Consider the following 57,671-nt stretch of genomic DNA (forward strand, 5'->3'; position numbering starts at 1 on the left):
CGTGTAGCGATGCTCAAGGAAAACGTCGTAATGAATTTATTACGTGTTCACTCTTAAGACTTGATATTTTTTACGTCTTGCGACGTTGATATCAATCCTGCGAGTGCCCACACAGATTGTCTGATAAATTGTTAAAGAGCGGTGCCACATATCTCGTGTGGCGCGGGGTGCAGATGTTACGCTTTCCCGCTGAAGAGTCAAGGAATTTCTCACTTTTCTCTTTCCAACCCGGCGACTCGTAAGCCGTTGTTCCGTGTCAGTGGAGGCGCATTATAGGGAGTTCTCGGCGGCTGACAACCCCTATTTGCAAAAAACTTTTCGACCGTTGCTTTTTTAGGCAAAAACGCGCTAAAGCGCCAGTTTTTCCAGCTTTTCAAAGCCGTAACGCTGTAAAACGGGCATTAACTGTACAGTTTTCTCGGTAATTGCCATACAGAAAGCGATATTGCTCTCTGTAGAAAAAACTTTTGGCGATTCGTTTTCCAGTAACCAGGCGATGCGACGCGCAATTGCCGCGCCGGAATCAATCAAGCGTGTACCTTCGGGCAGCGCCTGTTGCAGCTCTTCCGCTAATAATGGGAAATGGGTACAGCCAAGCACTACGGTATCCGGCGGTTCTTTCATACGTAGCCAGGGCTGCAGTATCCGCTTTATCTCTTCCATCGACACTTCTTTACCCTGCAACTTCGCTTCTGCCCATTCCACCAGCTCTGCTGAACCCAGCATTTCCGTTTTGCACTCGCCAGCGAAGCGCTTTACCAGTTCATGGGTGTAAGAACGTTTGACCGTGCCCCGCGTTGCCAACAAGCCGACAATACCGTTACGTGTTAAACGAGCCGCAGGCTTGATAGCGGGAACAACGCCCACAACAGGAAAGTCGAAGCGTTCCCGTAATGCGGGAAGCGTGACGGTGCTTGCAGAGTTGCAGGCGATAACTACCAGCGACAGCGGATGCACGCGCGTTACTGCGGTGACGATCTCCAGTACACGTTCGACGATAAACTCTTCGGTTTTTTCACCATAAGGAAAAGCGACGTTGTCGAAGGCATAGATATAGTGCAGATCCGGCAATAGCTGCCGGATCTCATCGTAGACGGAAAGCCCACCAACGCCGGAGTCAAATACCAGCACGGTAGGCCTTGGATCAGAAGGTGTAGCTGCCGCTGAGGTAATACTCCCTTCCTGGAGTTTGATAGCCATAAACTGTCTCGTAATCTTTATCGAACAGGTTGGCTATTCTACCACGAACAGTTAACTGGGATGTGACCGGATACGAAACCGCGAGATCCCACAGGCTGACGCCACCGAGTTTTACCGTACGCGTGGTATAGGAGGTGTTGTAATCTTTGTCGTAGCGTTCTCCCAGATACTGATAGCTCAGCGACCAGTCGAAATCATAGAAGCTGTAATCCAGCTGGTATTTCACCTGCTGTTTTGCACGGCGCACCAGAATTTCATTAGTGGTGCCATTACGCGGATCGACATAATCCCAGGAGAGCGAGTGGCTGACCGGGCCGGTATCAAATGAAGCCGTAGCTTCGACGCCTTTGATCGTTGCCTTACTGATATTGAAATAACGGAAGGTTGTCGGGTCACTGTCGATAAGGTCGTCGATGTCATTGCGGTAACCTGATACGCGCCAGCTAACCGGGCCGGTAAGGCCTTCGAAGCCGCCTTCCCACTGTTTGCTTTTTTCCGGATTGAGATCGCGATTGCCATAGGTTGCACTGTAAACCTGATTAAGGTTAGGCGCTTTAAAAGCGGTACCGTAAGAAGCGAAAACGCTGTAGCCGTCAACGAATTCCCAGGCGGCGCTGGTTTGCCAGGTATTGTGCCAGCCGAAGCTATTATTATCGTCTCCGCGCACCGCGCCTTCCAGCGTTACGCTGCCTACCTTTTGTTGAGCCGTAGCGTAGACGCCTGTATTACGTTGTTCCTGACCTTCGCTGACGTAGTTGGTATTAGGTTCAGAAGTTTGCTTCTGCCAGTCAACGCCCGCACTCACCGTTCCGTAGCCTAACGCAAGGGTATTACCCCATTGCAGGTTGTATTGTTCAACGTCGTCAACCGTTGCTGGCGCAGCGTAGCGGCCAAGGCGAGGATCGTAGTTATAGTCTTTGGTATGGCTATAGCTGGCGATTAGCTGTGTTGAATAGATATCCCGGTTAAAGCGCAGTCCGGTATCCCATGTCTGGCTATAAAGCTGGCGAGTATCTACCAGCGCGCCGGGCACGGTATAACTAAGGCTGCTGTCGTAAGCGGTACGATTATCGTAGCCGTAGCCGCGCACGAATCCGCTGAATTCTTCGTTAAATTGCTGCTCCACGGAACCGTACAGGCTTTTACTCATAAAGCCGTCGCGGTCTTTCTGTGCCGGATCGCCATACACGTCCGGATAGTTGGCGACCACATCGTACCCTTTGGTATAGGTATAGTTGCCCGCTAAGGTAACGCGCGTGTTCTTACCCAACATTTGCTGTGTAGAACCGTCATAGGTCTGATAGCCGTTCGAACCCATACCAGCAGTCAGCGTTGTGCCCGGCTTATCTCGCCCGGTAATAATGTTGACTACACCGCCGATCGCGTCGGAACCGTAGACAGCAGAACGCGCGCCACGTACATATTCAATACGCTGAACCAGAGAAAGAGGGATCTGGCTGAGATCGGAGGAACCGCTAATCCCCGCCTGATTCAGGCGAATACCGTCTATCAGCACCAGCACATGGCTGGAATTGGTGCCGCGGATAAACAGCGAGGTTTGCTGTCCCAGGCCGCCGTTTTGCGCGATATCCACGCCAGGCAAACGGCGCATAACGTCGGCGACGCTTTTGGACTGCCAGCGGTCTATTTCTTCACGCGTTACCACGGTAGTCGGTGCCAGCACAGAGGAAACAGGTTGTGCAAAACGGTTTGCAGTAGTGACCAGCGTGGTTTCAGCTTCCTGCGCAAAGCCATTTTGCGCCCAGAGGGAAAGTGCCGTAGCGCTGAAGGCCAACAGCTTCGGTTTAGTTATCATGGTGTCAAAGCATCCGGTAAATCAGGCAGATGCCGCAGGCATACGAGAAAGAGCGCGCTCGTAAGAGTTGCGACGTAGTCACCGGCAGGTCTTCGGGCTTGGAATCATGAAACGGTGAAGACTTCCCGTCCGAAGACAGTGTCTGCCACCCACGACGACATTCCATACCGCTGCGCGTCAGCTCCAGCTTTTCACTGGATTCCCTTTTAACTTATTGCAAGGCCGGCACCGCATTTTATGTTCAACGAATAGAGGAATCCAGACGTCTGCGAGGCTAAAAGACGCGGGCGCTGGACATTACGCGGCGGATGCCTACAATCGCAGGGCTTTAAAGGCCCTTAACCCAGGAAAGACCATGACTCCCGAACAGCTGCCGATCGAAAATTACGATGCCCAACTGGAAGAGAAAGTAGCCCGTCTGCAAACGCTGATGGTTCCTTTTACCGCGCAGGATGTCGAAGTATTCCGTTCGCCAGTCAGCCACTACCGCATGCGCGCTGAGTTCCGGATCTGGCACGATGGCGACGACCTTTACCACATTATTTTTGACCAGCAGACTCGCCAGCGTATCCGCGTTGATAGTTTTCCGGCAGCCAGCGAGCTGATTAATCAGCTGATGCCTCGCCTGATGGACGCCGTGCGTGATAAGCCAGTTCTGCGTCATAAACTGTTTCAGATCGATTACCTGTCGACCCTGAGCGGGCAAATCGTGGTTTCCATGCTTTACCATCGCGCGCTTACGGATGAGTGGCAGCAGGCGGCCACGGCGCTACGCGACGAGCTAAGAGCGGAAGGCTTCGATTTGCATCTGATTGGCCGCGCAACCAAAACTAAAATCTGTCTGGATCGCGACTACGTGGACGAGCGCCTGCCGGTCGCGGGCAAAGAGCTTGTTTATCGTCAGGTGGAAAACAGTTTTACCCAGCCGAACGCGGCAATGAATATTAAGATGCTGGAATGGGCGCTGGACGTTACCAAAAACGCCAGCGGCGATTTGCTGGAACTGTACTGCGGCAACGGCAACTTCTCTTTAGCGCTGGCGCGCAATTTCCGCCGCGTGCTGGCTACAGAGATCGCCAAGCCTTCAGTTGCTTCCGCCCAGTACAATATTGCGGTTAACCAGATTGATAATGTGCAGATTATCCGTATGGCGGCAGAAGAATTCACGCAGGCCATGAACGGTACTCGTCAGTTTAACCGTCTGGAAGGCATAGATCTGAGCAGCTATGAGTGTGAGACGATTTTTGTCGATCCGCCGCGCAGCGGGCTGGATGAAGAGACGGTGAAAATGGTGCAGGCTTATCCGCGTATTCTTTATATTTCCTGCAATCCGCAAACGCTATGCGATAACCTGGCCACGCTTTCCGCCACGCATGATGTCGAGCGCCTGGCGCTGTTCGATCAGTTCCCCTATACCCATCATATGGAATGCGGCGTGCTGCTGACGCGGCGTTAAGCTGAAAAGAGCGAGGTTTGCCATCGCTCTTTTGAGGTTGATGACAAACTCATTGTCGCGTTTAAAACGGTGACAGAGCAGCAGAGGCAGATCGGAACATGGACACGCCGTGAAATCGTCCCTGATGGCTCAGTTAGCGCGTCCATGCGCCAAACGGTCCACTTATCCGCTCTGCCTCTGCCGCTATCAAGCTGCTGTGTTGCTGTAAAAAGAGGCAGTCCTGATGAAGGGTTCAGGTTTGGCAGCAGTCTGAAAGCGATGCTGGCCATCGCTCTTTTGCTTTTCAGGTCAGCTGTTTTTGCGCGCGCGCAGCTTCAGGCCAATCCAGAACACCAGCGCCACCATCAGAATGGTTTGCACAAAGTTGGAACCGATATCGGGATACTCTGCGCGAACGATAGCGCTGTAAACAAGGATGCCCAGCAGAAAAAACGCGGCGGCAATAGAGGGCATACCGTCCGGCATCGCACGGTTAAGGTAACGCTGATGCAGGCACCAGGCAGACAGGCCCAGCGCAATCAGTGGAAAAACGGAAAACGGCACTATTGAACTGAACAGCACCGAAAAGGTGCCGTTAATAGATAGCCCGGTAAGAAAGGCCAGTAACAGCGTGCCCTTATCCCGGCCAGTCGCTAAACTCATCTCACTCTCCTAATCATGGGAGTCCAGCGTCACCGCCAGCCTCTCCTGTTCACGTCGATACCAGTAATAAGCGCCTTTGGAGATCATCCGTAGCTGCAGTACCAGCCGCTCTTCCAGCTGGCGACGCTGCGCCGCGTCGATATCCAGCGCCTCCGCGCCGGCATTGAATACGATAATGACCATCGCCTCCGCCTGCGCCTCGGTAAAGCTGCGCGGCATGCGATTTTCAATTTCAAGATAGTCCGCCAGTTCGGCGATAAAATGCTGGATTTCACGGGCGACCGCAGCACGGAACGCGGCTGAGGTGCCGGAACGCTCGCGCAAAAGCAGGCGGAAAGCGTTGGGGTTGTTACCGATGAATTCCATAAAGGTGGAGACCGAGGTACGAATTACGCTGCCGCCTTTAGCGATGCGCTGGCGTGCCTGGCGCATTAGCTGGCGCAGCATCAGGCCGCTTTCGTCCACCATGGTCAGGCCCAGCTCGTCGACATCCCGAAAATGGCGATAGAAAGAGGTCGGCGCGATACCCGCTTCCCGGGCGACTTCCCGCAGGCTGAGGCTGGCAAAGCTCCGTTCGGCGCTGAGTTGACTAAATGCCGCTTCGACCAGCGAACGCCTTGTCCGTTCTTTTTGCTGCGCTCTGACGCCCATGTTTGTGCCTGTTTTGCCTGCCAGAATCGCACTATACCAAATTTTTCAGCGTACAGATGCATCAACTTTGTGAATGCCTGTTAACCTTTATTTTGTCAATAAATGGCAAATAAAGCGGTTAGAATTGGGAACCCGCGCACAGGATGTTAGAATAAAGTTGAAAATTTGTATAAAAAAATAGGACGTATTGGTATGCAACAGTCTTATGATTACGACGCTATCGTGATTGGCTCCGGCCCCGGCGGCGAAGGCGCGGCGATGGGCCTGGTAAAACAGGGCGCACGTATCGCAGTGATCGAACGCTATCACAACATCGGCGGCGGCTGTACGCACTGGGGGACTATCCCATCCAAAGCGCTTCGCCATGCCGTTAGTCGTATTATCGAATTCAACCAGAACCCGCTTTACAGTGACCACACGCGACTCCTGCGTTCTTCTTTTGCCGACATTCTTAACCATACGGAAAACGTGATCAGCCAGCAGACGCGGATGCGCCAGGGCTTTTATGAGCGTAACCGCTGCGAACTGTTTCAGGGCGACGCCCGCTTTGTTGATGCCAACACTATTGAAATAGAAACGCATGACGGCACCGTAGAGCGCCTGACGGCAGAGAAGTTTGTTATCGCCTGCGGCTCGCGCCCCTACCATCCTGCCGATGTGGATTTTACCCATCCGCGTATTTACGACAGCGATTCTATTCTGAATCTGCATCATGAACCTGGCCACGTCATTATTTATGGTGCAGGCGTGATCGGCTGTGAATATGCCTCTATTTTCCGTGGACTGAACGTAAAGGTCGATTTAATCAATACCCGCGATCATCTGCTGGCGTTTCTCGATCAGGAGATTTCCGATTCGCTCTCCTATCACTTCTGGAACAGCGGCGTGGTAATTCGCCACAACGAAGAGTTTGAGAAGATTGAAGGCGTCAGCGACGGCGTGATCATGCACCTGAAGTCCGGCAAGAAGGTTAAAGCAGACTGCCTGCTCTACGCCAACGGCCGTACCGGGAATACTGACGCGCTGGGGCTGGAAAACGTGGGTCTGGAAGCGGATGGCCGTGGCCTGCTGAAGGTAAACAGCATGTACCAGACAGCACAGCCGCATATCTATGCGGTCGGCGATGTGATTGGCTACCCAAGCCTGGCCTCTGCCGCTTACGATCAGGGACGTATCGCCGCTCAGGCACTGATTAAAGGCGAGGCGAATGCGCATCTGATCGAGGATATCCCAACCGGTATCTATACCATTCCGGAAATCAGTTCGGTGGGGAAAACGGAACAGCAGTTGACGGCAATGAAGGTGCCGTATGAAGTAGGCCGCGCCCAGTTTAAACACCTGGCCCGCGCGCAGATTGTGGGGATGAACGTCGGCAGCCTGAAGATCCTCTTCCACCGTGAGACCAAAGAGATTTTGGGGATCCACTGCTTTGGCGAGCGCGCCGCCGAGATTATTCATATCGGCCAGGCCATCATGGAACAGAAAAATGGCGGCAACACGATAGAGTACTTCGTGAATACCACCTTTAACTATCCAACGATGGCCGAAGCCTATCGCGTGGCCGCGCTTAACGGTCTAAACCGCCTGTTTTAACGTGTCCTTCATATAGCCCTGCATATGGGTGCGGATCGCCTCTGCCAGCTGCTCATAGCGGCCGCGCAGCGGCGAGCCTGGCCGGTAAACCAGCGCGATGGTGCGCTGCGGTTCCGGCTTGTAGCACGGCAAATAGCAAACGCCGTCGCGCACGCGCTCTTTTGGCACCGCCAGCGCAGGCAGCAGCGTAATACCGCTACCGGCCGCTACCATATTGCGCAGCGTCTCCAGACTGGTGGCGCGGAAATGCGTATCTTCATCCGCGCCCGCCTGGAAACAGAAGCCCATCGCCTGGTCGCGTAAGCAGTGGCCATCTTCCAGCATTAGCAGCTTCTCGCCAGAAAGATCGGACATCGGCACGCGATCGCGCTCGTTCCACGGGTGATCCTGATAGATCGCCAGCTTCATTGGCTCGTCAAACAGCGGGACTTCGATAAAGGCTTCCGACTCTTTCACCAGCGCCAGAATAGCGCAGTCGAGCTTGCCGCTGTCCAGCTGCGCCAGCAGCTGCTGCGTCTGCGCCTCGTGCAGATACATCTCCAGCTTGGGAAAGGTTTTATGCAGCGTCGGGATAATTTGCGGCAGCAGATAGGGGCCAACGGTTGGGATCAGCCCGATATGCAGCGGCCCGGACATTGCCTCGCCCTGCTGGCTGGCCATCTCTTTCAGGACTTTGACCTCGCGCAGCACGGTGCGCGCCTGATCCACCAGCAGCAGGCCAGCCTGAGTAAAAAGCACTTTACGGCTGGTGCGCTCTAACAGCATAACGCCCAGCTCGTCTTCCAGCTTGCGGATTTGTCCGCTGAGCGTGGGTTGGCTGACGTGGCAGGCATCCGCCGCACGCCGGAAATGGCGATGTTCCGCCAGGGCTACCAGATACTCAAGATCGCGAATGTTCATTCTGTTCCTCCGAACCACGATAGTTCGTGGCGATAGATAGAATAGCAATCAACGATTATCCCTATCAAGCCTGAATGATAATAATGTCCCCCGTTCGAGAGATGAATCACTTTTACCCCTAAACATGAGGTAGTTTATGTTTGCAAGTCAGGAAGGTAAGTCAGTCCCGCAGGTCACTTTTCACACGCGTCAGGGCGACAGCTGGGTAGACGTCACGACTGATGAGCTGTTTAAAGACAAAACTGTCATCGTATTTTCATTGCCGGGTGCGTTTACGCCAACCTGTTCGTCAAGCCATCTGCCGCGCTATAACGAGCTGTCTGACGTTTTCAAAAAGCATGGCGTGGACAATATTCTGTGCGTATCGGTCAACGACACCTTTGTAATGAACGCGTGGAAAGCCGATCAGCACGCTAACAACATCACTTTTATTCCGGATGGCAACGGCGACTTTACTCGCGGCATGGAAATGCTGGTCGAGAAAGCGGATCTGGGCTTTGGCCCGCGCTCATGGCGCTACTCTATGCTGGTGCGTAACGGCGTGGTAGAGAAGATGTTTGTTGAGCCAAACAAGCCGGGCGACCCGTTTGAAGTGTCTGATGCCGACACCATGCTGCGTTACCTGGCACCGGAGTTCAAAGTACAGGAATCCGTTTCCCTGTTCACCAAGCCTGGCTGCCCATTCTGTGCCAAAGCCAAGCAGATGCTGCTGGATCGCGGCATTCAGTACGAAGAGATCGTGCTGGGCCAGGATGCGACAACGGTTAGCCTGCGCGCTGTAACCGGCCGTGCTACCGTTCCACAGGTCTTTATCGGCGGACGCCACATCGGCGGCAGCGACGACCTGGAGCAGTTCTTTTTAGCATAACGAATTAAGAAGGCGAGTCTCTGCCCGCCCTCTTATGTGCCTAAAATTAATAATAAAGTCGAAATTTAGTTGGCGGGCCTGATGCCCGCCTTTTTTCGTTTTTACGCCAGACGGTTTTTCGCGTCGGTAATCGCCAGCGAAACCTGATGGGGAGAGACGCCGCCTTTGGCGTTACGCTTGTCCAGGCAGGACTGCAAAGACAGAATTGGATAGACGTCTTCACCAATCGTATCGCTGTATTTTTGCAGCTCTTCCAGCTTCAGCGCTTCCAGCGCTACGCCTTTGCCGATGGCCGCTACCACTACTTCGCCTACAATATGATGCGCTTCGCGGAACGGTACGCCTTTGGCGACCAGATAATCTGCCAGTTCGGTGGCGTTTGCATAACCTTGTTCCGCCGCTTCCTGGCAGCGTGGGCGTTTCACTTTGATATCGTCCAGCACCAGGGCCGCCATGTGCAGGCAGTCTGACCAGGTATCCAGCGCGTCGAACAGCCCTTCTTTGTCTTCCTGCATATCTTTGTTGTAGGCCAGCGGCAGGCCTTTCAGCGTCATCATCATGCCGGTCAGCGCGCCCTGCACGCGGCCGCACTTGCCGCGGATCAGCTCCAGCGCGTCCGGGTTTTTCTTCTGCGGCATCAGCGATGAGCCGGAAGTCACCTTATCAGAGAGCTCAACAAAGCCGGATTCACCGGTATTGAAGAAAATCAGGTCTTCCGCAAAGCGGGAAAGGTGCACCATGCCGATAGAGGCATCGGAAAGCAGCTCCAGCACATGGTCGCGGTCGGAAACGGTATCCAGACTGTTGCGGGTTGCAGAGGCGAAGCCCAGCCAGCCAGCCAGCTGTTCGCGATCGATTTCATAGGCCGTTCCGGCCAGCGCACCGCAGCCCAGCGGGCTAACGTCCAGGCGTTTTAACGTATCCTGCAGGCGGCTTTCGTCACGTGCCAGCATCTCTACGTAGGCCAGGCACCAGTGCGCGAAAGTCACCGGCTGCGCGCGCTGTAAGTGGGTATAGCCAGGCATTACCGCGTCCTGGTTCGCTTCTGCTGTTGCCACCAGCGCTTGCTGTAACTGGCGCGTGGCAATCAGCAACTCGCTAACCTGTGCTTTGCACCAGAGTTTCAGATCGGTAGCGACTTGATCGTTACGGCTACGGCCGGTATGCAGTTTTTTACCCAGCGCGCCGACTTTCTCAATCAGGCGGCCTTCAACATAGCTGTGAATATCTTCCGCATCGCTTTCCAGGATCTTTTCCGGGTTGGCGCGCACTTCTTCCAGCAGCACGTTCAGCGCGCTTTCCAGCTGCTGCTGCTCTTCCGTCGTCAGAACATTGACCGTCACCAGCGCTTTGGACCAGGCTACGGACCCGACGATGTCCTGCTCTGCCAGACGATAGTCAAAGCGCAGCGAGTCATTAAACTGTTTGAAACGTTGATCTGCTGCCTGAGTAAACCGTCCACCCCAAAGTGCCATGTCAGTGCTCCATTAAATTCGTTGAGTTTTTAAGGCGGAGAAGCTCCGCCTGTTTCATTCGGGCAAAACGGCGCATTCCTTTAGCCTGTTACCCGATGAGTTTCTTCCCTGAAACGCCCGTTACTTCTGCTTTTTCTCGTTCAGCGCGCGGATGCGTGAAGAGAGCGAGAACAGACGGATAAAGCCGCCCGCGTGGCTGTGGTCGTAAACTTCGTCTTCGCCGAAGGTCGCGAACTCTTCGGAGTAGAGGCTGTTGGCCGATTTCTTCTGGATCGCGGTAACCTGGCCTTTGTAGAGCTGCAGCACCACTTCGCCGTTTACTTCTTCTGCCAGGGACTCAGCAGCGGCCTGAATGGATTTACGCAGCGGCGCGAACCAGCGGCCATCGTAAACCACATAGGACATCTCGTGGCCCAGCTGCTCGCGCCATTTGAAGCTGTCGCGATCCAGTACCAGCTGCTCAACCGCACGCAGCGCGTTGACCATAATGGTGCCGCCAGGGGTTTCGTAACAGCCGCGCGACTTGATGCCGACCAGACGGTTTTCCACGATATCGATACGGCCCACGCCGTGTTTAGCGCCGATAACGTTCAGTTTTTCCAGGCAGCCAAACGGGCTTAACGCTTTGCCATTTACGGCAACTACGCGGCCTTTCTCAACTTTAACCGTAACCTGCTCCGGCTGATCTGGCGCTTCCAGCGGATCCACAGTCCAGACCCAGCAATCTTTGTTCGGCGCATTCCACGGGCTTTCCAGCACGCCGCCTTCGGTAGAGATGTGCCACGCGTTTTCGTCGCGGCTGTAGATTTTTTCCAGCGACGCGGTGGTCGGGATATTGCGCTCTTTCAGGTAGTCCAGCAGCGCTTCACGGGAACGCAGATCCCACTCACGCCACGGTGCAACCACTTTCAGCTGCGGAGCCAGCGCGGTATAGGTAGTTTCAAAACGAACCTGGTCGTTGCCTTTGCCGGTCGCGCCGTGGCACAGCGCATCTGCGCCTACTTTCAGCGCCAGCTCAACCTGCGCTTTGGCGATGATTGGGCGAGCCATGGAAGTACCCAGCAGGTAAGTGCCTTCATACAGCGCGCCGGTTTGCAGCACTGGATAGACATAGTCGCTGATAAACTCTTCGCGCAGATCCACTACGTGGCACTCAGAAGCGCCAGACTGCAAAGCTTTCTGCTCAACGCCTTCCAGATCGCCACGCTCCTGGCCGATATCGGCCACGAAAGCGACCACTTCACAGCCGCCGTAGTTCTCTTTCAGCCACGGAATAATCGCGGAGGTATCCAGACCGCCGGAGTAAGCCAGAACGATTTTTTTGATGCTTTTATCTTGCATTGTCTTTTCCTTGAACCTGTTAAGCGAGGATCCGGGTGCCGATGGACACGCCGTTGAATAGGGTTGGCAGCTGCTCGGCATGACGCCAGCTGGCGATATCCACCGGACGGCCCAGCGTGCGGGCGGCATCCAGCGCGGCGTTGACTTTAACGATCATGCCGTCGGTAATAATGCCCTGGGCAATCAGCTGCCCGGCCAGCGCCGTAGTCATTTCTTCGATGCGCTGGCCTTTGCCGTCCAGAATGCCGCTGACGTCGGAAAGCAGCACCAGGTCAGCGCCCAGCGTCGCGGCCAGCGCGGTGGCGGCCTGATCGGCGTTGACGTTCATCAGCTTGCCGTCTTCGGTAATGCCGATAGAGCTGATTACCGGTAAATAGCCAGAGGCCAGCAGCGTATTAATCAGTTTTGGGTTGCCCGGCGTCGCCTGGCCCACATGGCCCAGCTCTTCATCGAAAGCCGCCACTTCGACGCTGCCGCCATCGCCCAGGCAGAGGCCGACCGCATCAATGCCGTGCTTTTTCGACCAGGCCAGCAGCGTTTTATTAGCGGTGCCCGCCAGCGCGCCGGTAATGATGTCGATTTGATCGGCAGGCGTCACGCGCAGGCCGTTTTTCTTCTTCACCGGCAGCGCCAGCTTTTTCATCAGCTCGTCCACCAGGCAGCCGCCGCCGTGCACGATCAGCAGCGGACGCTGATGGCTTTCGCGGTAGGCAACAAGGGCATCGAACAGCCGCGCCAGCGCTTCTTCACTGTCCAGCAACACGCCGCCGAGTTTGATAATTAGAGGATTGGTCATTGGCTTTCTCACTGATTAAATAAGCGACTGCGTTTCCGGAAAACCGAAACGAATATTCATACACTGCACCGCCTGCGACGATGCGCCTTTCAGCAGGTTATCTTCCGCCGAGACGATAATCGCGTGCTCGCCCTGCACGGCAAAGCCGATATCGCAGAATGGCAGGCCGACTACGCCTTTAATTGACGGCACGCCTTTATCATAGACGCGCACCAGCGGCTTATCGTGGTAGGCAGTGTGGAAAGCTTCGGCTACATCTTCCCGCGTTACGCCAGCCTTCAGCCGACAGGTAGTAGTAGCCAGAATGCCGCGCGGGAAGTTGCCCAGATGCGGCGTAAAAATCACCGGCACGCCCAGGTGCGCGGCGATCTCCGGCTGATGGCGATGGGTGAAGATACCGTAAGGCTGTAAGCTGACTTCGCAAAAGCTGGTGGTCACGGAAGCCTTGCGGCCTGCGCCGCTGACGCCGCTGGTGGCGTTGATTACCGGCCACTGCGCTTCGTTCAGCAGGTTCGCCTCGATCAGCGGCTTCAGCGCCAGCTGCGCGGCTGTTGGATAGCAGCCTGGAACCGCGATTAGCTGCGCTTCCTTCAGCTTGCCCTGCTGCCATTCCGCCAGGCCGTAAACCGCTTTCGCCAGCCACTCTTTGTGCTGGTGCGGAAAACCGTAATAGTCGGTGAAGAAGCTCTCTTCATTGACACGGAAGGCTGCCGACAGATCGAATACCACACAGCCTGCGGCCAGAAACTCCGGTGCCAGATCGTGGCTGACTTCATGCGCCGTTGCCAGGAACACCACATCCACTTTATCCGCGAACTGCGCTGCATTGCTCAGCGGCTGCAGCGGCATATCCAGAATACCCTTTAGCTGCGGATGCAGATCGGAAAGCAATTTTCCTGCATCAGGGCTTTGCGCTGATACCGCCAAAGCGGTTATGTTCACCTGAGGGTGACGATTCAGGTAGGTCGCAAGCTCTACGCCAGCATAGCCACTGGCACCAACAATCAGCGTATTTAACATCGGACACCTTATTACGGTCTCGGGTTTCGGATAGCGGCTTTACGCCCTCTTTCCACGCGGTTAGCGCCGGTTATGCAGGAAATTTCATTTCCATCCCCACGCCATTAATGTATTTTTATTCACTATTAGTGCATGAATATTGATACTATCCTAACGCAAGGACTGTCAACAGTGAAGACAAAATTACCGCCTTTTATCGAGCTTTACCGTGAGTTGATCGCTACGCCGTCCATCAGCGCCACCGACAGCGCGATGGATCAGAGTAATGAGACTTTAATCAATTTGATGGCGGGCTGGTTTCGCGATCTTGGCTTTGAGGTTGAAGTCCAGCCGGTGCCGGGCACGCGGCACAAATTCAATATGCTGGCGCGTACCGGCAGCGGCGCAGGCGGCCTGCTGTTGGCCGGGCACAGCGATACGGTGCCGTTCGACGATGGTCGCTGGACGCGCGATCCTTTTACCCTGACAGAACACGACAACAAGCTCTATGGCCTGGGCACAGCGGATATGAAAGGATTTTTCGCCTTTATTCTGGATGCGCTGCGCGATGTCGATGTCACCAAACTGAAAAAGCCGCTTTATGTGCTGGCGACTGCCGATGAAGAGACCACCATGGCAGGCGCGAAGTATTTTTCTGAAACCGCTACCGTACGGCCAGACTGCGCCATTATCGGCGAGCCGACTTCGCTACAGCCGGTGCGCGCGCACAAAGGCCATATGTCGAATGCGATCCGTATCGAAGGCCAGTCCGGCCATTCCAGCGATCCCTCGCGCGGCGTTAACGCCATTGAGCTGATGCATGAGTCGATTACGCAGCTGATGGGCCTGCGCAACACGCTGAAAGAGCGCTATCGCCACGACGGTTTCGCTATTCCCTATCCCACCATGAACTTCGGCCATATCAATGGCGGCGATGCTTCAAACCGCATCTGCGCCTGCTGCGAACTGCATATGGATCTGCGGCCGCTGCCGGGCCTGACGCTGAACGAGCTGGAAGGTCTGGTGCTGGAGGCGCTGGCGCCGGTCAGCGAGCGCTGGCCAGGACGCGTTAATGTCAGCCAGCTGCATCCGCCGATCCCCGGCTATGAGTGTCCGCCCGATCACCGTCTGGTGAAAGTGGTCGAAAAACTGCTTGGCACGGAAACCAGCATCGTAAACTACTGCACCGAAGCGCCATTTATCCAGGAACTCTGTCCGACGCTGGTATTAGGGCCAGGTTCGATTAACCAGGCGCACCAGCCGGATGAATATATCGATACCGCATTTATTAAACCTACTCGTGAACTGATTACGCAGGTTGTGCAGCATTTCTGCTACCACTAAGCGGAAACCGGGGTTTTTGGCGGGCAAAACCGCCTTTTGCCCCGGCTTTATCGCCCGTTTGCCGATAAGAATAACTTATCTCACTGCGGCTCTGTTAAATTTCATAAATTCCCGCTAGTTAGCGACAGGTTTGCGTGCGTTTAAGTCAATTGACGGATGCCAGCGAACGTGGCTAGATAAAAGGCAATGTTATACCGGCGACGGTAGAGAGTGATAAAAATAAGGGTCAGGGGTCATATGAACGAACAATATTCCGCAATGCGAAGTAATGTCAGTATGCTCGGCAAACTACTCGGGGATACGATTAAGGATGCGCTTGGCGAGAACATCCTGGAACGGGTGGAAACCATTCGTAAGCTCTCCAAGTCATCCCGCGCGGGAAATGACGCCCACCGTAAAGAGCTGCTCTCCACGCTGCAAAATTTATCTAATGACGAGCTGCTGCCGGTGGCCCGCGCCTTCAGCCAGTTTTTGAACCTGACCAACGTCGCCGAGCAGTACCACACTATTTCGCCTAAGGGCGAAGGCGCTAACCATCAGGAGCTGCTGAGCAAAACCTTTGAACGCTTAAAGCAGCAGCCTAATCTGACGGAAGCCAAAATCCGCGAGGCTATTGAGTCGCTCTCTCTGGAGCTGGTGCTGACCGCTCACCCTACGGAAATCACCCGCCGCACGCTGATCCACAAGCTGGTCGAGGTCAACAGCTGCCTGAAACAGCTGGATCATAACGATCTTTCCGATTACGACCGATCGCAGATTATGCGCCGTTTGCGCCAGCTGGTAGCGCAGGCCTGGCACACCGATGAAATTCGTAAATACCGCCCAACGCCGGTCGATGAAGCTAAATGGGGCTTCGCGGTGGTGGAAAATAGCCTGTGGGATGGCGTACCGGCCTTTCTGCGCGAGCTGTACGAACAGGTAGAGGCTTCTTTCGGCGTGAAGCTGCCGGTGGATTTCGTGCCGGTGCAGTTTACCTCGTGGATGGGCGGTGACCGTGACGGCAATCCGAACGTCACAGCCAAAATCACTCGCCATGTACTGCAATTAAGCCGCTGGAAAGCGACCGATCTGTTCCTGCGCGATATCGCCGTGCTGGTCTCCGAGCTGTCGATGTCGGAGTGCACACCAGAAGTTCGCGAGCTGTGTGGCAATCCGGAAGCGCTGGAGCCTTACCGCGAAATCATGAAAAACCTGCGCGCTCAGCTGCTGGCAACTCAGGCTTACCTGGAACGCAGACTGAAAGGCGAACGGCCTTCGCGTCCGGCCAACCTGCTGATTTCCAACGATCAGCTTTGGGATCCGCTTTATGCCTGCTATCAGTCACTACAGGCCTGCGGCATGGGCATCATCGCCAACGGCCAGCTATTAGATACGCTGCGCCGCGTTAAATGTTTTGGCGTGCCGCTGGTGCGGATCGATCTGCGCCAGGAAAGCACGCGCCACACTGATGCCATTGCGGAAATTACTCGTTATCTGGGTCTGGGTGACTATGCCAGTTGGTCAGAAGCCGACAAACAGGCATTTTTGATCAGCGAGCTGACCTCCAAGCGTCCGCTGCTGCCGCGGCAGTGGGAGCCGAGCGCCGAGACGCAGGAAGTGCTGGATACCTGCCGCGTGGCAGCGGAAGTGCCGCAGGGTTCTATTGCCGCCTATGTTATCTCTATGGCAAAAACCCCTTCCGACGTGCTGGCGGTGCATTTGCTGCTGAAAGAGGCGGGCATACCTTTTGCTATGCCTGTGGCGCCGCTGTTTGAAACCCTGGACGACCTGAATAACGCCAACGACGTGATGCGTCAGCTGCTGGATATCGGCTGGTATCGCGGCTTTATCCAGGGCAAGCAGATGGTGATGATTGGTTATTCTGACTCGGCAAAAGATGCGGGCGTGATGGCCGCAAGCTGGGCGCAATACCAGGCGCAGGATGCGCTGATCAAAACCTGTGAAAAAGCAGGCATCGCGCTGACGCTGTTCCACGGGCGTGGCGGCACCATCGGTCGCGGCGGCGCGCCAGCTCATGCTGCGCTGCTCTCCCAGCCGCCGGGCAGCCTGAAAGGCGGCCTGCGCGTGACCGAACAGGGCGAGATGATCCGCTTTAAGTATGGCCTGCCGGAAGTCACCATCAGCAGCCTGACGCTCTATACCGGTGCTATTCTGGAGGCCAACCTGCTGCCACCACCAGAGCCGGAATCCGCCTGGCGCGGCATTATGGATCAGCTTTCCGCAGATTCCTGCGAGATGTATCGCGGCTACGTGCGTGAAAATGCAGACTTCGTGCCCTATTTCCGTTCGGCCACGCCGGAGCAGGAGCTGGGCAAGCTGCCGCTGGGTTCGCGTCCGGCCAAGCGTCGCCCCAGCGGTGGCGTCGAGTCACTGCGTGCTATTCCGTGGATTTTCGCCTGGACGCAGAACCGCCTGATGCTGCCAGCCTGGCTGGGCGCGGGCGCGGCGCTGCAAAAAGCGATGCAGGCCGGTCATCAGGATCAGCTGGAGGCAATGTGCCGCAACTGGCCGTTCTTCTCAACGCGTTTAGGCATGCTGGAGATGGTATTCTCTAAAGCCGATCTCTGGCTGGCGGAATATTACGATCAGCGTCTGGTAGAGCACTCGCTGTGGCCGCTGGGCAAACAGCTGCGCGACCAGCTGGATTCGGATATCAAAGCAGTACTGACCATCGCCAACGATGCGCATCTGATGGCGGATCAGCCGTGGATTGCGGAATCGATCGCGCTGCGTAACGTTTACACCGATCCGCTGAACGTGCTACAGGCAGAGCTGCTGCATCGCTCACGCCTACAGGAAGCCAACGGCGAAGAGCCGGATCCGCGCGTTGAGCAGGCACTGATGGTGACTATCGCTGGCGTTGCGGCGGGCATGCGTAATACGGGTTAATAAGGCGGAACGCTCTTTAACAGGAAGGAATAAAGAGCGTTCATGATTGTTGACAGCACTACTCCCCGGCTTAACCGGTTTCAGACAGGGGCAGCAGCCCGGCCGGGGCAAAATAGTCATTCAGGATGCGGTGAACCTGCTGTGCGGCTGCCCGAGTCTCCATATCCAGAAAATGTCCTGCTTCCGGTACCGTTCGAAAATCGCAATCCCGAACATAATCTGCCATCAGGCGAATATCTTCTGGCCGGGTATATTCATCAAGTTCGCCGTTAACAAACAGCACCGGCTGCTCGATTTTTTTAAAGATAGCCACATAATCCTCCAGGCGTAGCTGGTTGATCTGGCCGATATGGAAGCTGGCCTGCTGGTATGTTTCCTTATCAAGGCTTTTAATATGCTCATGGTTAACCTGCTTAAGCAAACCAGGCAGATATTTACCCACCTCATCATTAAGCAAGGTTGCTACCGCTTCGTTTTTCCCTTCGTCCAGCAACATTCTGGCTCGTTTGATGTAGCTGGCCATCGCCGGGGTAATAGTCGGCGAGAAAGAAGCAATGACGGCTTTGCGGATAGAATGCTGGCCCGTTGCCAGCGTCATTAAGGCCGCCAGGCCTCCCCAGGAGACCGAAAGCAGATAGTCAGGCGAATAACGGGCAATAAGCGCGTTAAGAATAATGACTTCTTCTGACTTGGGTAATGGCCGGGTAATGACATTATGCGTTCGTGACTGACCGATAAAAGGTAAATCGAACAAAATCACATTTACTTTATGCTTAAAGCTTTTCACACAGTTACGAAACGCCAGCGTTGTTGAAAGCGCGCCGTTAACACAAATTAGCGATTCAACTACGCCAGGGTAACAATATTTTTCAACGTGGATAAGCCAGCCGTTGATATCAACGATTTCGGTTTCTGCCTTCATAATCACTCCCCAGGGTAACAACAGATTGCTATTGCGTTCGTAGGCTCATCGTTTCCCGGCGGGCTAAAGGGTCGCAAAATTTTTTGCCACCAAAATTTAATTTTGTCGCTTAATCTTCTTTTATTATGGTTAAAGCTGCTGGCGCTTAAATGGATTACGACATGCTGACCTCGCTTTCAAGGATCTTGCCAAATGGCGCCCTGTATTATTAACAATCCTAATGCATAAGTTAGATGCAAATCACAAATATGATCAAGATAATTTTTCGACAGAAAAAGAAAAGTGGCAGTAAATTATTTACAATCATGAACATAGTAACAAATAGCTTGATTTTTAGCACAAGCGTATTAATTTGAGACTCTAATGTATTATTCAGGCGTGTTATTGGCATTCCAAATAAACAAAGTAAATTAATCAGTAAGTTAAAAATAAAGCCCGTTTTTTTCGCTATCAGCGCATTAAAAATCGTACCTTCTGAAAAAAGGAAGCGGAAAAGATCATTACTTTTTTGCTAACGATAAATAACTACTGATTAAAAAGAAGCGAGTCTGAAAAAGGGAAGGAAATATACCGAATTATTGGGATTTTAACGGAGAAATATCAGTGCTTATTACTGAGTGAGAGATATTAACAATGCCATCTATAGGGATATAAACCGGGTTAATTTGCGCCGCAGTTGAAAATTCTGCGGCACAAAAACAGACGCTTATTCCACCGTCATTATATGACGGCAGCAAAAGAGGAAACAGAGGGGAAATCGGTGAATCAGGCGGCTGAAGAGGTTACCGCAGGCCGCACGCCCAGCGTATGGCAGATGGCGTAACTCATTTCCGCGCGGTTCAGCGTATAGAAATGGAAATCTTTCACGCCTTCACGGCTGAGGATTTTCACCATATCCATCGCCACGTTAGCACCGACCATTTTGCGGGTTTCCGGATCGTCGTCCAGGCCCTGAAAGAGGCTGGTCATCCAGCCCGGCACGCGCACGTTGGTCATGGCGGCGAAGCGCTGGAGCTGCTTAAAGTTGGAAACCGGCAGAATACCCGGCACGATTTCTACGTCTATCCCGGCGATAACGCAGCGATCGCGAAAGCGCAGATAGCTTTCCACATCAAAAAAGAACTGGGTAATGGCACGGCTGGCACCCGCTTCGATTTTGCGCTTCAGGTTAATTAAATCCGCCTGCGCGCTTTTGGCTTCGGGATGAACTTCCGGATAGGCGGCGACGGAGATATCAAAATCGCCCACTTCCTTCAGCAGCGCCACCAGATCCGCGCCGTACATTTCTGGCCTGCCGCCGCCCGGCGGCAAATCGCCGCGCAACGCCACGATATGGCGAATGCCGTTGTTCCAGTAATCCTGCGCAATGGCACGTAGCTCATCACGGGTAGCATCAATACAGGTTAAATGCGGCGCGGCTTCCAGCCCGGTGCGATCTTTAATGCCTTTAATAATGCTGTGGGTGCGGTCACGCTCGCCGGAATTCGCGCCGTAGGTCACCGAAACAAACTTCGGCTTCAGGCTGCTGAGACGATCGATAGAGTTCCACAAAGTCTGTTCCATCTCGCTGCTGCGCGGAGGAAAAAACTCAAACGAGACGTTAATCTGCCCGTTCAGTTCGGCCAGGCTCTGGTTCAGCGCCTCGCGCTGGTTGGCGTGGAAAAAACTCATGGCTTACCTCATCGATCGCGGAAAGAAACGGGCGCAATAAACATCCATACGTTTAGACGTCCAGACATTCAAAATGACCGATTGTGCATTTTCCGTCAACAGATAAATGATGTCGCGGCGTGACAATTTCTCAACGAAGTTGAAGGAAATTCATACAGAAAAAAGAAGCGAGGAAAATCAAATAGTCAGCCCAAAGGAGAGAAGCTAAAGCGCGGGCAGAGCCAGAACCCGCGCTTTTGGTCAGCTTTACTACAGCAGCTGCGCCAGCCGATTGATATCGGACTGAATGGCGCCCGCCGTCACGTCACGCCCTGCGCCTGGCCCACGAATAACCAATGGATTATCGCGATACCAGCGGCTTTCGATGGCGAAGACGTTATCGCAAGGCAGCAGCGAAGCCAGCGGATGATCGTTTCTGACCGCTTCCACGCCGACACGGGCTTTGCCGTTAGCGTCAAAACGCGCCACGTAACGCAGCACCAGGCCCATTTCCTGCGCGGCTTCGAAGCGTTGCAGCATCTGCTCGTTCAACGCCTCGCCGTTTTCGAAAAAGTGATCGACAGATTCGCCCTCGCAGCTTTTCGGCACCAGCGACTCCACACGCACCTGATCCGGCTCGATATCGTAGCCTGCCTCGCGCGCCAGAATCACCATTTTGCGCATCACATCCTGACCGGAAAGGTCAACGCGCGGATCCGGCTCGGTCAAACCTTGCTGCCAGGCCTGATCCACCAGCTCGGTAAACGGCACCGTGCCGTCATATTGCAAAAACAGCCAGGAAAGCGTGCCGGAGAAGATGCCGCTGATAGCGATAATGCTGTCACCGCTTTCGCGCAGGTCGCGCACCGTGTGGTTGACCGGCAGGCCCGCGCCGACGGTAGCGTTGTAAAGCCAGTGGCGGCCAGTTTTAGCGAAGGCGTCGCGGATCTGGCGATAGCGATCGCTGCTTGAAGCGCCCGCTACTTTGTTAGCGCCAATCACGTGAAAGCCGTGGCTGGCGAAATCCAGATATTGCTCCGCCAGCTGCTCGCTGGCCGTGACGTCCAGTACCACCAGATCGTCAAACGGGTGCGCCCTCATCCACAGAAACAGCGATTCTTCATCCATTGCCACCGCTTCGTCTTCAAAGAAGGCGAGCGCGCGGCTGGCATCCAGCCCTTCATAGTTCAGCAGGCTGCGGCGGCTATCAACCACACCAGCCAGCACATATTCAAAGCCGGTACGCGCCGACAGCGTTTCCTGCTCGCGGGCGAACAGTTCCAGCCAGCGGGAGCCAATATTGCCTTTGCCAAACAGCACCAGGCCGACCTGCTTTTCCGCCCGAAACAGCGACTGGTGCAGGCCACGCATCAGATGTTCGGTCGGGCCTACGCGTAGTACCGCCACCAGGCTGATGCCCTCTTCCGACTGCCAGATGAACTCGACCGGCTGATCTTTCAGCTCCTGCCAGAAGCGATGGCTGTGCAGGGGATTGCGGCAAACGCCCGCGCCGACCAGCGCCACCAGCGCCATGCCTTCGCGCAGCTGTAACCTGCCCGGAATGCCAGCATCCTGTAACAGCGACAGCGCACTGTTCACCACTTCCGAGGTATAGCAGAGCTGTAGCAGATGACGGTCGGGATGCACGCCTACAGCCAGCGGCCGCAGCTGCTCGCGCTGAAGTAGCCGATCGATCTCTTTGTGCGTGATAGCAAAGTCGTGCTGCGGCGGTACCTGGAATTCAATCAGGCAAACATCGTCGTGGCTGGTGACAATACGCGCGCCCGTGCCGGAAGCCAGCACGCGCTCAATGCGCGTGGAGCCTTGCTCCGGCTGATAGCTACAGCGCAGCTGCAAATCGATATCGCTGTTGGAAACAGGCTGTAGCGTGCGGGTATGCAGCACCGGCGCCGCCAGGCGTGCCAGCTCGCTGGCTTCGTCCAGACGCAGCAGCGGCAGCAGACAGGCATCCTTTACCTTGCGCGGGTCGGCGCTGTAAACGCCAGCCACGTCGCTCCAGATAGTCACGCGCGATACGCCAGCCAGCGCGCCGATCTGCGTCGCCGAATAGTCGCTGCCGTTGCGGCCCAGCAGTACGGTTTCACCCGCGTCGTTGCGGCTGATAAAGCCGGTGATCACCAGTCTTTCGTCCGCATGCTGTGCCATCAGCTGTTGCAGCAGCGGCCAGGATTTTCCTTCATCTACCTGGGGCTGCGCGGCCCGCTCAGCGCGCAAAAACTCCCGCGCGTCCAGCCAGCTTGCCGCCATATCCTGCTGTTGCAGCACGGCCGCCATCAGCCTTGCCGACCAGATTTCGCCATGCCCGACCACTTCCGCATAGGCGGCTTCGGTGATTTTATCGTCCAGCAGCGCCGCGAGCTTTTCCAGATCGCGGATAAATTCGCTAATCAGCCCATCCGCAACCGGCGCCGGAAGCAGGCTGCCGATAAGATCGCTCTGATAGCGACGCAGCGCCTGCTGTACCTGATGTGCCGACAGCCGATCGCTCTGGCTCAGCTTCAGCCAGCTAATCAGCTGGTTGGTGGTGCTGCCCGCTGCCGACACTACCATCACATCGCCGGGACGGCTGTATTGCGCCATGATGCCCGCAACCCGCAAATAACATTTGGCGTCGGCAAGGCTGCTGCCGCCGAATTTATGCAGCTGACGCGCGCCTGCTGCCACCGCTGAATGACTCATGCTTACCTCTTAGCCGCTATCCGGAACGCATTATCCAGATCGGCGATTAAATCTTCGTGATCTTCAATCCCTACGGAAACGCGCAGCAGCGTTTCCGAAATGCCTGCCGCCGCGCGTGCCTCTGCCGACATGCCCGCATGCGTCATGGTGGCCGTATGGGAGATCAGGCTTTCCACGCCGCCCAGCGATTCGGCCAGCGTAAACAGTTCCAGCGCTTTCAGGAAGGTACGAATCGTCTGTTCGTCGCCATCCAGCTCAAAGCTTAACATCGCGCCGAACCCTTTCTGCTGACGCGCAGCGATCTGGTGGCCCGCGTTTTCCGGCAGTGAAGGATGATAGAGTTTTTTCACCAGCGGCTGCTGCTTCAGGTAGTCGACAATGGCCAGCGCGTTGCGCTGCGCAGCCGCCATACGCGGCGCCAGGGTGCGCAGGCCGCGCAGCAGCAGGTAGCTATCAAATGCCGCGCCGGTGACGCCGATATTGTTCGCCCACCAGGCCAGCTCTTTGACCAGCTCGGGATCTTTAGCGATAACTGCGCCAGCCACTACGTCGGAATGGCCGTTAAGGTATTTCGTGCAGGAATGGATCACCAGATCGGCACCCAGCGCCAGCGGATTTTGCAGTGCCGGGCTAAGGAAGGTGTTATCGACCACGCTCACCGCGCCCGCTTCCGCCACCGCCTTACAGATAGCCTCGATATCCACTACGCGCAGCAGCGGATTGCTTGGGCTTTCTACCAGCACCAGCTTAGGTTTTTCTGCCAGCGCCGCGTGCAGCGCAGCTTCGTCGCCCTGATCGACAAATTTCACACGGTACGCGCCGCGCTTGCTCAGGCTGTCGAACAGACGATAGCTACCGCCGTAGCAGTCATGCGGCGCGACCAGCAGATCGCCAGGCTTCAGAAAAACGGTACAAACCAGGTGAATCGCCGACATACCGGTATTGGTCATGACCGCGCCAGCGCCGCCTTCCAGCTCGGCCAGCGCACGCTGCACTACATCACGGGTAGGATTGCCGCGACGTGAATAATCGTGCGCGCGTGGCTCGTTAAAGTCGGTGAAATTATAGGTGCTGGAAAGGTGGATTGGCGGGACAACACAGCCATACTGTTCGTCATCATTCAAACCGCTGCGTACTGCGATGGTTGCCTGTTTGCGCGTCATGGTGCATAAATTCCTGCAGGAAAAGAAAGAAGAGCCACCAGCATAACAGGGAACAGATAGACGTCAATACATCTGGACTTCTAAATGTCTTTGCGTATAGATTGAGCAATCCGCCGATAACCGTTAATATTATCTTTTTCCACCCCACAAAAAGTGGGAGTGATGCAGCGCAACTTCGGGCATAATTAGCCGAATTTCGGCATATTTAACTATTTATGATGATTAAGGTATCTCATGGCTGAATGGAACGGCGAATATATCAGCCCTTACGCTGAGCATGGTAAAAAGAGCGAACAGGTCAAAAAAATCACGGTATCCATTCCGTTAAAAGTTCTGAAAATTCTGACCGACGAGCGTACCCGCCGTCAGGTCAACAACCTGCGTCACGCGACCAACAGCGAGCTGCTGTGCGAAGCGTTTCTGCACGCCTTCACCGGCCAGCCTCTGCCGGACGATGTCGATCTGCGCAAAGAGCGCAACGACGAGATCCCGGAAGAAGCCAAAGCGATCATGCGCGAGATGGGCGTCGATCCCGATACCTGGGAATACTGAGCGCCGTTTCGCAGCCATAAAAAAACCCAGCCGAGGCTGGGTTTTTTCGTTGCGTCCGACAGGCGACTTATTTGCTGCCTGGGATGCTGAAACGCTTGTTGAAGCGGTCAACACGACCACCGGTAGCCACATCACGCTGCTTGCCGGTGTAGAACGGGTGGCATTTGCCGCACACGTCCAGGTTCAGGTCGTGACCCACGGTTGAGCGGGTTTTGATTTCGTTACCGCAAGAGCATTTAGCAGTAACTTCAACGTAATTTGGGTGAATACCTTTTTTCATGGGAAAACCTCAGTTAAGGCCGTGTCGCTCTCCCGCGCCAGGAACTTGCCTGCGCCGGCACCACACGAAGATTAATAGTTCAGGTGATTTGATACCAAAATGCCGTATCAACGGCGGCGAACTATACAGAAAATAACCGCACACCGCAATCGAATCCGCACATTCAGGAAGACACAGTGTACACTATCCCGCTCACAATTTCATCCGGATAACTTCATGCCCGTCGTTCAGGTCGCTCTGCCCGTTCCGCTTGCCCGCAATTTTGACTATCTGCTGCCTGCGCATTTGCCCGCAGCGGCAATTGGCGCGCGCGTTAGCGTGCCTTTTGGCAAGCGCAAGGCGGTCGGCGTGGTGGTTGGGCTGGCTGAAACCAGCGATTTTCCCCTCGATCAGCTGAAAGCCGTACATGAGGTACTGGACGACGAGTCGCTTTATCCCGCCTCGCTGTGGCGCATCTTGCTTTGGGCAGCAGAGTATTATCACTATCCGCTGGGCGAAGTGCTGTTTCACGCAATGCCCGTTTTGTTGCGCCAGGGAAAACCCGCGCGGGAAGCGCCGCTCTGGCAGTGGTTTATTACAGAAACAGGCCGGGAAACCGCGCCGGAAAGCCTGAAGCGCGCGCCGAAGCAGCAGCAGGCGCTTGCCGCGCTTCGCCAGCGCAATCTCTATCGCCACGAAATCGGCCAGCACGATATTACCGACGCGACGCTACAGGCCTTGCGTACCAAAGGTCTGTGCGATCTCCGAATGCAGCAGCGCGCGCTACAAGACTGGCGAACGCATTATGAGGTTAAAGGAGAGCGGCTGCGGCTGAACACCGAGCAGGCTACAGCAGTAGGTGCTATTCGCGCTGAGGACGACCGTTTTGCCGCCTGGCTGCTGGCGGGCATTACCGGATCCGGCAAAACCGAAGTTTATTTGAGCGTGCTGGAAAACGTGCTCGCCAGCGGCAAGCAGGCGCTGGTGCTGGTGCCGGAAATCGGCCTGACGCCGCAAACCATCGCCCGCTTCCGCGAGCGTTTCAACGCGCCGGTAGACGTGCTGCACTCGGCCCTTAACGACAGCGAGCGGCTGGCGGTCTGGCTGCGCGCGCGCCACGGCGAAACGGCTATTGTTATCGGCACCCGCTCTGCCCTGTTCACGCCTTTCGCGCAGCTGGGCGTGATTATTATCGATGAAGAGCACGACAGCTCCTATAAGCAGCAGGAAGGCTGGCGCTATCAGGCGCGCGATCTGGCTGTTTTCCGCGCTCGCCAGGAAGATATTCCAATAGTGATGGGAACCGCCACGCCAGCGCTGGAAACGCTGCATAACGTGCAGATGGGCAAATACCGTCAGTTGAACCTTAGCAAACGTGCGGGCAATGCTCGCCAGGCTACGCAGCAGCTAATCGATCTTAAAGGCGTGAAGCTCCTGGGCGGCCTTTCGCCGATGCTGATTAAAAAGATCGGCGAACATCTGAAAGCGGATAATCAGGTTCTGTTGTTCTTAAATCGCCGTGGCTTTTCACCGGCGATGCTTTGTCACGAATGCGGCTGGATTGCCGAATGCCAGCGCTGCGACCGTTACTACACGCTGCACCAGCATCATCGTCAATTACGTTGCCACCATTGCGACAGCCAGCGTCCTATACCGCATCAATGCCCGCAGTGCGGCTCAACGCATCTGGTGCCGGTTGGCCTGGGCACCGAGCAGCTGGAGCAGAACCTGAGCGAGCAGTTCCCCAACGTGCCGCTTTCGCGTATCGATCGAGACACCACCAGCCGCAAAGGCGCGCTTGAGCAGCATTTAGCAGATGTGCATCGTGGCGGCGCGAGAATTCTGGTTGGCACGCAAATGCTGGCCAAGGGCCATCACTTTCCCGACGTCACGCTGGTTTCGCTGCTGGACGTGGACGGCGCGCTGTTTTCCGCCGATTTCCGCTCCGCCGAGCGTTTCGCCCAGCTTTATACCCAGGTAGCTGGCCGCGCCGGGCGAGCCGGAAAACAGGGCGAAGTTATGCTGCAAACGCATCATCCTGAACATCCACTGCTGCAAACTTTACTGCATCAGGGCTACGACGCCTTTGCGCAGCAGGCGCTGAGCGAGCGCAAGACCGTCTTCCTGCCGCCGTTTACCAGCCATGCGCTGTTTCGCTCCGAAGATCACGATAATCAGCAGTCCGCTCTTTTTTTACAGCAGCTGCGCAATCTGCTGGAAGCCAGCCCGTTAAAAGATGAGGCGTTCTGGGTAATGGGCCCGGTTCCGGCGCTTCAGCCCAAACGAGGCGGGCGCTACCGCTGGCAGCTGCTGCTGCAACATCCTTCACGGGCGCTGTTACAGCGGCTGATCAAAACCACATTGCCGCTGATTGGTACGCTGCCCCAGGCGCGCAAGGTCAAGTGGACTTTGGATGTGGATCCCACCGAAAGCTGAAATTTTCAGCAATCGCTTTTTTCCGCTGCGAGACGCCTCGAAAAAAGTCGCACAAGTCACCATTTTTATGCAAATTAAGTAACGCATTTGATTAGCATTAGTTAATTACACGATGACGGTCGGCCTTAACGCTGACGGAAATCCTTTTATTTCCGGCCAAAGCCGGACGGTCAACAGGCCGGAGCAAGGAGAACAGCGTTGGAGCAAAAGCCAGAGACCACGGGCGCCACGATGAAAGACGTGGCGGAAAAAGCGGGCGTATCGACGGCGACCGTTTCACGCGCCCTGATGAGCCCGGAAAAGGTCTCTGCCGCCACGCGCAAAAAGGTCGAGGCGGCGGTTATCGCCGTTGGTTACTCTCCGCATGCCATGGCGCGCGCGCCGCGCCGCAGCGAGTCCCGCACCATCCTGGTGATAGTGCCGGATATCTGCGATCCCTTTTTCAGCGAAATCATTCGCGGCGTAGAATTTGTCGCGGCGGAACAGGGCTATCTGGTGCTGATCGGCGACTGCGCTCATCAGAACCGCCAGGAAAACGCTTTTCTGAATCTGGTGATGACCCGCCAGATTGAAGGCATGGTGCTGCTTGGCTCGCAGTTACCTTTCGATACCGGCCTCGAGGATCTGCGCAATCTGCCACCGATAGTGATGGCGAACGAATTCGCGCCAGAGCTGGATCTGCCGACGGTACATATAGATAACCTGACGGCGGCGTTTGAAGCGGTACACCACCTGCTGAAACTGGGCCACGAGCGCATCGCCTGTATTGCTGGCCCGCAGGATATGCCGCTGTGCCAGTATCGGTTACAGGGTTATATCCAGGCGCTGCAGCGTAACGGTATCAGGATGGATCCGCGTTATATCGTGCGCGGCGATTTTACCTTTGATGCAGGCAGCCGCGCACTAAAACAACTCATGAGGCTACCGCAGCCGCCGGATGCCCTGTTCTGCCATAGCGATATTATGGCGCTGGGCGCGATGGCGCAGGCAAAAATTATGGGCATGCGTGTCCCCAAAGATTTGTCGCTGATTGGCTTCGACGATATAGAACTGTCGCGTTACAGCGATCCGCAGTTGACCACTATCGCCCAGCCAAGATTCAACATTGGCCGCGAGGCGATGAACCTGCTGCTGGAGCAGCTACAGGGCAAACTGGTAAACGGCGGCTCCAGGCTGCTGGACTTTGAGATAAAAATTCGCGGCAGCACCGCGCCCGCGTTGCGCGAACAGGCGTAGCCGCCGAAAATGCAGGTTCGGAACAAGAAAATGGAGAATCAGCAGATTCTTAGCCGTATCCCTGCTGGTCAAACTTCCAACCCTTGAGTAACATGGCGAGCTGCAGGCCAGCGCGCTGGCCCGACCTGACTTTTCATCGATTACTAGCGGAACGATAGTGGCACAAAAAGATTACGTAGGCCGCGGGCGTTCGACAGGGACGCGTCGCAAAAAGAGCAACGGCCGCAGCGGCAGCAAAAAGCGCAGCGGCGGTTCGGGTGTATCAAAGATCATGGTAGGTCTGGCCGTGGCGGTGCTGGTGACGTTTGTCGGCGGATTATGGTTTATTGCCCACCATAAAAAAGAGGAAGAGACGCCGGTCATTCCCGATCATAAAGCGGCCGGCAACGGCCTGCCGCCCAAGCCTGAAGAGCGCTGGCGCTATATCAAAGAGCTGGAAAACCGTCAGATAACCGTACCGACGCCGGTCGAGCCTTCGGCAGGCGGCGAAGTGCGTTCGCCAACCCAGCTGACTGACGAACAGCGCCAGCTGCTGGAGCAGATGCAGGCCGATATGCGCCAGCAGCCTACCCAGCTAAACGAAGTGCCGTGGAACGAGCAGACGCCTGCGCAGCGCCAGCAAACCCTGCAGCGCCAGCAGCAGCAAACGCAGCTGCAACAGCAGGCTCGCCAGCCGCAGACGCAGTATCAGGCTCCGCGCCAGCCGCAGCCGGTTCAGCAACCGCGCCAGCAGCAGTCGGCCCAGCAGCAGCAGCACATGCTGCCGCAGCACAATCAGCAGCCGACCGTCGCCCGCGAGCAGAAAGCCGAGAAGCCGAAGGAAGTGGAAAAAGAGAAGGCGCAGCGCTGGATGGTGCAGTGCGGCTCGTTCAAAGGCAGCGATCAGGCGGAATCCGTGCGCGCCGCGCTGGCTTTTGAAGGCTTTGAGAGCAAAATCACCAGCGGCGGCGGCTGGAACCGCGTTATCGTCGGCCCTTACAACAGCCGCGCCGCCGCCGACAGCACGCTGAAACGCCTGCGCGGCAGCGGCCACTCAAATTGTATTCCTGTCTCGCTCGGGGGTTGAAACCTTCCGGAACTCCCCCATATCTGAATGCATCATTGCCCCGCAGCCAGCCTGCGGGGAGATCTTTCGACTGCAACAAGGGGTCTGCCCGTGACAACAATTGTAAGTGTACGACGCAACGGCCAGGTAGTAATTGGCGGTGATGGCCAGGCTACGCTCGGCAACACCGTAATGAAAGGCAACGTCAAAAAAGTGCGTCGTCTTTATAATGACAAGGTCATCGCTGGTTTTGCCGGTGGCACCGCAGATGCCTTTACGCTGTTTGAGCTGTTTGAACGCAAGCTGGAAATGCATCAGGGCCATCTGGTGAAGGCGGCGGTTGAGCTGGCCAAAGACTGGCGTACCGATCGCATGCTGCGCAAGCTGGAAGCCCTGCTGGCCGTAGCCGATGAAAACGCCTCGCTGATCATTACCGGCAACGGCGATGTGATCCAGCCGGAAAACGATTTGATCGCTATTGGCTCCGGCGGGCCTTACGCACAGGCAGCGGCTCGTGCGCTGCTGGAAAACACCGAAATTGGCGCGCGCGACATTGTGGAGAAAGCGCTGGGTATCGCAGGCGATATCTGCATCTATACCAACCACAATCTTACTATCGAAGAATTATCGTCTAAAGCGTAAGGACCCTGATTATGTCTGAAATGACCCCGCGCGAAATCGTTAGCGAACTGAACAGATTTATTATCGGCCAGGACGGCGCCAAGCGCGCCGTGGCTATCGCGCTGCGCAACCGCTGGCGCCGTATGCAGCTGGATGAAGAGCTACGCCACGAAGTTACGCCAAAAAATATTCTGATGATTGGCCCGACCGGCGTGGGTAAAACCGAAATCGCCCGTCGTCTGGCCAAGCTGGCTAACGCGCCTTTTATCAAGGTCGAAGCAACCAAGTTCACCGAAGTGGGTTATGTAGGGAAAGAAGTGGATTCAATTATCCGCGATCTGACCGACTCTGCGATTAAAATGGTGCGTTCCCAGGCGATTGACAAAAATCGCTACCGCGCGGAAGAGATGGCCGAAGAGCGCATTCTGGACGTGCTGATCCCGCCAGCGAAAAACAACTGGGGCCAGGCGGAAGCCGCTGCCGAGCCTTCTGCTGCCCGTCAGTCTTTCCGCAAAAAGCTGCGCGAAGGCCAGCTGGACGACAAAGAGATCGAGATCAACCTGGCCGCTTCGCCGATGGGCGTAGAGATTATGGCGCCGCCGGGCATGGAAGAGATGACCAGCCAGCTGCAGTCAATGTTCCAGAACATTGGCGGCCAGAAGCAGAAACCGCGCAAGCTGAAAATCAAAGAGGCGATGAAACTGCTGGTGGAAGAAGAAGCCGCCAAGCTGGTGAATCCGGAAGAGCTGAAGCAGGAAGCAATCGATGCAGTCGAACAGCACGGCATCGTGTTTATCGATGAGATCGATAAAGTGTGCAAGCGCGGCGAAAGCTCCGGCCCGGATGTTTCCCGTGAAGGCGTACAGCGCGATCTGCTGCCGCTGGTAGAGGGCTGCACCGTTTCTACCAAGCACGGCATGGTGAAAACCGACCATATCCTGTTTATCGCATCCGGCGCCTTCCAGGTTGCCAGCCCTTCCGATCTGATTCCGGAACTGCAGGGCCGCCTGCCGATCCGCGTTGAGCTGCAGGCGCTGACCACTCACGACTTTGAGCGCATCCTGACCGAGCCAAGCGCTTCCGTCACCGTGCAGTACAAAGCGCTGATGAAGACCGAAGGCGTGGATATTCACTTTACCGAAGACGGCATCAGCAAGATTGCAGCTGCGGCCTGGCAGGTAAACGAAACCGCGGAGAACATCGGCGCGCGTCGTCTGCATACGGTGCTGGAACGTCTGATGGAAGAGATCTCCTACGATGCCAGCGATCGCAACGGCGAGTCGATTACCATTGATGCGGACTACGTCAGCAAGCACCTGGACGAGCTGGTGGCGGACGAAGATCTCAGCCGCTTTATTCTGTAATCGTTCTGCTGCCCCTCTCAAACCCCGCCGCTTATGCGCGGGGTCTGAGGTTAATGACAAATTTCTGGTTGCGTTTAAATCTGCGACAGAGCAGCAAAGGCAGATCGGAACACGGACACGCCGTTAATCCGTCCGTGGAGGCTCGGTTGGCGCGTCCATGCGCCAAACGGTCCGCTTATCCGCTCAGCCTTTGCCGCTATCTGGCTGCCGTGTTGCTGTAAAAAAAGCCAGGCCTGACGAATGCTTCAGGTTTGTCAGCAGTCTCAAACCCCGCCGCCTATGCGCGGGGTTTTTCTTTTTCTGGCGTCTTCCTGCCAAATCCCTGACCTGGATTAATTCTTCGCCAGCTGGCAGTGAGTAAACTGGTAGCTTTCCGGCATAGACTTCCTACCAGCGAAGGCCATAATCCCATGACCGACAACATTTCTACCGCTCCGGCACCCTCTCTGCTGCGCGCCTGGCTGGAAAGCTTGCGTTTGCGCACGCTGCCTTTGGCCTGTGCTTCGGTGATAACCGGCTCGGCATTGGCCTGGCAACAGGGCAGCTTCGACCTGAGCGTGGCGCTGCTGACGCTGCTGACTACGGCGCTACTGCAAATTCTTTCCAATCTGGCTAATGACTACGGCGATGCGGTAAAAGGCAGCGACACGCCAGAGCGTCTCGGCCCGCTGCGCGGCATGCAAAAAGGCCTGATCACTCAAAAGCAGATGCGTTTGGCACTGATCCTGACCGTTGCCCTGACGCTGATCGCTGGCGTCGCTCTGGTGGTACGCGCCTGTCAGGATGTTAGCGATATGCTGGGTTTTCTGGCGTTGGGCGCGCTTGCGGTAGTGGCCGCCATCGCCTATACGGTAGGGAAAAGACCCTATGGCTATCTCGGCCTGGGCGATGTTTCCGTGCTGGTTTTCTTTGGCTGGCTGGGCGTGGTCGGCACTTTTTATCTGCAAACGCACAGTTTACAGTGGCTGCCTTTCCTGCCCGCGACTGGCTGCGGCCTGCTGGCGGTCGCGGTGCTTAACGCTAACAATATGCGTGATATCGACAGCGACCGGCAAAACGGCAAATTTACGGTAGCCGTACGGCTTGGCCCGTGTAATTCGCGCTATTACCACGCCATGCTGCTTTCAGGCTCGCTGTTCTGTTTTGCCCTGTTCGCCAAACTGGCTGCGCTAACGGCGCCGGGCTGGCTGTTTTTGCTTAGCACGCCGCTGTTGTTTGGGCAGGCGCGTTTCGCCATCGCGCACGCCTCCGCCGCAGCCATGCGTCCGCTGCTGGAGAAAACAGTGAAGGCGGCGCTGCTGGTTAATCTGCTGTTCGCCGTCGGGCTGGCGATGGGCTAATTGCGATCTCCCTGACCTGACGCAACTTTTAACAACTGATGCTTTTGCCAACAGCCGCCAGAAGGCGATATACTTAATGTCCCTCTGGCAAACAGATGAACCCTTATGAAATACGATACTTCCGAACTCTGCGACATCTATCATGAAGATGTGAACGTGGTTGAACCGCTCTTTTCAAACTTTGGTGGCCGCACCTCGTTTGGCGGACAGATCACCACGGTGAAATGTTTCGAAGATAACGGGCTTCTGTACGATCTGCTGGAAGAAAACGGCCGTGGGCGCGTGCTGCTGGTGGACGGCGGCGGATCGGTGCGGCGAGCGCTGGTCGATGCGGCGCTGGGCCAGCTGGCGCTACAAAACGAGTGGGAAGGCATAGTGGTGTACGGCTCTGTACGCCAGGTAGACGATCTGGAGGAACTGGATATCGGCATCCAGGCGATCGCGGCTATCCCGGTCGGCGCCTCCGGCGAGGGCGTGGGCGAAAGCGATGTGCGCGTGAATTTCGGCGGCGTAACCTTCTTTTCAGGCGACCACCTCTATGCCGATAACACCGGCATTATCCTGTCGGAAGATCCGCTGGATATCGAATAGCAAAAACGGGTGCTGACTGGCACCCGTTCTTTTACCGCCTGCCGTCAATCTGACTCAGACTTCTTCCATTTTTCCCAACAGCGCACGCAGACGCTCCTGCCAGACGTGCTGCTCCTCTTTCAGATGCTGGTTTTCACGCACCAGTGATTCGCTGTTGCCCGCAGCCTGCTGAACCTGCTGATTCAGATTGTTGTTCTGCTCTTTCAGCTCTTCGATTTCCATCTGCAGCAGAGTGATAGTATCAATCGCCTGCTGAACTTTTGCTTCCAGTTTCTCGAACACTTCAAATGACATCGTAAATGACCTCTCCTAATCGCAAGGCGTTGATGTTGCTGACGCAGCTGAGGCATAGCCGACCGGCTGCGGATCACAACGATGCCCCGATTGTAAGTAGAGCGGCCCGCCAAGTCCAGCAACGAACCTGCTACGATGCGCGCAGCGGCTTTTTTCAGCCAGCTCCTGGTCTCTTTAACATTTTTCAGTGCCCTGCGCCTTATTGTTGTTAATAAATTGCAACAATATGGGAAAAACGAAAGCCAATAACCCTGCTAATAGCCGCGTAAAAGACGCGGAAACGCTCATTTTTTTGAGCCAGTACACAACTTTTGATTTCGCTATTTCTCGTTTATGCTCGTTAACGATAAATTCACATCATCCCCACACAAGATTGGGGAGACTCAAATAATGAGAACAAAAAAACCGGATACCCTTTAACCTCGCCTTCAGGAAACATCATATGAGCCAGACAACCACCACCCTCAAAGGGCAGTGCATCGCAGAATTTCTCGGCGTCGGCACAATTATTTTCTTCGGCGCAGGCTGCGTCGCGGCGGCGAAGGTAGCCGGTGCGGTCCTGGGCCTGTGGGAAATCAGCATTATCTGGGGGATCGCCGTAGCCATGGCGGTCTATCTGAGCGCAGCCATTTCCGGCGCTCACCTGAATCCGGCCGTAACCCTGGCGCTCTGCCTGTTCGCCAACTTCGAAGGCCGTAAAGTGATTCCTTACATCCTCGCGCAGGTCGCTGGCGCCTTCTGCTCAGCCGCGCTGGTTTACGCGCTCTATTACAACCTGTTTTTGGACTACGAACAGACGCATCATATGGTGCGTGGCAGCGTAGAGAGCCTGGATCTGGCTGGTATTTTCTCCACCTACCCTAACCCGCATATCAGCGTCGGCCAGGCTTTTCTGGTTGAAGCGGTGATCACTGCCGTTATGATGGGGCTGATTATGGCTTTAACTGACGATGGCAACGGCCTGCCGCGCGGCCCGATGGCACCGCTGCTGATTGGTCTGCTGATTGCGGTTATCGGCGGCGCAATGGGCCCGCTGACCGGCTTCGCGCTGAACCCGGCTCGTGATTTCGGCCCTAAACTCTTTGCCTGGCTGGCAGGCTGGGGCAACGTCGCCTTTACCGGCGGCCGCGATATTCCTTATTTCCTCGTGCCAATCTTTGGCCCGATCGTTGGCGCCTGCATCGGCGCGTTCGGCTACCGCTCTCTGATCGCCCGCAATCTGCCAGGCGCAGCCGCGGTAAAGAAGGTCGAAAAGACCATCGCGCGTGCTGAACAGCGTAAAGCGTAAGTGCTAACCCTTTAACATCAGGAAGGATTTATGACTACAGATAAAAAATATATCGTCGCGCTGGACCAGGGTACCACCAGCTCCCGCGCCGTGGTGCTGGATCACGACTCCAACATTGTTGCGGTTTCCCAGCGCGAATTTCAGCAAATCTATCCTAAGGCAGGCTGGGTCGAGCACGACCCGATGGATATCTGGGCGTCACAAAGCTCCACCCTGGTGGAAGTGCTGGCTCACGCCGATATCCGCTCAGACGAGATCGCCGCAATCGGCATTACTAATCAGCGTGAAACCGCTATCGTCTGGGATAAAGAAACCGGCAAGCCGATCTATAACGCTATCGTCTGGCAGGATCCGCGTACCGCTGACTACTGCGCAAAACTGAAAAAAGAGGGGCTGGAAGAGTACATTCAGCACACCACCGGTCTGGTGATTAACCCTTATTTCTCCGGCACCAAAGTTAAGTGGATTCTGGATCATGTCGAAGGCGCTCGCGAACGCGCTAAACGCGGCGAGCTGCTGTTCGGTAACGTCGACTCCTGGCTGGTATGGAAAATGACCCAGGGCCGGGTACATATCACCGACTATACCAACGCCTCGCGTACCATGATGTTCAACATCCACAAGCTGGAATGGGATCAGCGCATGCTGGATATCCTGGATATCCCGCGTGAAATGCTGCCGGAAGTAAAATCTTCTTCCGAAGTTTACGGCCAGACCAATATCGGCGGTAAAGGCGGCACGCGTATTCCTATCGCCGGTATCGCGGGTGACCAGCAGGCGGCGCTGTACGGCCAGCTGTGCGTGCAGCCCGGCATGGCGAAAAATACCTACGGCACCGGCTGCTTTATGCTGATGAACACGGGTACAGAAGCGGTAACCTCTACCAACGGCCTGCTGACCACTATCGCCTGCGGCCCGCGCGGCGAAGTGAACTATGCGCTGGAAGGCGCGGTGTTTATCGGCGGCGCTTCTATCCAGTGGCTGCGTGACGAGATGAAGCTGATCGGTGACGCTACCGATTCCGAATATTTCGCTTCCAAGGTTAAAGACAGCAACGGTGTTTATATGGTGCCAGCCTTTACCGGTCTGGGTGCCCCTTACTGGGATCCCTATGCGCGCGGCGCTATCTTCGGCCTGACGCGCGGCGCGAACGCCAATCACATTATCCGCGCCACGCTGGAATCTATCGCTTTCCAGACGCGTGATGTGCTGGAAGCGATGCAGAACGATGCCAACACCCGTCTGCAATCGCTGCGCGTGGACGGCGGCGCGGTCGCTAACAACTTCCTGATGCAGTTTCAGTCCGATATCCTCGGCACCCGCGTTGAGCGCCCGGAAGTGCTGGAAGTCACCGCGCTGGGTTCTGCCTATCTGGCTGGCCTGGCTGTCGGCTTCTGGAAAGATCTGGATGAGGTTCGCGCCAAAGCCTCCATTGAGCGCGAGTTCCGTCCAAGCATCGAAACCACCGAGCGCAACTATCGCTACGCCGGCTGGAAAAAAGCCGTTGCCCGCGCCCAGTCATGGGAAGATCACGAAGAGTAATCTGCTCTTGCCCGCAGTCGCCACGGCTGCGGGCTTCCTGCCTTAACGCTTTTCCTTACTCCTGCAAACAGAATGCTGGCCTTTACCCTCGCCGCTATGCCAGGCTTATCCCTTTACCGGGACCCATGATGAAACGAGAACTCGCTATTGAATTTTCACGCGTAACGGAAGCGGCGGCGCTGGCTGGCTATAAGTGGCTGGGGCGCGGCGACAAGAACGCGGCCGACGGCGCGGCGGTACATGCCATGCGTATTATGCTGAATAAAGTGGATATCGACGGGCAAATCGTTATCGGCGAAGGCGAAATTGATGAAGCGCCGATGCTTTATATCGGCGAAAAAGTCGGCAGCGGCCAGGGCGACGCGGTGGACATCGCCGTCGATCCTATTGAAGGCACGCGCATGACCGCAATGGGCCAGGCCAACGCGCTGGCAGTACTGGCCGTTGGCGATAAAGGCACCTTTCTCAACGCCCCCGATATGTATATGGAGAAACTGGCGGTCGGCCCCGGCGCGAAAGGCGCTATTGATTTATCACTGCCGCTGGCGGAAAACCTGCGCAACGTAGCCCAGGCTTTGCAGAAGCCGCTATCGGAGCTGACCGTCACCATTCTGGCAAAGCCACGCCATGACGATGTGATTGCAGAAATGCAGCAGCTGGGCGTGCGGATTTTTGCCTTCCCGGACGGTGACGTGGCCGCTTCCATTCTGACCTGCATGCCGGACAGTGAAGTAGATGTTCTTTATGGCATCGGCGGCACGCCGGAAGGTGTAGTTTCTGCTGCGGTTATCCGCGCGCTGGATGGCGATATGCAGGGAAAACTGCTGCCGCGCCATGCGGTAAAAGGCGATACGCCGGAAAACCGCGCGCTGGGCGAACAGGAGCTGAAGCGCTGCGCGGAAATGGGTATTGAGGCCGACAAAGTGTTGCAGCTTGGCGAGATGGCGCGCAACGATAACGTGATTTTTTCCGCGACTGGCATCACCAGCGGCGATTTGCTGAAGGGCATTACGCGCCAGGGCAATGTTGCCACCACCGAAACGCTGCTGGTACGCGGCAAATCGCGCACCATTCGCCGCATCCAGTCCATTCACTATCTGGATCGCAAGGACGAGAGCCTGCATCCCTATATTCTGTAAGCGTGCCTGCGGGCCAGGCGGCCCGCACTTTATCAAACCGCCTGCAGCTCGGGCCTTTTCGACAGCGGTAACCAGCAGAGCAGGATCAGCAGCGCCATAGCGAACATCAGCATGCCTAAGCTGAACTGCCCGGTTTGCGGCAGCAGCGCCGACAGCCAGGCCGCCAGTCCCGATCCCAGATTCTGCAGGCCGCCCAGCAGCGCGCCCGCCGTTCCGGCCATATAGGGCCAGGGTTCCATCGCGCCCGTGGTCGCCAGCGGAAACAGCATGCCTGCGCCAAAGAAAAAGAGCGCGGCAGGCACGATCAGCGTCCAGATAGTCATCACGCCGAACCAGGCGGGGATCCACATTAGCACGCCAGCCAGCAGGCAGCTGTTGACCGACCACCACATCAGCTGCTGAAAAGGTTTATTGTCACGACCGGCGAACCAGGCGCCAAAAAATGCCGCCGGAATCGGCAGGATAAACAGCAGGCTCACCGTGATGCTGTTCAGCCCCAATACGCCGCCCATCAGCACGCCGCAGCTGGCTTCAAATACGGCGATACCGCCCAGCGCGCCCATCAGCATCACCAGGTAGCGCACAAAAGTGCCATCGGCCAGCAGCGGGCGATAGCGGGAAAAAAGCGCGCGTTTCTCCAGCGGCGCGGGGCGCGTTTCCGGCAGCCAGCGCAGCATCGCTACTCCCACTGACGAACAGAGCAGCAGCAGGAAAATAAAACAGGCGTGCCAGCCGATCAGATGCGTCAGCAGCGCGCCTATGACTGGCGCTACTAAAGGACTGACCAAAATCCCCATATTCAGCAGGCTGTTAGCATGCCGTAACGCGCCGCCAGCATACAAGTCGCGCGGCATGGTGCGTGCCATTACGCCTGCTACACCGGTTCCCAGCCCCTGAATAGCGCTGCCCAGCACCAGTAAATCAAAAGTAGGCGCGGCAAGCGCTACCAGCGAACCGATCATAAAGATGCTTAATCCACCCAGAATTACCGGACGGCGCCCGATATTGTCCGATAGCGGGCCGTACAGCAGCTGCGAGCCGCCATAAGTCATTAAATAGGCCGCCATAACACGCTGCACCACGCCGTCACGCACGCCGAAATCCTGCGCAATAGTGGCCATAGCAGGCACATAAATTGTCTGCGCCATCTGGCCGACAGCCACCAGCGCGATCAGCATCACCAGCAGATGCCCGTTTGCAATTTTCTTCATTTTACCAGCACGGTTAAGGGCTAAATCACCCGCAAAAAGGGCGATTTACCAAAAGGAGGTTTTAATGGCGAGGAAAATATCAGGAATAAACGACAAAGCGAGAGGGCGCTGAAAAATGGTCTTTACTTAAGTGTCAGTAAAAGCGTTCAGCGGCGTAACAAAAACTGTACGCCAGCGGGCGATTTGTCGATATGAGCTTTGCGCGGCGTCGGGGCTGGCAAAATGGCCGTTGCGTAGCGAAGATAAGGTAGTTCATCCGTTTTGATTAAGGAGCGCACTATGGCCGAATGGGTCAACGCCAGCATTATAGAGGTACGCGACTGGACGGAAAGCCTGTTCAGCATCACCGTCACCGCGCCTATCGATCCTTTTATCGCCGGGCAGTTCGCTAAGCTGGCGCTGGAAGTCGACGGCGAACGTGTACAGCGCGCCTACTCTTTTGTGAACGCGCCGAGTGATAAAAACCTGGAGTTTTATCTGGTCACGGTGCCGGAAGGCAAACTCAGCCCGCGCCTGCATGCGTTGCAGCCTGGCCAGACGCTGATGATCACTAAAGAGTCCGCTGGCTTTTTTGTGATTGACGAAGTTCCCGAATGCCAGACCTTATGGATGCTGGCGACCGGCACAGCGATCGGCCCCTATCTTTCTATTCTGCAGGAAGGCAAAGGGCTTGAGCGTTTCGACAATATCGTGTTGGTGCATGCAGCCCGCTACGCGCGGGATCTGAGCTATCTGCCGCTGATGCAGAAGCTGGAGCAGCGCTACCAGGGCCAACTGCGTATTCAGACAGTGGTAAGCCGTGAAGAAGCGCCAGGCTCGCTGACCGGCCGCGTGCCCGCGCTGATCGCCAGCGGCGAGCTGGAAGCCGCCGTTGGCCTGCCGATGACGGCACAGGAGAGCCACATCATGCTCTGCGGCAACCCGCAGATGGTCAGAGATACGCAGCAGCTGTTAAAAGAGACGCGCGATATGCGCAAGCATCTGAAACGCAAACCGGGCCATATGACCAGCGAGCATTACTGGTAATCTGGCGTGCCGCGGCCAAAGTAATTCACCTGCAGCGTGCTTTTACCAAAGCGGTTCTCGCCTTTACTGCCGCGAAAGACGCCCAGCTCCAGGCTCATGGTCACCAGGATCAGCGTAGGGATAAAGCGCCCCAGCGTCCATTGCCAGCCGGCAGGCAGCGCGGCCCAGTTGCCCGCCAGCAGCATCCAGGCCACCAGCAGCAGCAAAGCCCAGGCGGCCGATTTATTGCGATCGTGCAGGCGCTTCACCACTACCGCGCTGGAGGGCCACAGCAGGCAGACAACGCAAAACGCGGCCGTTTGCGTACTGATCCAGCCGCGCGCGGCCAGGGTAAACAGTAGCATCAGCAATACCAGCCAGAGCGTCAGCCAAATCCACAAATCGCGTCGCCCCAGCCTGCCGCGCCAGGAAAAACACCAGGCTTGTAAGGTCATATTTTCTTCCTCAGAAACAGCGTCAGGTTTTGACTTTGCCAGTCATTGTCCGTTTTAATCTTGAATTAAACATACTGGTTAGAGCTTCAGATAATGAATAAAGCAATGTTCACGGGTTTCATGTTACTGGTCTGGCTAATTAGCGCGCCCGTTCGGGCCGAGGCCGATCCCCAGGAGCGCGCTGAACATATGCCCACGGCGCCCTGGCTGCTGGCGGGCGCGCCAACCTTTGATATGACTATCGGCCAGTTTCGCGAAAAGTATAACGCTATCAATCCTGGGTTACAGATTGCTGAATATCGGGCGACGGACAGCCGCGGCGATAAAAGTAATTTGACCCGTGCCGCCAGCAAGATCAATGAAAATCTCTACTCTTCCACTGCGCTGGAGCAAGGAACTGGAAAGATCAAAACCTTACAGATCACCTGGCTGCCGGTACCGGGCCCGGAAGAGAAAACCGCGCGGGAAAAAGCGCTGGCCTATATGAACGCACTAACGCGTTTTTTCGAACCGACGCTGACGCCGGAGCAGGCTCAAAAACGGCTGGACGAGCTGTTAAGCAAAGGCAAAGGCTCGCGTTATTACGCCCAGACGGAAGGCGCGCTGCGCTATGTGGTGGCCGATAACGGCGAGAAAGGCCTGACCTTCGCCATTGAGCCGATAAAACTCGCAATGCGCGCCACCGACCCGCGTTAAAGATGACGAAAAGCAAAGCCTTAAAAGGCTTTGATCTCTATACTGTCCGGCAGACAACGCTGCTGAGGCAGGGTAATTAAACCGTATCGCGCTAAGCGTGGAGGATAGAATGCGACATCCGTTAGTAATGGGTAACTGGAAACTGAACGGCAGCAAACAGATGGTCAATGAGCTGATTGCCGGTCTGCGTAATGAGCTGAGCACCGTCGATGGCTGCGGCGTAGCCATTGCCCCTCCAGCGATTTATCTGGATCTGGCGAAACACGCCAGCTCAGGCAGCCATATCGTGCTGGGCGCGCAGAACGTTGACGTTAACCTGTCCGGCGCCTTTACCGGCGAAGTTTCCGCCGAGATGCTGAAAGACGTGGGCGCGAAGTACATTATTATCGGCCATTCCGAGCGTCGTACTTATCATAAAGAGAGCGACGAGCTGATTGCCAAAAAATTCGCGGTACTGAAAACGGCTGGCCTGATCCCGGTGCTGTGCATCGGCGAAACCGAAGCGGAAAACGAAGCGGGCAAAACTGAAGAAGTTTGCGCACGCCAGATTGACGCAGTGCTGGAAACTCAGGGCGCGGAAGCCTTCAACGGCGTGGTTATCGCCTATGAACCCGTCTGGGCCATCGGCACCGGCAAATCGGCTACGCCTGCGCAGGCTCAGGCCGTACATAAATTTATCCGCGACCATATCGCTAAAAAAGATGCCGCTGTTGCCGAACAGGTCATCATTCAGTACGGCGGTTCCGTAAACGATAAAAATGCGGCCGAGCTGTTTGCCCAGCCGGATATCGATGGCGCGCTGGTTGGCGGGGCTTCGCTGAAAGCAGATGCCTTCGCCGTTATCGTCAAGGCTGCCGCCGCGGCGAAGAACGCCTGATCCAGAACCTGCTCCGGTGACGGGGCAGGTTTTTTGCCTTCCCTTCCTTTGCTTGCCCTTATTTAACAAAATATAAACATACAGATAACAAACCGACTGTTATTCGTTGACAGAAAATTTTTTATGCTCAGGATTTATTAAACCGTTTTTGATGCTTTTCTCGCCTTTTTGCTGTTTTTTTCTTCCGCACCACCTTTCCGTAACCCACTGTAAGAACTGTGATCTTTCGCGTATAGCTGCTTTCCTGACCGCTTTATCATCACCGTTACTAATCCACGCAAGGCCAACATTCTTATTTTTAATCTTTAAACAATTTTTTAATTGATGCATAACAATGGTATATTTTCAGGACGCTTAATGCGCACTTATCATCCGTTTTCGTGATGGAAGCGCTCTGTATTTTACGAAGCGGCCAACAGGTTCAGCAGAAACCGGCGCCGTTTCACCTGCTCACCATGTTGATTTATCAGCATACGGAGAAGTCGCCTCATGCCAAAATTAGCAGGAGTTCTGGCCGCTATGGGCTTTGCGAAAGCCGCTACGGCAGATGAAGAAAAAGACGTATTACTGATCGGCGGCGGCGCGATGAGCGCCACGCTGGGAACTTACCTTCAGGCGCTGGAGCCGCAGTGGCGCATCAGCATGATCGAGCGCCTCGACAGCGTGGCCGAAGAGAGCTCTAACGGCTGGAACAATGCAGGCACCGGCCACGCCGCGCTGGCCGAGATGAACTATACGCCGCAGAAAGAAGACGGCTCGATCGATATTAAAAAAGCGGTCGATATCAACGAGGCCTTCCAGCTTTCCCGCCAGTTCTGGGCCCATCTGGTGCAGAAAGGCGTGCTGCGCGATCCGCATACTTTTATCAATACCGTTCCCCATATGAGCTTTGTCTGGGGCGAAGATAACGTAGCCTTTCTGAAAAAGCGCTTTGCGGCGCTGCAAAAAAGTTCGCTGTTCCGCGGCATGGAGTATTCAGAAGATCCGGAGCAGATCCGCGAGTGGGTGCCGCTGCTGATGGAAGGCCGCGACGTGAAAGAGCCTGTAGCCGCTACGCGCATCACAACGGGCACCGATGTGAACTTCGGCGAAATCACGCGCCAGATGGTGGCTTCGCTACAAAAAAGTTCTAATTTCACGCTGGAAACCGGCCATGAAGTGCGCGGCTTTAAGCGTAATGACGACGGCAGCTGGAACGTCACCGTAGCCGATTTGAAAAACAATGGCCGCCAGAGAACTATCCGCGCTAAATATATCTTTATCGGCGCGGGCGGCGCGGCGTTGACGCTGTTACAGCAAACGGGCATCCCGGAAGCTAAAGACTACGCAGGCTTCCCGGTTGGCGGCGAATTCCTGGTGACCGAAAACCAGGAAGTGGTAAAACGCCATCTTGCCAAGGTTTACGGCAAAGCTTCCGTGGGCGCACCGCCGATGTCCGTGCCGCACCTGGATACGCGCATGCTGGACGGCAAGCAGGTACTGCTGTTTGGCCCGTTCGCCACCTTTTCGACGAAGTTTCTGAAGCAGGGCTCACTGTGGGATATGTTCGGCTCAATGACTTCCTCAAATTTCAAGCCGATGGTGCACGTCGGGCTGGATAATTTCGACCTGGTGAAATACCTGATTGGTCAGGTGATGCTGACCGATGAAGATCGCTGCAAAGCGCTACAGGAATACTTCCCGGAAGCGAAAAAAGAGGACTGGCGTCGGGTTAAAGCGGGCCAGCGCGTGCAGATCATCAAAAAGGATGAGCAGAAAGGCGGCGTGCTGAAGCTGGGCACCGAAGTAGTGACCTCGCAGGACGGCACTATTTCTGCGCTGCTGGGCGCTTCGCCAGGTGCTTCTACAGCGGCGCCTATTATGATCGAGCTGATGAACAAAGTGTTTGCGGAAAATATGGCGACGCCAGAATGGCAGGCGAAGCTGAAAGCGATGGTGCCGTCATACGGCCAGAAGCTGAACGGCAACGTGGCCGCGACCGAACATCAGCTGGCGGAAACCAGCCGTATTCTGCAACTCGACTACTCGCCGTTCACCGCAGCTAACGACGAAGCCGACGTGGCCGGCGCAGCCGTTATCGGCAAATAGTCTTTTAAAGGCGGAAATTTTCCGCCTGAAGTTTGATAACAAAATATGCCGGTGTAGGCTCAGGAGGGCCTGTGTCTTCCGCAAAGACGCAAAAAGCGCCCTCCATGGCAGCTCAGTACGGGCCGTCCATGGCCCGTTGTGCTCCACAGGCCCTCCATCGCTTCAGGTTCAGCAGTCTCAGGCGGAAATTTTCCGCCTTTCCTTTCCCTCGCTGCACAACTCCCTCAGCCGTCTATGCTTTTAGCTGACTCAACGAAAAGGAGCAGCAGATGGACACTTCTTCACCCCATTCCGCCACCGATGTTGAATTAGCGCTGCTGGATCGCTACTGGCGCGCCGCCAACTATCTTTCGGTTGGGCAGATTTACCTGATGGATAATCCTCTGCTGCGCGAGCCGCTGCGGCCTGAGCACATTAAACCTCGCCTGTTAGGACATTGGGGAACCACACCGGGGCTGAACTTTATCTATGCGCACCTGAACCGTATTATCCGCCAGCGCGACCTTAATCTGCTCTATATCTGCGGCCCCGGTCATGGCGGGCCAGGCATGGTGGCCAATACCTGGCTGGAAGGCACCTATAGCGAAATTTATCCGAAAATCAGCGCGGATGCCCAGGGCATGCAGCGCCTGTTTCGCCAGTTTTCTTTCCCCGGCGGCATTCCCAGCCACGCGGCACCGGAAACGCCCGGTTCAATTCATGAAGGCGGCGAGCTGGGCTATTCGCTGGTGCACGCCTTTGGCGCCGCTTTCGATCATCCGGATCTTATCGTGCCCTGCGTGATCGGCGACGGCGAAGCAGAAACCGGCCCGCTGGCCGCAAGCTGGCACGGCACCAAGTTTTTAAACGCGGCGCGGGATGGCGCGGTGCTGCCAATTTTGCATCTTAATGGCTACAAAATCGCTAACCCGACATTGCTGGGCCGCAGCAGCGACAGTGATTTACGCCAGTTGTTTAGCGGCTATGGCTATGAGCCTCTGTTTATCTGCGGCGACGATCCTATGCTGATGCATCGCCAGATGGCCGACGCGCTGGACTACGCTTTCGACCGCATTCGCGACTACCAGCAGCAGGCGCGCGAGGGCAATCAGAGCGAAAGCGTTCCGGCCTGGCCGATGATCGTGCTACGCAGCCCTAAAGGCTGGACAGGGCCAAAAACGGTGGATGGCAAAAAGGTAGAGGGTTTCTGGCGCGCGCACCAGGTGCCGGTCTCAGAATGCCGCGAAAACGATGAACACCGTAAGCTGCTACAGGAATGGATGCAAAGCTACCAGCCCGACGATCTTTTCGATGATAAGGGCGCGCTTAAGCCTGAACTCCAGGCACTGGCACCGCAGGGCGAGAGGCGCATGGGCGCAACGCCTTACGCTAACGGCGGTCGGCTACGCAAAGAGCTTAATACGCCGGATATCCGCGAGTTTGCCGTAGAAGTTGGTAAACCCGGTGAAACGCAGGAGCAGTCCACGGCGGTGCTGGCAAGCTATTTAAGCGCTATCTTCCGCGATAATCCCGATAACTTCCGTCTTTTCGGCCCGGATGAAACAGCCTCTAACCGCCTGAGCAAAGTGTTTGACGTCACTAACCGCACCTGGATGGAAGCGATCCGTGATTACGATGTCCAGCTCGCGCCGGATGGTCGGGTCATGGAGATCCTTAGCGAGCACCAGTGTCAGGGCTGGCTGGAAGGCTATCTGCTGACCGGCCGCCACGGTCTCTTCAACTGCTATGAAGCTTTTATCCACATTATCGATTCGATGTTTAACCAGCATGCCAAATGGCTGAAAGTATCCCGCAAGCTGCCGTGGCGTGAGCCGATCGCCTCGCTTAACTATCTGCTTTCCTCGCACGTCTGGCGTCAGGATCACAACGGCTACAGCCATCAGGATCCCGGCTTTATCGATCACGTAGTCAACAAGAAAGCCGATATTGTCCGTGTTTATCTGCCGCCGGATGCCAATACGCTGCTTTGGGTCGGCGACCACTGCCTGAAAACCTGGGATCGCATTAACGTGATTATTGCCGGTAAACAGCCGGAGCCGCAGTGGCTGACGATGGATGAGGCGGTAGCGCACTGTGAGAAAGGCATGGGCATCTGGCACTGGGCGGGCAATGAGAAACCGGGCAAACAGCCTGATGTGGTAATGGCCTGCGCGGGCGATGTACCGACCATGGAAACGCTGGCAGCGGTGGATCTGCTGCGGCAGTACCTGCCTGATCTGTCGGTTCGCGTCGTGAACGTAGTGGATTTAATGGCGCTGCAAACCCGCGAGCAGCATCCGCACGGGCTGGAAGAACAAGAGTTCGATGAGATCTTTACCCGTGATAAACCGGTCATTTTCGCCTTCCACGGCTATCCGGCGCTGATTCACCGTCTGAGCTACCAGCGTAACAATCACGCTAATTTCCACGTCAGGGGTTTTATTGAAGAAGGCACTACCACCACGCCTTTCGATATGACGGTGCTGAACGAGCTTGACCGCTACCATCTGGCACAGGAAGCGATTCTGCGCGTGCCGGGCTTGCAGGAGAAAGCTGCCGACGTGCTGGATGCGCTACAGGAGAAACTGGCCGCGCACCATGCCTGGGTACGCGAGCACGGCGAGGATATTCCTGAAGTGCGGGACTGGAAGTGGCCGTCTCAGGAAGGCGGCGGCGAGGTCGGCGACTAACCGGGCGGGCGGTCTGCGGGCCGCCCTGTCTTTTTAAGGCTTCAGCACTTCCACCAGCATCCAGCCAATCGTCACTACCAGCGACAGCGCCATCACGCTGTTAAACGCCTGCCGCTTCCAGGCGACCTGCAAATGTTTGCCCAGCCTGTCGCCCATCATGGCCCAAATCAGAATACAGGGCAGATTCAGCACCACAAACCCGCTTATCAAGGGCAGAACACCGCTGCTGGTGGAGTAGATCAGCGCCACATTTGTCGCCATCAGCCAGGCCTTGGGATTAACTACCTGCAACAGCGCACCGCTCAGGAGCGTTACCGGCCTGGCTTTTTCCCGGAGCTCTGGCGCATCGGCGCGAAAAATTTTCCATGCCAGCCACAGCAGATAAGCGCAGCCCAGCAGCGTCAAAGGCAGTCGAATGGCGCCCATCCAGAGCAGCAGACTGTCCAGCAGCAGTACTGCGATGGCAATCTGTAAAGCGCAGCCTAAGGTGATACCGAACATCATCGGCATGGTACGACGCATACCGAAGTTGACGCCGGAGGTGGCGAGCATCAAATTATTCGGGCCGGGCGTAATCGACATAACGGTAACGTAACTGAAAAAAGAGGGATCGAGCATGGCCGCTCTCCTGCCTGTGAGTGAGAAGAGCATGGTAAGCTGCATGCCGCGATGGTAACAGATTCAGAAAACCAATATTGTTATGGATACAATCGCGCCAGTTGTTTAACTGTACCCCCAGCCGGAGGCAAAACTGTGACCATTCTCGATCCGCAAGAGCAGACGCTGTATCACCAGCTTGCCGCCACGCTGGCGGAGGCTATCCACAACGGCACCTGGCTGCCCGGCAGCCGCCTTCCGGCCGTGCGGCGCTGCGCCGCGAGCCATCAGGTCAGCATTAATACCGTACTGACGGCTTACCGGCTGCTGGAAGATCGCGGTCTGATAGAGGCACGGCCGCAGTCCGGCTACTATGTGCGCGGCGTGCTGCCTTCGGTAAAAGCGCGCGATAACCATCGCAATCAGGTACGCTCGCCCAGCAGTGAGAAACTCGATCTGATCGATACCGTTTTTGCGGCGCAGAATCATCCTGACTACGTCAACCTTTCGCTGGCCTGCCCGCAAAACAGCGATTTTTTCCCGACGGCAAAAATTAGCCGCATTATGGCTTCGCTGCTGCGGCGCGATCCCGCGCTAATCGGCCGTTATGCCCTGCCGCCCGGCAGCCAGCGCCTGCGCCGCGAAATTGCGCGTCGCGTGGCGGATCTGGGCATGACGCTTACCGCCGAGGATATTACGCTCACCCACGGCTGTATGGAGGCGTTACAGCTGGCCTTGCGCGCCGTTACCAAACCCGGCGACTGTGTCGGGCTGGAAACGCCCACCTATTTTTATCTGTTCCCGCTGCTCGCCAGCTTAGGGTTGAAGGTGCTGGAACTGCCTACCGATCCGCAGCATGGTCTGTCGCTGGACGCGCTGGAGCTGGTACTACGCGAACGGCGCATTCAGGCGATAGTAGCGATGCCAACCATCCAGAATCCTCTGGGCTGCACCATGCGGCTGGAAGACAAAAAGCGGCTGGCGAAGCTGGTAAATGAGTATCAGGTGCCGCTGCTGGAGGACGGGCTGTATGGCGAGCTGCAATTTTGCTGGCCGCTGTCGCCGGCGGTTAAAGCTTTCGACACGGATGGCTGGGTGCTGCACTGCGCCAGCTTTACCAAAACGGTCGCACCCGATTTTCACGTAGGCTGGATAGCCGCAGGCCGCTTCTCGCAGGAGCTGGCGCGTTTGAAGTCGGTCTCGTCGCTGACCGAATCTAAGCTGCTAAGCGAAACGCTTGGGCTGTTTCTGGAATCTGGCGGCTACGATCGCCATCTGCGCACCATGCGTCGGCGCTATGCCGCCCTGGTGGACGAGGCGCGTGGCCTCATCGCCCGCCATTTTCCGCAGGGAACCCGGGCGACGCTGCCCAGCGGCGGCTTTATTTTCTGGGTAGAGTTGCCAGGCCAAATTGACTGCATTGAGCTGTTTCATCGGCTGCTGCAGGAGAAAATTTGTCTGACGCCGGGCGCGCTTTATACCCTGAGTGACCGCTGCAATAGCGCAATCAGGCTGACCTGCTGTTACCATTTTGACGAGCGCTATATTTGGGCGCTGAAGCGAACCGGAGAACTGGCCTGCGAAATGAGCGGCATCGCGCCCGGTATCGCCTGACCCCTTACGGCATGCCGTTGCGTCCCCAGTGCGCGTAGCCTTTGCGCTTTGTCAGCCTTTCATAGTAGGCGCGCACCGCCGGCAGCTCCGGATGCTCCATCGGCGTTTCATACCAGCGATTCACCGACAGCCCGATGGGAATATCGGCCAGCGTGAAGCTGTCGCCGGTAACGAAAGCGCCGGTTTTTTCCAGCTGCTGATTTAAAATAGCCATGGTGTACGCCCAGCCTTTGCAGGCGGCGGCCAGCAGGCGCGGATCCTGATGCGCGGGCGAATGGCGCACCAGCGACATAAACGCATAGCGCCAGGAAGTATTCAGCTCGGTCGCCTGCCAGTCGATCCACTGATCGGCCAGGCCGCGCAGGCGTGGATTTTGCGGATAGAGCCAGCTGCCGTCATAAGCGTTTGCCAGATAACGGATAATGGCGTTGGACTCCCACAGCACAAAATCAGCTTCCTGAATAACCGGCATCAGCGCGTTGGGATTTAACGCTCTGAATTCGGCCTCCTGCGGCGATTTATCGCCTTCGCCCCACTCTTCCCGCTCAAAGGCGACGCCCAGCTCTTCGCAGGTCCAGAGTACTTTTCTGACATTGATAGACGAGGCCCGTCCCAGTATTTTCAGCATATTTCCTTCACTTTTTTGGTTCAGGTTTAAGCTAATGCTACCCGCTACAGCGCAAACTGTTTACGGCGCTACCAGTCCTGAAAATAGCATCTATTCAGCGCCCCGATCGTGAAAATTCCTGATACTCTCAAAGAATTCTAATGCAAAGGAGATGACGATGACGCAGCCACGCGCTTTTAAACAGGTCGATGTTTTTACCTCTTCTCCCCTGAACGGCAACCCGCTGGCGGTGATTCTGGATGCCGGGGATCTTAGCGCGGAACAGATGCAGGCTACTGCCCGCTGGACGCATTTATCGGAAACGACTTTTGTGCTGCCCGCTACCGATCCCGCCGCCGACTATCAGGTACGAATTTTTACCCCGGACGGCGAGCTGCCCTTTGCTGGTCATCCCACGCTGGGCACCGCGCATGCGCTGCTGGAAGCGGGGATCGTCCTGAAAACGCCTGGCCAAATCGTGCAGCAATGCGAGCTGGGTCTGGTAACAGTCAGAATAGCCGATGATGGCGCGCTGGCGTTTGCCGCACCCGAAGCGACGCTGACGGAATTTAGCGATGCGCCGCTTGGCAGCGCGCTGAACAGCGATGCTTTCGAAAGCCGTTTGCCGGTAATGATTGCGGATATGGGGATCCGTTTTCTGCTGGTGCCGATGCTCTCCGCCGAAGCGGTGCTGGCGATTAAACCCAACATCACAGAATTTGAACGACTGCTGAAAAAAGCCCGCGTCACTGGCGTAATGCCGTTTGGCCCGTTGCAGGACGCCGAGGAACAATATGAAGTACGCGGCCTGCTGATGGAGAACGGCTCACTGTGCGAAGATCCTGTCACCGGCAGCGCCAATGCCTGCCTTGCCCGTTATCTACAGGCGCAGGGCGTCGAGCTGGACTATCGCGTGCGTCAGGGCACCGCGCTACAGCGTGCAGGCCGATTAAGCGTTAGCTGGGCGGCGGGCACCGCCTGGATAGGCGGCCAAACGGTTACGGTAATAGATGGCGCTATTCATATTTAGCTTCCGCCCTTGCTGAAGTGGGAAGCGGCGCGCTTCCCACTTTTAGCCGATTAAAGAAACATCCCGCCGGAAGCCTCAATGCGCTGGCCGGTGATCCAGCCGCTCTCTTCACTGAACAGCATAGCGATAACCTTGCCAATATCTTCCGGTAGCCCCACGCGGCCCAGCGCCGTTACCGAAGAGATAAACTCATTGATTTGCGGATTGTCCCGCACTCTGCCATCGCTGAAGTCCGTGGCGATAGCGCCAGGCGCCAGAATATTCACCCGGATATCCCTTGCCGCCAGCTCTTTAGCCTGGTAACGCGTTAAAACTTCCATCGCGCCTTTAACGGCGGCATAGGCGCCGGAACCTGGCTGGCTGAACCGCGTCAGACCGCTGGAGACATTCAGGATACGGCCGCCGTTAGCGATCAGCGGCAGCAGCTGCTGGGTCAGGAAAAATGGCCCCTTAAAATGCACGTCGATCAGCGTATCCAGCTGCGCTTCCGTAGTGGAAATAAAAGGCTCGTGCAGCGCCGTTCCGGCATTGTTCAATAAATAATCAAAGCTGTCTCGCTGCCAGTGGGTTTTTAACTGCTTTTGTACTTCGCTGACAAAATTGGGGAAAGCCTGGATATCGCCTGTATCCAGCTGAAGCGCCACGCCACGGGCACCCAGCGCCTCAATCTCTTTCACTACCGCCTGTGCCTCCTGCTCTTTACTCCGCCAGGTGAAAATGACGTCGATGCCCTTTTCTGCCAGTTTCAGAGCGCCGTTTCGGCCTAAACCCCGGCTGCCGCCGGTAATCACTGCAATTTTATGGCTCATTTCAGACTCCTTCAGTTTCACTGTGGATAAAAAACAGGATATTGCACGCAAACCGATATATAAATGTCCTTACCTACGCTTCACTGTTTCACTGATAACAACAATGAGCGCATAAATGGATAAAATTCACGCAATGCAGGTTTTTGTCAGAGTAGCTGAAATGCAGAGCTTTACCCGCGCGGCTGAAAGCATGGGCCTGCCTAAAGGCAGCCTTTCGCGGCAGCTACAGTCGCTGGAAAATGCGATGGGCGTGCGGCTGCTGCACCGCACCACGCGGCGCGTGCAGTTAACTCAGGATGGTTTGATCTATTACGAGCGCTGCCGTGACGTGCTGGCGACGCTGGATGAAATGGATTCGCTGTTTCAGCACGATCCCGCTACGCTGAGCGGCAAGTTAAGGGTGGATATGCCGGTTAGCATGGCCTGCGACTATATCCTGCCGAAATTGCCCGATTTTATGCAGCACTATCCCGGTATTGAAGTGGAGCTGAGCAGCAGCGACAGGCGCGTAGACGTAGTGCGCGAAGGCTTCGATTGCGTGGTACGCGTTGGCGCACTGGAAAATTCCGGCTTGATTGCAAGACCGCTGGGCAAGCTGACTTTGATTAACTGCGCCAGCCCTGATTATCTGACGCGTTTTGGCACGCCTACAACGCTTGAAGATTTGGCTTCGCATGCGATGGTGCACTATAGCCAGCAAATTGGCGTGCAGCCCACAGGCTTTGAATTTTTCGACGGCAAGCGCTGCCGTTATATTCAGACCGGCGGCACGGTAACCGTCAACAGTACCGAGACTTACCGCGCGGCCTGTCTGGCGGGATTAGGCATTATTCAGGTGCCAGAACGCGGCGTAAAACAGGTGCTAAAAGAGAAAAAGCTTGTTGAAGTGCTGCCGCATTTTCGGGCGGAGCCGATGCCCGTTTCGCTGATCTATCCGCATCGCCGCAACCTGACACGCCGGGTGCAGGTCTTTATGGAGTGGCTAACTCAGGCAATGAAACACTACGTTGCCTGATCGCCCGGCTATAATTTGTTTTACGCCATGCACTTGAAGGACAAGAAGAAGGATTCATGAAGGAAAACCAACCCGTAAAGAAAGCAGCGGAAGACAAACCGCTGATTAATATCAAAACCGGCAATAAAACCGTTGATAAGTCGATCACGCGTGTTTCCCGGCTGGTAAGCTGGTTCCAGGCGATCCCGGCGGTGGCGCACTTTATTCGCGCCGGAGAACGTTTTACCGACCGTATGGGCAGCCAGTTCGGCGCGGCGATTACCTATTTCTCTTTTCTTTCGCTGATCCCTATTTTGATGGTGTCCTTTGCCGGCGTCGGCTTCGTGCTCGCCTCCAATCAGGATTTGCTGACCGATTTGATTGATAAAATGGTTAACAGCATCAGCGATCCTACACTGGCGACTACGCTAAAAAATACGGTTAAAACAGCGGTGCAGCAGCGTACCACCGTAGGAATTACTGGCCTGCTGGTGGCGCTCTATTCTGGTATCAGCTGGATGGGCAACCTACGCGAGGCCGTGCGCGCGCAGTCGCGCGATGTCTGGGAACGCAACGAACAGGATAAAGAAAAGATTTATTTTAAATACACCCGCGATTTTATCTCGCTGATTGGCCTGGTACTGGCGCTGTTTATCACCATTATGCTGACTTCGGTGGCTGGCGCAGCGCAGGATGCGATAGTGCGCGCGTTGGGGTTAGACGGCATCGAATGGCTGCGCCCGGCGATGACCACCATTGCGCTGTCGATTTCCATTCTGGCTAACTACCTGCTGTTTTTGTGGATTTTCTGGCGTCTTCCGCGCCATAAACCGCGTAAAAAAGCGCTGTTCCGCGGTACGCTGCTGGCAGCTATCGGCTTTGAGGTCATCAAGGCGATTATGACTATGACGCTACCGAAGCTGGCCTCGTCGCCTTCCGGCGCGGCATTCGGCTCTGTGCTGGGCCTGATGGCTTTCTTTTACTTCTTCGCCCGCTTAACGCTGTTCTGCGCCGCCTGGATAGCCACTGCGCAATATAAGGATGACGAAGAGCCAGAGCAGATCGCCTCCGCCTGACCCGCTCAGGATCGCGGCTGTAAAATAGCGCAGCTGTGATCCTGAAGTTCTTCCGCCGACCCTCGGTTCAGCAACAGTAGATTACGTTTGATAACCATCAGCGCTTTTTTACCATCCGGCATAGCCGCGACTGCTATACCATATTTTCCCATCTCTTCACGCGCGCCCGGCAGCTCGTTGGCAATGCGCACGAAGGGGCTGGTTTTTTTCAGTTCGTCGCGGGTAAGCAGCCTGATTTGATACTCATGTTCGCCAAGCTGCGCCGATTGCCACTTCGCGCTTAGCGAGGCGTTCAGGCTGTCCAGCCGCCGCCGGATATCCGGGCGCAGACAAGAGATATGGATATGCAGCTGGTTTTGCGTTCTGCCGCGTTGCGAGTTAATGCTCAGTGCCACCGCGCTATCGTCTACAGGCGCGCCGCGTCGCTCTTCCATATAGTGGCGCGCATGCCAGGCCTCGGCGAAATAGTTAGGAGAGAAAGGGCTTAGTAAAACAGGGCTTTCAATACCGGTAATTTTTTTCACGGGCATCAGCAGGAACTGTAGCGGCCCATCCCGGTCTTTCATCACTACATAGCCATTGCGCAGATCCACCAGCCGGCAGGGCGCCGGATCGTTGTTTTGCTGCTGATTGGGCACGCACTGCTGGCTGACTATTTTCCATAAAGCATTGGCGTTACGCTTAAAGCCGAGCGCTTTGCAGCCCGCTATTGCGATCACGGATACCAAAACCCCCGTAATCACTATCCATTTTTTGCCCCACATCACGCCAACCTCTGCACCCTAATCTGCGCATAATGTAAACGAACCTCAGGCAAAGGTCATGCTAAATAATCAACGCCCGTGACTATTTGATGTAACCTTTTTAACAGGCAGACAAAATAAAAAAGCCAGTCGGGTAACTGGCCGAGACGGCTAACGAACCTGAAGCGATGGAGGGCCTGTGGCTGGAGCAAAGCATTACGGGACAGGGACGTCCCGTACTGAGCCGCCACGGATGGCGCTTTTTGCGTCTTTGTGGAAGACACAGGCCCTCCTGAGCCCGCTCCTGTACATCTTGTCATTAAAAAAGCCAGTCGGATGACTGGCTTGAGATTGATGACAAACCCTGGTCGCGTTTAAATCAGTGACAGAGCAGCAGAGGCAGATCGGAACACGGACACGCCGTAAATACTTTCATGTAGGCTCGGTTGGCGCGTCCATGCGCCAAACGGTCCACTTATCCGCTCAGCCTCTGCCGCCATAAAGCTGCAGAGTTGCTGTAAAAAAACAGATGTTCACCTGAGCTTTTTTAGCTTTGTCAGCAGTCTTGAAGCCAGTCGGATGACTGGCTTTAAAAGAGATTCTCACTTAACGCTGCATGGCTTTATCGTAGGTGCCGCCGTCCGCAAAGTGCGTTTTCTGCGCTTTAGCCCAGCCGCCGAATTTAGCATCGTCAACGGTAAAAAGTTTTACCGTGGCAAAAGTGCTGGCATATTTCTTCGCTACCGCTGCATCGCGAGGACGATAGTAGTTTTGCGCAGCGATTTCCTGGCCTTCCGGCGAATAGAGATATTTCAGGTAGGCATCGGCGACTTTACGCGTATCGCGTTCATCCACCACTTTATCCACCACGGAAACCGTAGGCTCAGCCAGAATCGACTCGCTCGGCGTGACGATTTCAAACTGGTCTTTGCCCAGCTTGTTGACCGCCAGGTAAGCCTCGTTTTCCCAGGCTATCAGCACGTCACCGATGCCGCGCTCAACAAAAGTATTGGTTGCGCCGCGAGCGCCGGAATCCTGCACCTCGACGTTTTTAAACAGCGCCTTGATATAGTCCTGAGCTTTCGCCGCATCGCCGTTGTTTTTATCCAGCGCCCAGCCCCAGGCGGCCAGATAGTTCCAGCGGGCGCCGCCGGAGGTTTTCGGGTTTGGCGTGATCACCGATACGCCAGGCTTGGTCAAATCCTGCCAGTCGTGGATCTGTTTTGGATTGCCTTTGCGAACCAGGAAAACGATGGTGGAAGTGTAAGGCGCGGAGTTATCCGGCAGGCGCTTGATCCAGTTTTTATCGATACGGCCGCGCTCGGCGATAGCATCGACATCGGAAGCCAGCGCCAGCGTCACCACATCGGCGCGGATGCCGTTGATAACGGAAGTAGCCTGTTTGCCAGAGCCGCCGTGCGACTGGCGGATTACCACGTTATCGCCGGTTTCCTGCTTATAGTGCGCGCTGAAAGCCTTATTGTACTGCTCGTAAAGCTCACGGGTTGGATCGTAAGAGACGTTCAGTAACTGAATATCTTTCGCCAGAACGCTGGTCGATGCCAGCAACAGGGTGAGTCCGACACTCCACTTTTTCATTATGCGCGCTCCCAAAGGTTTTTTTGCTGGCAGAGAGCGTGACACAAAGCGATTGCTGTTTTAAAGAATTAAAAAGTAGCTGTCATAACTGAATGGAATATATACCAGCGCAAAAAAGACGCCGACCAGCAGCGCCCTTTCCGCTTATTTGCCAACCTGCCGCTTTAGTAGAGCCGCTTGGCCGTATCCAGCCAGTCACCTTTAAACGGACGCTTCATATTTTCGATGGCATCGATGATGTCGTGGTGCACCATTTTCTCGTTCTGGATGCCCACACAGCGGCCGCCGTAGCCCTGCAGCAGCAGCTCGATGGAGTAAGCGCCCATGCGCGAAGCCAGAATGCGGTCGTAGGCGACCGGCGCACCGCCGCGTTGAATATGGCCCAGCACCGTGGCGCGGGTCTCGCGTTTGGTTTCGGATTCGATGTATTTCGCCAGCTCATCGATATCGCAGATGTGCTCGGTGATCGCCACAATCGCATGCTTTTTACCCTTGGCGATGCCCGCTTTGATCTCCTGCACCAGCTCTTCGCGGGTAAACGGGATCTCCGGCAGTACGATGAATTCGCAGCCGCCTGCGATAGCCGCTGCCAGCGTCAGGTCGCCACAGTAGCGGCCCATCACTTCTACGATAGAGATACGCTGGTGCGAAGAAGAGGTATCACGCAGACGGTCGATAGCTTCCACCACCGTTTCCAGGGCGGTGAAATAGCCGATGGTGTAATCCGTACCGGCTACATCGTTATCGATGGTGCCCGGCAGGCCGATGCAGGGAAAGCCCATTTCCGTCAGTCTTTTGGCACCCATGTAGGAACCGTCGCCGCCGATAACCACCAGCGCATCGATGCCGCGCTTTTTCATATTCTCAATGGCTACCGCGCGGGTAGACTCTTCGCGGAATTCCGGAAAACGCGCCGACCCCAGGAAAGTGCCGCCGCGGTTAATCATATCGGAGACGCTATAGCGATCCAGATTCACCATGCGGTCTTCAAAGAGCCCCAGGTAACCGTCGTAAATACCAGAAACTTCCAGATTCTCACTCAGCGCCGCACGAACGACACCCCTGATAGCTGCATTCATGCCAGGCGCGTCACCGCCGCTTGTCAGTACACCGATTTTTTTGATCATGACAACCTCTGAACTTGTTGATGCAAATTTGAAATCTGAACGCCGTGGGGGGTCGGCGAACGCGAGCGATCGACTAATGTTGGCAATAGTATATCAAAGCCTTTTAGCTGAATTGATTCAGGTCAGGGATCATTGTGCTATTTTTTCAGCGCAAAATAACCCTTTCAGGCAATTTTTGGATAATCGTTTTAACTGATTGAAAATCATAGCCCGTTCAAATCCTTTTCCGGCACTACCGAACAGGGATCCTGATGGATAGTAATATCAGAACCGGGAAAAGCTTGCAGCAAGGCTTTTTCTACTTCCTCGGCGATCAGGTGCGCCTGGAACAACGTCAAATGGTCTTTAAGCTCCAGATGCAG

49 protein-coding genes and 1 riboswitch (1 of these 50 running past the window's edge) are annotated in these 57,671 nt (G+C 55.7%); of the genes, 25 read left to right on the forward strand and 24 right to left on the reverse strand.

The window, feature by feature from the left end; genetic code table 11:
* Positions 1–348: 348 nt before the first annotated feature.
* Entirely contained in the window at positions 349–1,200 is an 852-nt protein-coding gene (gene murI, locus ACETPC_RS19405; protein WP_380184129.1) for a glutamate racemase, read from the reverse strand.
* A complete protein-coding gene (gene btuB / locus ACETPC_RS19410) occupies positions 1,145–3,016 on the reverse strand; it encodes a TonB-dependent vitamin B12 receptor BtuB (RefSeq protein WP_380184130.1) in 1,872 nt (623 codons plus the stop codon). Before btuB ends, murI begins: the two co-directional genes overlap by 56 nt.
* Positions 3,017–3,081: 65 nt before the next feature.
* Positions 3,082–3,258: riboswitch (cobalamin riboswitch) on the reverse strand.
* Positions 3,259–3,371: 113 nt separating this feature from the next.
* Between btuB and trmA the strand changes: the two genes are divergently transcribed.
* Positions 3,372–4,472, forward strand: a complete 1,101-nt coding sequence (trmA, locus tag ACETPC_RS19415) for a tRNA (uridine(54)-C5)-methyltransferase TrmA (protein WP_380184131.1) — start codon at positions 3,372–3,374, stop codon at positions 4,470–4,472.
* Between the two features lie 288 nt (positions 4,473–4,760).
* Here the strand turns inward: trmA and ACETPC_RS19420 are convergent, their stop codons facing one another.
* Together ACETPC_RS19420 and fabR are read right to left on the reverse strand one after the other, a co-directional pair.
* Complete coding sequence (locus ACETPC_RS19420; protein WP_380184132.1) at positions 4,761–5,114, reverse strand: YijD family membrane protein; 354 nt, start codon at positions 5,112–5,114, stop codon at positions 4,761–4,763.
* A gap of 9 nt (positions 5,115–5,123) precedes the next feature.
* Complete coding sequence (fabR, locus tag ACETPC_RS19425) at positions 5,124–5,765, reverse strand: HTH-type transcriptional repressor FabR (protein ID WP_380184133.1); 642 nt, start codon at positions 5,763–5,765, stop codon at positions 5,124–5,126.
* Positions 5,766–5,957: 192 nt separating this feature from the next.
* Between fabR and sthA the strand changes: the two genes are divergently transcribed.
* Complete coding sequence (gene sthA, locus ACETPC_RS19430; RefSeq protein ID WP_380184134.1) at positions 5,958–7,358, forward strand: Si-specific NAD(P)(+) transhydrogenase; 1,401 nt, start codon at positions 5,958–5,960, stop codon at positions 7,356–7,358.
* Here sthA and oxyR read toward each other — a convergent pair.
* Positions 7,341–8,258 (reverse strand): DNA-binding transcriptional regulator OxyR, encoded by a 918-nt coding sequence (gene oxyR / locus ACETPC_RS19435; protein WP_380184135.1) that lies wholly within the window; start codon positions 8,256–8,258, stop codon positions 7,341–7,343. The two genes, sthA and oxyR, sit on opposite strands and share 18 nt — an antisense overlap.
* A gap of 136 nt (positions 8,259–8,394) precedes the next feature.
* Between oxyR and ACETPC_RS19440 the strand changes: the two genes are divergently transcribed.
* Positions 8,395–9,126 (forward strand): glutathione peroxidase, encoded by a 732-nt coding sequence (locus ACETPC_RS19440; protein ID WP_125290556.1) that lies wholly within the window; start codon positions 8,395–8,397, stop codon positions 9,124–9,126.
* Between the two features lie 101 nt (positions 9,127–9,227).
* On the opposite strand, the gene argH is transcribed toward ACETPC_RS19440, so the two are convergent.
* The 4 genes from argH to argC all read right to left on the reverse strand — a co-directional run bounded on the left by argH (position 9,228) and on the right by argC (position 13,758).
* Positions 9,228–10,601: an argininosuccinate lyase gene (gene argH, locus ACETPC_RS19445; RefSeq protein WP_380184136.1), complete on the reverse strand. Its 1,374-nt coding sequence runs from the start codon at positions 10,599–10,601 to the stop codon at positions 9,228–9,230.
* Between the two features lie 120 nt (positions 10,602–10,721).
* Positions 10,722–11,942, reverse strand: a complete 1,221-nt coding sequence (locus ACETPC_RS19450) for an argininosuccinate synthase (protein ID WP_380184137.1) — start codon at positions 11,940–11,942, stop codon at positions 10,722–10,724.
* A 19-nt stretch (positions 11,943–11,961) separates the two neighbouring features.
* Complete coding sequence (gene argB, locus ACETPC_RS19455; protein WP_380184138.1) at positions 11,962–12,738, reverse strand: acetylglutamate kinase; 777 nt, start codon at positions 12,736–12,738, stop codon at positions 11,962–11,964.
* A gap of 15 nt (positions 12,739–12,753) precedes the next feature.
* On the reverse strand, positions 12,754–13,758 hold the full coding sequence (argC, locus tag ACETPC_RS19460) for an N-acetyl-gamma-glutamyl-phosphate reductase (RefSeq protein ID WP_380184139.1): 1,005 nt from the start codon (positions 13,756–13,758) through the stop codon (positions 12,754–12,756).
* A 171-nt stretch (positions 13,759–13,929) separates the two neighbouring features.
* On the opposite strand from argC, the gene argE reads away from it, so the two are divergent.
* The gene (gene argE, locus ACETPC_RS19465) at positions 13,930–15,081 is read left to right on the forward strand and encodes an acetylornithine deacetylase (protein WP_380184140.1); all 1,152 of its coding nucleotides are present in this window, start codon (positions 13,930–13,932) and stop codon (positions 15,079–15,081) included.
* 237 nt (positions 15,082–15,318) lie between these two features.
* Entirely contained in the window at positions 15,319–17,970 is a 2,652-nt protein-coding gene (gene ppc, locus ACETPC_RS19470; RefSeq protein ID WP_380184141.1) for a phosphoenolpyruvate carboxylase, read from the forward strand.
* A 70-nt stretch (positions 17,971–18,040) separates the two neighbouring features.
* Here ppc and ACETPC_RS19475 read toward each other — a convergent pair whose 3' ends face one another.
* The 4 genes from ACETPC_RS19475 to metB all read right to left on the reverse strand — a co-directional run bounded on the left by ACETPC_RS19475 (position 18,041) and on the right by metB (position 24,405).
* Entirely contained in the window at positions 18,041–18,892 is an 852-nt protein-coding gene (locus tag ACETPC_RS19475) for an alpha/beta fold hydrolase (protein ID WP_380184142.1), read from the reverse strand.
* Positions 18,893–19,657: 765 nt separating this feature from the next.
* On the reverse strand, positions 19,658–20,563 hold the full coding sequence (gene metF, locus ACETPC_RS19480; protein ID WP_380184143.1) for a methylenetetrahydrofolate reductase: 906 nt from the start codon (positions 20,561–20,563) through the stop codon (positions 19,658–19,660).
* Between the two features lie 249 nt (positions 20,564–20,812).
* Positions 20,813–23,242, reverse strand: a complete 2,430-nt coding sequence (locus tag ACETPC_RS19485; RefSeq protein WP_380184144.1) for a bifunctional aspartate kinase/homoserine dehydrogenase II — start codon at positions 23,240–23,242, stop codon at positions 20,813–20,815.
* Positions 23,243–23,244: 2 nt separating this feature from the next.
* Positions 23,245–24,405 (reverse strand): cystathionine gamma-synthase, encoded by a 1,161-nt coding sequence (gene metB, locus ACETPC_RS19490; protein WP_380184145.1) that lies wholly within the window; start codon positions 24,403–24,405, stop codon positions 23,245–23,247.
* Positions 24,406–24,639: 234 nt separating this feature from the next.
* Here metB and metJ point away from each other — a divergent pair, with 234 nt between their 5' ends.
* A complete protein-coding gene (metJ, locus tag ACETPC_RS19495; protein ID WP_052901694.1) occupies positions 24,640–24,957 on the forward strand; it encodes a met regulon transcriptional regulator MetJ in 318 nt (105 codons plus the stop codon).
* Between the two features lie 67 nt (positions 24,958–25,024).
* Here metJ and rpmE read toward each other — a convergent pair whose 3' ends face one another.
* Positions 25,025–25,237 (reverse strand): 50S ribosomal protein L31, encoded by a 213-nt coding sequence (rpmE, locus tag ACETPC_RS19500; protein WP_336144409.1) that lies wholly within the window; start codon positions 25,235–25,237, stop codon positions 25,025–25,027.
* Between the two features lie 216 nt (positions 25,238–25,453).
* Here rpmE and priA point away from each other — a divergent pair, with 216 nt between their 5' ends.
* The 7 genes from priA (at position 25,454) to rraA (ending at position 33,849) form a co-directional block, all read left to right on the forward strand.
* The gene (priA, locus tag ACETPC_RS19505) at positions 25,454–27,652 is read left to right on the forward strand and encodes a primosomal protein N' (protein WP_380184146.1); all 2,199 of its coding nucleotides are present in this window, start codon (positions 25,454–25,456) and stop codon (positions 27,650–27,652) included.
* A 198-nt stretch (positions 27,653–27,850) separates the two neighbouring features.
* Positions 27,851–28,888: a DNA-binding transcriptional regulator CytR gene (gene cytR, locus ACETPC_RS19510; protein WP_380184147.1), complete on the forward strand. Its 1,038-nt coding sequence runs from the start codon at positions 27,851–27,853 to the stop codon at positions 28,886–28,888.
* 157 nt (positions 28,889–29,045) lie between these two features.
* Positions 29,046–29,954, forward strand: a complete 909-nt coding sequence (gene ftsN, locus ACETPC_RS19515; protein WP_380184148.1) for a cell division protein FtsN — start codon at positions 29,046–29,048, stop codon at positions 29,952–29,954.
* A 90-nt stretch (positions 29,955–30,044) separates the two neighbouring features.
* Complete coding sequence (gene hslV / locus ACETPC_RS19520; protein WP_246761561.1) at positions 30,045–30,575, forward strand: ATP-dependent protease subunit HslV; 531 nt, start codon at positions 30,045–30,047, stop codon at positions 30,573–30,575.
* Between the two features lie 11 nt (positions 30,576–30,586).
* Positions 30,587–31,918, forward strand: coding sequence for an HslU--HslV peptidase ATPase subunit (gene hslU / locus ACETPC_RS19525; protein ID WP_380184149.1), 1,332 nt, complete (start codon positions 30,587–30,589; stop codon positions 31,916–31,918).
* Between the two features lie 410 nt (positions 31,919–32,328).
* Positions 32,329–33,258, forward strand: coding sequence for a 1,4-dihydroxy-2-naphthoate polyprenyltransferase (locus tag ACETPC_RS19530; RefSeq protein ID WP_380184150.1), 930 nt, complete (start codon positions 32,329–32,331; stop codon positions 33,256–33,258).
* Positions 33,259–33,363: 105 nt separating this feature from the next.
* Complete coding sequence (gene rraA, locus ACETPC_RS19535) at positions 33,364–33,849, forward strand: ribonuclease E activity regulator RraA (RefSeq protein ID WP_380184151.1); 486 nt, start codon at positions 33,364–33,366, stop codon at positions 33,847–33,849.
* 54 nt (positions 33,850–33,903) lie between these two features.
* On the opposite strand, the gene zapB is transcribed toward rraA, so the two are convergent.
* Positions 33,904–34,143 (reverse strand): cell division protein ZapB, encoded by a 240-nt coding sequence (gene zapB, locus ACETPC_RS19540; RefSeq protein WP_125290575.1) that lies wholly within the window; start codon positions 34,141–34,143, stop codon positions 33,904–33,906.
* A 442-nt stretch (positions 34,144–34,585) separates the two neighbouring features.
* Here zapB and ACETPC_RS19545 point away from each other — a divergent pair, with 442 nt between their 5' ends.
* The 3 genes from ACETPC_RS19545 (at position 34,586) to glpX (ending at position 38,112) form a co-directional block, all read left to right on the forward strand.
* The gene (locus ACETPC_RS19545) at positions 34,586–35,431 is read left to right on the forward strand and encodes an MIP/aquaporin family protein (protein ID WP_380184152.1); all 846 of its coding nucleotides are present in this window, start codon (positions 34,586–34,588) and stop codon (positions 35,429–35,431) included.
* A 30-nt stretch (positions 35,432–35,461) separates the two neighbouring features.
* A complete protein-coding gene (glpK, locus tag ACETPC_RS19550; RefSeq protein WP_380184153.1) occupies positions 35,462–36,973 on the forward strand; it encodes a glycerol kinase GlpK in 1,512 nt (503 codons plus the stop codon).
* 128 nt (positions 36,974–37,101) lie between these two features.
* Positions 37,102–38,112 carry a class II fructose-bisphosphatase gene (glpX, locus tag ACETPC_RS19555; protein WP_380184237.1) on the forward strand — a complete coding sequence of 337 codons (1,011 nt, stop codon included), beginning with the start codon at positions 37,102–37,104 and terminating at the stop codon, positions 38,110–38,112.
* Positions 38,113–38,144: 32 nt separating this feature from the next.
* Here glpX and emrD read toward each other — a convergent pair whose 3' ends face one another.
* Positions 38,145–39,323 carry a multidrug efflux MFS transporter EmrD gene (gene emrD, locus ACETPC_RS19560; RefSeq protein ID WP_380184154.1) on the reverse strand — a complete coding sequence of 393 codons (1,179 nt, stop codon included), beginning with the start codon at positions 39,321–39,323 and terminating at the stop codon, positions 38,145–38,147.
* Positions 39,324–39,602: 279 nt separating this feature from the next.
* Here emrD and fpr point away from each other — a divergent pair, with 279 nt between their 5' ends.
* Positions 39,603–40,349, forward strand: coding sequence for a ferredoxin--NADP(+) reductase (gene fpr / locus ACETPC_RS19565; RefSeq protein ID WP_380184155.1), 747 nt, complete (start codon positions 39,603–39,605; stop codon positions 40,347–40,349).
* On the opposite strand, the gene ACETPC_RS19570 is transcribed toward fpr, so the two are convergent.
* Positions 40,340–40,783 carry a DUF805 domain-containing protein gene (locus ACETPC_RS19570; protein WP_380184156.1) on the reverse strand — a complete coding sequence of 148 codons (444 nt, stop codon included), beginning with the start codon at positions 40,781–40,783 and terminating at the stop codon, positions 40,340–40,342. The genes fpr and ACETPC_RS19570 overlap by 10 nt on opposite strands.
* Positions 40,784–40,876: 93 nt before the next feature.
* Here ACETPC_RS19570 and ACETPC_RS19575 point away from each other — a divergent pair, with 93 nt between their 5' ends.
* From ACETPC_RS19575 to ACETPC_RS19590, 4 genes are all read left to right on the forward strand, one after another.
* Entirely contained in the window at positions 40,877–41,479 is a 603-nt protein-coding gene (locus ACETPC_RS19575; protein WP_380184157.1) for a YiiQ family protein, read from the forward strand.
* Positions 41,480–41,588: 109 nt separating this feature from the next.
* Complete coding sequence (tpiA, locus tag ACETPC_RS19580; protein ID WP_380184158.1) at positions 41,589–42,356, forward strand: triose-phosphate isomerase; 768 nt, start codon at positions 41,589–41,591, stop codon at positions 42,354–42,356.
* A 489-nt stretch (positions 42,357–42,845) separates the two neighbouring features.
* Positions 42,846–44,444: a malate dehydrogenase (quinone) gene (gene mqo, locus ACETPC_RS19585; RefSeq protein WP_380184159.1), complete on the forward strand. Its 1,599-nt coding sequence runs from the start codon at positions 42,846–42,848 to the stop codon at positions 44,442–44,444.
* Between the two features lie 269 nt (positions 44,445–44,713).
* Positions 44,714–47,113 carry a phosphoketolase gene (locus tag ACETPC_RS19590; RefSeq protein ID WP_380184160.1) on the forward strand — a complete coding sequence of 800 codons (2,400 nt, stop codon included), beginning with the start codon at positions 44,714–44,716 and terminating at the stop codon, positions 47,111–47,113.
* 33 nt (positions 47,114–47,146) lie between these two features.
* Here the strand turns inward: ACETPC_RS19590 and ACETPC_RS19595 are convergent, their stop codons facing one another.
* Entirely contained in the window at positions 47,147–47,731 is a 585-nt protein-coding gene (locus tag ACETPC_RS19595) for a LysE family translocator (protein ID WP_380184161.1), read from the reverse strand.
* Between the two features lie 135 nt (positions 47,732–47,866).
* On the opposite strand from ACETPC_RS19595, the gene ACETPC_RS19600 reads away from it, so the two are divergent.
* Positions 47,867–49,324, forward strand: coding sequence for a PLP-dependent aminotransferase family protein (locus ACETPC_RS19600; protein ID WP_380184162.1), 1,458 nt, complete (start codon positions 47,867–47,869; stop codon positions 49,322–49,324).
* A gap of 4 nt (positions 49,325–49,328) precedes the next feature.
* Here ACETPC_RS19600 and ACETPC_RS19605 read toward each other — a convergent pair whose 3' ends face one another.
* Positions 49,329–49,952: a glutathione S-transferase family protein gene (locus ACETPC_RS19605; protein ID WP_380184163.1), complete on the reverse strand. Its 624-nt coding sequence runs from the start codon at positions 49,950–49,952 to the stop codon at positions 49,329–49,331.
* Positions 49,953–50,109: 157 nt separating this feature from the next.
* On the opposite strand from ACETPC_RS19605, the gene ACETPC_RS19610 reads away from it, so the two are divergent.
* Positions 50,110–50,961, forward strand: coding sequence for a PhzF family phenazine biosynthesis protein (locus ACETPC_RS19610; protein ID WP_380184164.1), 852 nt, complete (start codon positions 50,110–50,112; stop codon positions 50,959–50,961).
* 50 nt (positions 50,962–51,011) lie between these two features.
* Here the strand turns inward: ACETPC_RS19610 and ACETPC_RS19615 are convergent, their stop codons facing one another.
* Positions 51,012–51,770, reverse strand: coding sequence for an SDR family NAD(P)-dependent oxidoreductase (locus ACETPC_RS19615; RefSeq protein ID WP_380184165.1), 759 nt, complete (start codon positions 51,768–51,770; stop codon positions 51,012–51,014).
* Positions 51,771–51,885: 115 nt separating this feature from the next.
* Here ACETPC_RS19615 and ACETPC_RS19620 point away from each other — a divergent pair, with 115 nt between their 5' ends.
* On the forward strand, positions 51,886–52,785 hold the full coding sequence (locus tag ACETPC_RS19620) for a LysR family transcriptional regulator (RefSeq protein WP_380184166.1): 900 nt from the start codon (positions 51,886–51,888) through the stop codon (positions 52,783–52,785).
* Between the two features lie 56 nt (positions 52,786–52,841).
* Positions 52,842–53,840 carry an inner membrane protein YhjD gene (gene yhjD / locus ACETPC_RS19625; protein ID WP_380184167.1) on the forward strand — a complete coding sequence of 333 codons (999 nt, stop codon included), beginning with the start codon at positions 52,842–52,844 and terminating at the stop codon, positions 53,838–53,840.
* Between the two features lie 5 nt (positions 53,841–53,845).
* Here yhjD and ACETPC_RS19630 read toward each other — a convergent pair whose 3' ends face one another.
* From ACETPC_RS19630 to fieF, 4 genes are all read right to left on the reverse strand, one after another.
* The gene (locus ACETPC_RS19630; protein ID WP_380184168.1) at positions 53,846–54,604 is read right to left on the reverse strand and encodes a CDP-diacylglycerol diphosphatase; all 759 of its coding nucleotides are present in this window, start codon (positions 54,602–54,604) and stop codon (positions 53,846–53,848) included.
* Between the two features lie 585 nt (positions 54,605–55,189).
* Positions 55,190–56,182, reverse strand: coding sequence for a sulfate ABC transporter substrate-binding protein (locus tag ACETPC_RS19635; protein WP_380184169.1), 993 nt, complete (start codon positions 56,180–56,182; stop codon positions 55,190–55,192).
* 164 nt (positions 56,183–56,346) lie between these two features.
* Positions 56,347–57,309, reverse strand: a complete 963-nt coding sequence (gene pfkA, locus ACETPC_RS19640) for a 6-phosphofructokinase (protein ID WP_380184170.1) — start codon at positions 57,307–57,309, stop codon at positions 56,347–56,349.
* Positions 57,310–57,512: 203 nt separating this feature from the next.
* Positions 57,513–57,671 carry the 3' portion of a CDF family cation-efflux transporter FieF gene (gene fieF, locus ACETPC_RS19645; protein WP_380184171.1) on the reverse strand. It continues 738 nt past the right edge of the window, so only the last 159 of its 897 coding nucleotides appear in the window; its start codon lies off the right edge, out of view — the gene reads right to left on this strand; the stop codon is at positions 57,513–57,515.

Source organism: Pantoea sp. sgz302252 (assembly GCF_042610525.1).
Classification (GTDB): domain Bacteria; phylum Pseudomonadota; class Gammaproteobacteria; order Enterobacterales; family Enterobacteriaceae; genus Erwinia.

Coding starts and splice junctions, on each gene's coding strand:
- murI (WP_380184129.1), bottom strand. CDS start 1,200: ATGGCTATCAAACTCCAGGAAGGGAGTATTACCTCAGCGGCAGCTACA.
- btuB (WP_380184130.1), bottom strand. CDS start 3,016: ATGATAACTAAACCGAAGCTGTTGGCCTTCAGCGCTACGGCACTTTCC.
- trmA (WP_380184131.1), top strand. CDS start 3,372: ATGACTCCCGAACAGCTGCCGATCGAAAATTACGATGCCCAACTGGAA.
- ACETPC_RS19420 (WP_380184132.1), bottom strand. CDS start 5,114: ATGAGTTTAGCGACTGGCCGGGATAAGGGCACGCTGTTACTGGCCTTT.
- fabR (WP_380184133.1), bottom strand. CDS start 5,765: ATGGGCGTCAGAGCGCAGCAAAAAGAACGGACAAGGCGTTCGCTGGTC.
- sthA (WP_380184134.1), top strand. CDS start 5,958: ATGCAACAGTCTTATGATTACGACGCTATCGTGATTGGCTCCGGCCCC.
- oxyR (WP_380184135.1), bottom strand. CDS start 8,258: ATGAACATTCGCGATCTTGAGTATCTGGTAGCCCTGGCGGAACATCGC.
- ACETPC_RS19440 (WP_125290556.1), top strand. CDS start 8,395: ATGTTTGCAAGTCAGGAAGGTAAGTCAGTCCCGCAGGTCACTTTTCAC.
- argH (WP_380184136.1), bottom strand. CDS start 10,601: ATGGCACTTTGGGGTGGACGGTTTACTCAGGCAGCAGATCAACGTTTC.
- ACETPC_RS19450 (WP_380184137.1), bottom strand. CDS start 11,942: ATGCAAGATAAAAGCATCAAAAAAATCGTTCTGGCTTACTCCGGCGGT.
- argB (WP_380184138.1), bottom strand. CDS start 12,738: ATGACCAATCCTCTAATTATCAAACTCGGCGGCGTGTTGCTGGACAGT.
- argC (WP_380184139.1), bottom strand. CDS start 13,758: ATGTTAAATACGCTGATTGTTGGTGCCAGTGGCTATGCTGGCGTAGAG.
- ppc (WP_380184141.1), top strand. CDS start 15,319: ATGAACGAACAATATTCCGCAATGCGAAGTAATGTCAGTATGCTCGGC.
- ACETPC_RS19475 (WP_380184142.1), bottom strand. CDS start 18,892: ATGAAGGCAGAAACCGAAATCGTTGATATCAACGGCTGGCTTATCCAC.
- metF (WP_380184143.1), bottom strand. CDS start 20,563: ATGAGTTTTTTCCACGCCAACCAGCGCGAGGCGCTGAACCAGAGCCTG.
- ACETPC_RS19485 (WP_380184144.1), bottom strand. CDS start 23,242: ATGAGTCATTCAGCGGTGGCAGCAGGCGCGCGTCAGCTGCATAAATTC.
- metB (WP_380184145.1), bottom strand. CDS start 24,405: ATGACGCGCAAACAGGCAACCATCGCAGTACGCAGCGGTTTGAATGAT.
- metJ (WP_052901694.1), top strand. CDS start 24,640: ATGGCTGAATGGAACGGCGAATATATCAGCCCTTACGCTGAGCATGGT.
- rpmE (WP_336144409.1), bottom strand. CDS start 25,237: ATGAAAAAAGGTATTCACCCAAATTACGTTGAAGTTACTGCTAAATGC.
- priA (WP_380184146.1), top strand. CDS start 25,454: ATGCCCGTCGTTCAGGTCGCTCTGCCCGTTCCGCTTGCCCGCAATTTT.
- hslU (WP_380184149.1), top strand. CDS start 30,587: ATGTCTGAAATGACCCCGCGCGAAATCGTTAGCGAACTGAACAGATTT.
- ACETPC_RS19530 (WP_380184150.1), top strand. CDS start 32,329: ATGACCGACAACATTTCTACCGCTCCGGCACCCTCTCTGCTGCGCGCC.
- rraA (WP_380184151.1), top strand. CDS start 33,364: ATGAAATACGATACTTCCGAACTCTGCGACATCTATCATGAAGATGTG.
- zapB (WP_125290575.1), bottom strand. CDS start 34,143: ATGTCATTTGAAGTGTTCGAGAAACTGGAAGCAAAAGTTCAGCAGGCG.
- ACETPC_RS19545 (WP_380184152.1), top strand. CDS start 34,586: ATGAGCCAGACAACCACCACCCTCAAAGGGCAGTGCATCGCAGAATTT.
- glpK (WP_380184153.1), top strand. CDS start 35,462: ATGACTACAGATAAAAAATATATCGTCGCGCTGGACCAGGGTACCACC.
- glpX (WP_380184237.1), top strand. CDS start 37,102: ATGAAACGAGAACTCGCTATTGAATTTTCACGCGTAACGGAAGCGGCG.
- emrD (WP_380184154.1), bottom strand. CDS start 39,323: ATGAAGAAAATTGCAAACGGGCATCTGCTGGTGATGCTGATCGCGCTG.
- fpr (WP_380184155.1), top strand. CDS start 39,603: ATGGCCGAATGGGTCAACGCCAGCATTATAGAGGTACGCGACTGGACG.
- ACETPC_RS19570 (WP_380184156.1), bottom strand. CDS start 40,783: ATGACCTTACAAGCCTGGTGTTTTTCCTGGCGCGGCAGGCTGGGGCGA.
- ACETPC_RS19575 (WP_380184157.1), top strand. CDS start 40,877: ATGAATAAAGCAATGTTCACGGGTTTCATGTTACTGGTCTGGCTAATT.
- tpiA (WP_380184158.1), top strand. CDS start 41,589: ATGCGACATCCGTTAGTAATGGGTAACTGGAAACTGAACGGCAGCAAA.
- mqo (WP_380184159.1), top strand. CDS start 42,846: ATGCCAAAATTAGCAGGAGTTCTGGCCGCTATGGGCTTTGCGAAAGCC.
- ACETPC_RS19590 (WP_380184160.1), top strand. CDS start 44,714: ATGGACACTTCTTCACCCCATTCCGCCACCGATGTTGAATTAGCGCTG.
- ACETPC_RS19595 (WP_380184161.1), bottom strand. CDS start 47,731: ATGCTCGATCCCTCTTTTTTCAGTTACGTTACCGTTATGTCGATTACG.
- ACETPC_RS19605 (WP_380184163.1), bottom strand. CDS start 49,952: ATGCTGAAAATACTGGGACGGGCCTCGTCTATCAATGTCAGAAAAGTA.
- ACETPC_RS19610 (WP_380184164.1), top strand. CDS start 50,110: ATGACGCAGCCACGCGCTTTTAAACAGGTCGATGTTTTTACCTCTTCT.
- ACETPC_RS19615 (WP_380184165.1), bottom strand. CDS start 51,770: ATGAGCCATAAAATTGCAGTGATTACCGGCGGCAGCCGGGGTTTAGGC.
- ACETPC_RS19620 (WP_380184166.1), top strand. CDS start 51,886: ATGGATAAAATTCACGCAATGCAGGTTTTTGTCAGAGTAGCTGAAATG.
- yhjD (WP_380184167.1), top strand. CDS start 52,842: ATGAAGGAAAACCAACCCGTAAAGAAAGCAGCGGAAGACAAACCGCTG.
- ACETPC_RS19630 (WP_380184168.1), bottom strand. CDS start 54,604: ATGTGGGGCAAAAAATGGATAGTGATTACGGGGGTTTTGGTATCCGTG.
- ACETPC_RS19635 (WP_380184169.1), bottom strand. CDS start 56,182: ATGAAAAAGTGGAGTGTCGGACTCACCCTGTTGCTGGCATCGACCAGC.
- pfkA (WP_380184170.1), bottom strand. CDS start 57,309: ATGATCAAAAAAATCGGTGTACTGACAAGCGGCGGTGACGCGCCTGGC.